This window comes from Niallia circulans NBRC 13626, assembly GCF_001591585.1.
Classification (GTDB): Bacteria; Bacillota; Bacilli; order Bacillales; family Cytobacillaceae; genus Niallia; species Niallia circulans.
Genome location: NZ_BCVE01000017.1, coordinates 1 through 57671, shown reverse-complemented (window position 1 = coordinate 57671; position 57671 = coordinate 1). Strand labels below are relative to the sequence as shown.

Genomic DNA, 57671 nt, shown 5'->3' with positions numbered 1-57671 from the left:
ATAAAAAGAAAGCTAATGCCAACGAGACCTTTTGAAGTATATATGATTTCGGAATCAGGGAAGACAATAAAAACACATATTGGGACAAAAGTGACACCGGATTATAGTATAAATGATAGTCCAACATTTGATATATTGCTTGTTCCTGGTGGCCCATTAAGAGCAATACAATCAATTAGCAAGAATAAAAAGATTATTGAATGGATTAAGAGTCAGAAAAGTATAGAGTATATATGTTCTGTTAGTACCGGTGCCTATTTATTAGGATAAGCTGGCTTATTAGCTGGAAAGAAGGTGACAACTCATCACCTAGCATTAAAATTGCTCCAGGATAAGTATCCAGATACACATGGGATATCTCAGGAAAAAGTTGTCCATGATGTCAACATTATTTCATGTGGTGGAGTGTCTTCTGGAATCAATATGGGATTATATCTTGTCGAGCAATTATTAGGAGACTCGTTGCAAAAAGAATTGCTAGAACGATTGAATTTACAAGATGAACATTTCAATAAATATATAGATTTCAATTCAATATTTATAGTAAATCGTTCCATTTTATATATACAGGAGAGGAAAGAATGAAAGAGTTTACTGCTTATCATCTAGTTACTAATCAAAGAATGTCTCGTGGACAGGTTATTCACTTTGAAGAAAAAAAGATGAACACATTATATCGCTTTTTTTTGGAAAAGGAACACCTTAATGCACAGGGCGAAGATTATATGGGGATTTTAGATAATCATTATACAGATGAAGGTTTGCACTTAAATAAAGAGAACGCCGATGTGGTTGTTCAGTATGCAGGGCACACCATGAGAGCAATTAGAGAAGTAATAGCAGAAATGGTGAGACTCCAGGATTTCCCCAATCATCCGTCTAGATTATCCTGTCTGTATGCTGCGAAAAGCTATGAGGATGTCTTAAAATGGAAAGCACTTTTTGATTCCTATAAGCGCAAAGTATTACAAATTGTGAAACTTCATGTGTCTGGAAATTATTTTGAAGGAGACGGAGAGCTTCTGCCTAATTTAGAGGCTGTTCCTTTCCATAAAAAAATGGAACAAGCGCGGGAGTATTGGAAGGGGAATGTAAAAAATGAACTTCCAGAGCTTTTGATAAATGGAAGAATAGAAGTAATGGAGATTATTCATGAATATTTAGATGAAAGTAAGTCGTAAAAATTTGATAGAAGAATGTTTTAGTAACCTTCGTGGACGGCAAACGTATTAAGGAAAAAATAAAGAGGGTTTCATAAAGGGAAAATGTATTGTTTGCAAAAAATACATTACATCTATTAATGGCATATTCTTATTATTTATTTGTTAATTTTATAGGAGGGCTTGAAATGAAAAAAGAAAAAGATGCTCCTGAAATAAGAAGGGAAAAAATGCGACAAGAAGAATTGAAACATCCATCTAGCAGTGTGCACGGCAGCAATCTTGCTGATTTAGTGGGCGGGTTAGGGTGGAAAGGTACTGGAATACTCATCCTTATCATAATTGTGGGGGTAATCATTTATGCTGCCTTCTTTCAATAAGGCTCTCCCACACATATAATGGGAGACCGCACTTTTCTATATTAGTTAAGAAAAAATAATAATGAAAGCTGGAATCAGTCGTAAGAAAAGAAACTTGTGCGAAAAGGGGGAGTATTAACAGTGATTAATTTAACTTTAATGAATGCAGATGAATATCAAAGATATCTGTCTAGTGCGATAAAAACGTATGCGGAAGAAAAGGTTATCGCAGGAAATTGGAAAGAAGAAGAGGCGCTTAAGAAAGCAGAGGAGGAATATACAAGACTTTTGCCACAAGGGGAGAAGACAGAGCAGAATTTCTTATATACCATTCAAAAGGGTGACGAGGCAGTTGGTGTAATATGGCTTGCGCAAAAGTCTGAAGAACTAGGGTTTATTTATGACATTTATATACTAGAAAAATACCAAGGAAATGGATATGCTAAGGAAGCTTTAAAGAGTATAGAGAATGTTGGTCAGAAACTAGGATTGAAGAAAATAGGTCTCCATGTTTTTGGCCATAATAAAGTAGCTAGAGGATTATATGAAAAATTAGGATATGAGACTACAAATGTATTGATGGAAAAAGACATTTAATATAAATCCATGCATGGTAGGAGTTAATGGATTCATGTCCTGAACAGGCTGTGAATAATAAGGGTTTTGAAAGAAGTAAGATGCTTGGTAAGCTATTTACAAATAATTTGAAATAGCTTACTATTATACATAGTTTTACTATATACATAGATTATCTTTGTACTATTGTAAAGTTTAATTGATTTAATAAATAGAATTCAGAGGAAGGAGAGAAAGGAAAGAATTGAAGTATTCTGTCATAGGATTAATTTTTCAATTAATATTTGTTTTCACAATAACTATCTTTAATCCAATTCGAGTTTATGTAATGAATCAATACTCCGTTTATCCTGTAGCATTATTTGAGTTGCTTTTAGGAGTTATAAGTCTAATTTGTGCATTAGTGGGGCTAATAAAGAAAGAGGTTAATGGTCTTTCACTCTTTGTTTTCCTTTTCAGTTTACTAATCTGTTTTTATTTTGTATTTGTATATCTATTAGGAGAAGCAGGGAATCCACCTGAGATTCCCTGGTTGTATAAAAAGTAAAAAAATGTATAAGTTAGTTTTCTTAAAAAATATTTTTTGCAGGACCAAAATTGTTTCTTAAAAAGTTAATGAGTGTAATAAGAGGAAATTAAAGAGGAGAGATGTTTTTTATGAAATTTTTACGAGATGATAATTGGGATAATGACGGCTATTGTGAATATTTAAAATCTATCCAGCATGTCTTTGATCCATATACGGGCGAATTCCTTGTGACAAATTCATTCCATGATGGAAGGTTTAAAAAAATGGAGTTAATCAATCATTATGAAGGAGATATAGATGAAACAATGGATGATCCAACATCAATTAGAGTGGTCATAGAGCACTGGAATGGTTCTATATATGAATTGGTTTGGGATAAAGTGAGAAGATTTTACTTTGATTATGATATTACACGAAATATTGTCGTTAATACAAAGGAAATAGTGGACAATGGAAGAAGTGGGATTAATGATTGGGGTATGACGAAATTTTAATAACAGAAGATAAGATGTTTTCACATGAAATAGAGCTGCTTTCAAAAACACGGATGTTTATCAACTGTAGACAGTTTCAAATCAAGTCATATTCGGCATAATTAGTTCAAAGTGCTAGACAAAGTTATAAAATTGATACATAGAAAAAACTTTAATTAAAAGAAGTCAGGAACTTTAAGCTATAGTTATTAAATATGTAGTTTTGTAGGGGGGGACTATGTTTAAAGTAAAACCCCAATGTTCTAATTGTGGTAAACTTATTGAAAAAAATAAAGTGGTTATTGTCAAAATGCGCTATCCAGAGCGAAAAGGGATGACGGAAATAAAGGCTTTTATCCAAAATGAAGGAATAATAATTTGTGAAGATTGCTTTCATACTAAGCAAGCTTAACGAAAGACAAATGTAATGGGATTGGGTGTTTTTCGTCATTACCGTTATAGAATCATTAATTTTTTAATAATTAGGAGACTTAAATAATGTATGAAACTAGATGGGCAACTTATAACGAACTGAGTATTGTGGCAGAATGCTGGTATCAAATGGCTTGTGAAATGGGAGAAATAGACAGTATTCCAAAACCAAGTCTTCAGCGGCTGGAAGAAGTGAAAAATCTATTTCGGAAAGAATTTAAATTAGGAAATTTAATGTTTCAAGTTGCTTTAGACAGTGATGAAAAGATTGTTGCTTGTGCTGGAGGGTTAATTAGAACAGAGTATCCTTTTCCACTAGCGGAAGAACAAAGTCTCTTTGGGTGGATCATAGCTGTATATACAGTGAAAAACCACCGTAAGAATGGGTTAGCTTCTCAATTAGTTGAGGAAATATGTTTATGGCTAAAACAAAAAGGGGCTAAACGAGCAAGATTATGGTCCAGTTCATCTGGCCGATCTGTTTATGAACAGCTAGGGTTTCATAATATGATGGATTTAGCAAAACCTCTGTCTTAAATGAAAGAAATGATAGGAAGGAAGATATAGATTTCACATATTGATTAAAGAATTCATCATTATGATGACATAGAGATAATTATTTTGCAAAAGGTGTTGTAATATGATTAAGGTACCAATAGATCAGTATTCTATAATAAAAAAAGAGATTAGGGAAGCTCCAACATTTGCCCATAGTATATTAGATTTCATGATAGAGGGTACTGTATATAGTGACTGTACGAATTATCATTCATTGCTTTTTCAAACAGCTTCAGGCTTGTTTTTTGTGACAGGTTGTCCTTCGAACGAGCTATTTATGGAGCATTTAATTGATCTTTTTGAGAAAACAGTTTTAAAGGGTAATAGATTTACGTTATTTTCCAATGGAATCGTATGGGAGCAGGCAATAGAGAAGTTTCTAAATAAGCGAGTAAGAAGAATCGACCGTATTGCTTATTCCTTTGATTTAAAAACGTATAGTAATAGGACAACAATAGCTAGTCCGTATGATGTTTATCGAATTAATTCTTGCTTAATTGAAAATAGTTTAGAATTCAATGAAAAATATTATGAGGAGTATTGGGATTCTAAAGAGAATTTTCTTCAAAACGGAATTGGTTTTTGTGTGAAAGATAAAAATCGGATAATTGGGGAAGCAGTTTCTATTTTTAAATCTAATAACTATGCAGAAATAGATATAATAACAGACCCAGCGTACAGAGGAAAAGGGGTTGCAAGTCTTGTTTCGCAACGATTTATCGATTATTGTCTTTCTATCAATATTCAGCCGCGATGGGATTGTGATGTTGATAATCGTGCGTCCGTAAATTTAGCTAATAAATTTGGGTTTAACAATCCTAAAAAATACGCTATTTATATAAAAGCATAGTTGTGAAAATAATATCTCTACACCTATTAGAGAGAAAATTAGAAGGACTTTGGCAGCCAGCTATTCAAAGAGAGCGAGGAAAACCTTCTCTCTCCTCGCTAGACTTTATTATTCTTTTACGCCAATTACTCGAATCCTTTTATAGTCAGCCATCCATTTTCCATCAATATATAAAGTATCCTTTACATTTTTTTCAGCCTTCGCAATAATTTCGTTCATAGCTTCTGATGGAATATCATGAAACAGTTGGCTTCCAAACATGTCAATCCAATTTCTTAAGCCATTTTCCCCAACTAATGGAGTTGGTCGATCAAAGTGTTGTGCAAAGGTAACCCGGAATCCGACTTTTTCCATTAAATTTGAATACTCCCCGACACTTGGGTAAAACCAAGGGAAATGCTCTGCGCCGAACGGGAATCCTGCTTGCTTTATTTGCTTTATCACTTCATTTGTTATTGTTTCTACATTGCCTTTTCCGCCAAATTCAGCTACAAATCTTCCACCTTGTTTTAAACATTGGTAGATACCTTTTAATGCTTGGATAGGAGGGTGTACCCAATGGAGAGTGGCATTAGAGAATACAGCATCAAATTCATTTAGATAATCCAAGCTTGTAGCATCACGAACCATAAAAGTTAGACTAGGGTATTTATTAAGGGCTTGGTTTATCATATTTTCCGATTTGTCGATACCTAATATTTCTACCCCATATTTGTGGATGGTATTCGTTAAATCACCTGTCCCACAGCCAAGGTCAAGAATTTTTTCGCCTTGCTTTGGAGCTAATAGCTCGACTAAATTATTACCGAATTTTGAAACAAAAGAATGTTTATTATCATATAAATCCGCATTCCAATTATCGGATTCACTTTGATAGCTTCCCATTTTCCCCACTCTCCTTTGTATATATTTGTAAGTAGAATTATAATGGAAAAAAAGGATAAAGGGAATTATAAAAAAAGTATTTAACAACGAAAGTTATGAATAGAGAAGCTAATATGGATGTGCTTTTGATGATGTTTTTCCAAGTTAAAAGTGACGCTGGATTTATTATAGAATAACGGTGCCTGAAAAGGAGAAGAAATTATAAGAAAAGAAGCAGCCATTAAAAAGAGGAAAACAATAAATTCCTCTTTCTAATGGCTTAATAGCCAGCCCAAAGGCTATAGGCATATTTGTTTATGTCCATGTTGTGTTGCAAATGTTTTTGGAAAAAATCCAATTGGCCTTCGTTAATAGCAAAAGTTCCAATAACGGGATGTTCGCTTGATAAATTAAAAAGGCTTCGATACTCATCAAGTGGGATAGCTGGAAGTTGTTCTTCTCCTGCAATTATCATGGAGGGATCGTCGATTTCATACCATTGTACTTGCCTGATCGTTTCTTCCTCGGAAAAATAGTAAGGGGATTGAAATGTCTCAACAAAAAGTCCGTTACTTGTCGCATAATCGATAGCAGATGGGCAATTAACGTAAGAACCTATGTACATATAGTAATCCCATCCAAAATGCACAAAGAATTTATCTTTAGCATATAACTGACATCCAAGGAAATTTCGCAAAACCATTTTGCAAATAAGGCGAATTTCCTTCCTCTCTACACGCATGTCTTCTTGCAGTACTAACTGATCAAATGCATCTTCATATAAGGAAGCGGTCAAGTCCTCTTCTGAGATTCCCTGTTTTGTTGCGTTTAAAATTCTTAATGAATGAACCCCGCTTTCTTCCAAGAATTTCATAACAGCCTCAACATAAGCATTCTCGACTTGAAGATATTCATCTAAAGTGAATTTTTTACCGTTAATGATCTCTCCAATCTGGGTAGGGGAAGTCCATTCCTCCGTTAAAGTAAAATAGCCATTTTCATCCCGAAACGCTGGATTGTATTTTGTCACACGCCACTGAAATTTTATGTGATTAGTCATACTGCACCTCCTCAACTAATTCTTATAATAACAGTAAAGCCAATAAAAGTTATTTATTAGTTACTAATATATAGCCTTTTCTAAAAAGGAATAAACAGTAGGAAAGGAAATAACTCTTCCTTTAACAGCAAAAAGACAGACCATACTTTGTTAGTTGGTCTGTCATTTAGATATAATTTATTTTTCTGTAAAAAAAGAAACTTCCCTATCCTATTTCTGTTCCTTGCTGGTTTTAGCTGCTTCTCTATTTGGAACAGACTGAGGCGAATGATGTTTTTCACTTCCACCATTTGGCGGCCCATATGTATGAGCATCATCCGTAATTTTGGCACCTTCTAGAAAATTATCCTTAGTTTTCATGTATTTCACCTCCGTTTATAGTATGTGTCTTGTCTAAAATATTATTTATATGTGAGGAATCCACTTAGTACTAACAGGGGTTTATTCTCTTTTTGAGTGAAACTAATTCCATTCTGCATCGTACTAAAAGATAACAAGTGGAAGACAGGAGCGTGATTATGGTGGAGCAAATTTTATCAGTTGTATTTGTAATTATTCTTGTTTTTTCTATAATTAGTGTGATTAAACAAAGAAAAAAAGCAGGTGTAACTGGATTTAAAAGTGTGTTAACACCAATTTGCTTTTTTCTTATAAGTATAAACTGCTTATTAGCTATTTGGTTTAAGTATGGGGGACTGGCTGTTTGGCTCATTAATGGTGTTTTGTTATTACTGGCAGCTTATTTCACAAAATATTTGCCGAAAACTAAAAATTGAACGGGAAGGTTCGGTAATCAAAAGCAAACAATTTCTTACAAAGAGCTTATGTTGATAATCTAATGATCGCATAAGCTCTTTTTTTCCTTTATTCACTTAGATAACAAGAAAATTCATTTTTGGATTAGCCTAAATGTAGGTGTTTAAAAATTCGTTAATTCTTAGTAAGTGGCCATATAACATAAATAATGTAAATGGCGGTTGCACTATAAGGTGATTTTGTATATAATGTATATATAGTATATATACATTATATTAAGTATGAAAGATAAAAAAAGAGGGATAAGCATGCAAATAATTATTTCGAACAGTTCAAAGGAGCCGATTTATGAACAAATTACCAATCAAATTAAATCGTCTATCTTAGCAGGGGAACTAAAGGAAGGAACAGCGCTGCCTTCCATACGCAACTTAGCTAAAGACTTGCAAATAAGTGTGATTACAACAAAACGAGCATATGAAGAATTAGAGAAAGCTGGTTTTATTTACTCGATTGTTGGTAAAGGATCGTTTGTAGCCGAGCAGAATTTAGATGTAATCAGAGAGAAGAAATTAAAGGTTATTGAAGAACAGCTAAGTGCTGTTATCGCCAATAGTAAAGAAATCGGCTTGCCATATGAGGATTTACTGCAGTTATTCAATATTTTGTATGAGGAGTGAGAAGGATGGAAAATGTGGTGGAGTTAAGGAATGCCACGAAGAAATTCAAGGGTTTTTCTGTTAATAATATAAATTTAGAAGTGAAAAAAGGCTTTATAACGGGTTTTATTGGCGAAAATGGAGCTGGGAAATCAACTACAATTAAGATGATGATGAATTTATTAAAACCAGATGCTGGCCAAGTGAAACTCTTTGGGTTGGATTATCAAACACATGAAAAGGCAATAAAGGAACGGATTGGCTTTGTATATGATGGTAATGTATTTTTTGAAGGGCTGAACTTAATCGATATAAAACGCATTGTGGGACCTGCATACAAACAATGGGATGATAAATTATTTTATCATTATGTAGAAAAATTTGAGTTACCACAAAAAAAGGCTATTAAGACTTTTTCAAAAGGAATGCAGATGAAAGCATCTTTAGCAATAGCTTTATCCCATCATGCCGAATTAATCATTATGGACGAACCTACAGCAGGCTTGGATCCTATCTTTAGGAGAGAACTGTTGAATCTGTTACAAGAGTTAATGGTCGATGGTAATCGAACTTTGTTTTTCTCCACTCATATTACAACTGATTTAGATCGTATTGCCGATTATATTGCCTTCATACAAAGAGGAGAATTGATTTTTAATCAATCAATACTAGATATCGCAGAGAACTATGCAGTTGTTAAGGGAGGACTAGATTTACTGGATAGAGACACAGAAAAAAGCTTTGTTCATCTAAATCGTGGTCCGACGGGGTTTGTGGCATTAACAGATAATCGAAAAGAAGTGGATCAGGTATTTGGTGATAGTGTTGTGATCGAACATGCGACATTAGAAGATATTATGTACTACACAAAAGGAGGAATGCAATATGTTTAATTTAATAAGACGTGATGCAATCCTTCAGAAAAGGCAACTCTTAGTATTTATCCCTTTTATCGTATTTTTTATTGTGATGAATATAGACTCTGTTTTCATTTTTCTCGTCGCTAGTATTTTTATCCCGTTTAATGCATATGCATATGATGAAAAAGCAGAGACAAATATATTATTAAATTCCTTACCTTATACACGAAAGGAAATCATTGCATCACGCTATATTGGAGCAGTTGTGTATATGTTAGCGTCTATTCTACTGACAAGTGCAGCCTTGTTTCTTTTTAATAAACCATTTACACTTACAGATATTGCCGTTGGGAGTGGTTTTTTCTTGCTGTTTGCTGCTTTCACCTTTCCATTGTTCTATATGCTTAAGCCTGGCTATATTACAACAGTTGTTATTATCAGTTTTCTTGTTTTATCAGCCATAGGGCCTAGAGTCGTTACCTTTCTAGCGGAACATTTAACCAGTATAACAGATTTTATTATCAATTTATCCCTTCCAACTTTATATACAGGAGCGACCATTTTTATTCTTGTTGTCTATTTAGCCTCATGGGGAGTTGCGACAGTGATTTACCAGCGAAAAGTATTTTAATATAAATATCTTTAATATCCAACAAAAGATGTAGGTACAGAATGAAAAACTGGAGAAGACAGTAAGTAAAAGAGAAGTTATCCATCAGTGGGGGAAACGAAAGTCTCCATTGATGGGAACTTTCTCTCTTTTTTTTAATATAGATTGCTCTATACATACAAGCTGATGTTCTGCAAGGTTCCAAAACTTGTGGATTAGAAGCTTGAAAGGAAATTACGTTTTAATAACAATTGGCCCAGAGATCATTCTTAAAATAAGAATATTTTTTTGTAACAAATCCCTTTTTTAATGTAAATAAGTTACAAAGAGTAAGAACGGAAACCTTTTACTAAAAAAGTACTCCTGTTATAATACAAATAAAGATTCGATGTAATAACGAGAATAAGGGGGATACTAATGACTGGTAAAGTAGATACAAAGGAAGTGTGGACACGATTTATTCAAGAAGGATCTTTAGAACCAGCAAATTTAACTCCAGAGATTGAAGAATCTTGGCATCTTTGCCGGCAAAAAGGCTTAAACCCACATGATGGCATAACTGATTGTATCTTGACCCCAGAGGAATTCGAAGAAAGATTGGCAGAAAATGAATTATTAATTACTTTAGCTAAGCAAAATGTTAAGCGTTTACAAAAATTTTTACGAGGCTGGCGTTTTGTCATTATTTTAACAGATAAAGATGGGTACATATTATATAAAGAAGGGGAAAATTCTATTAGCATTGCAGCAGAAACGATCCGATTTAAAGAAGGAGCAAAATGGGGAGAAATAGAAGTGGGAACTAATGCAATTGGTCTCGCGGCAAGATATAAAAAACCCATGATGGTTAGAGGGTATGAACATTTTTCGAAAGCATCTCAACAATGGAATTGTTCTGCCGCGCCAATTTTTAACCAGCATAAAGAAATGATAGGAGTTTTGAATGTATCTAGTCTCTATCAATCTATTAACCAGCCATATGTGTTAGCATGTGTTAAGCTTATTGCTGATTCCATTTCACTAGATTGGAAAAAAAAGATGCACGAGGATATGGAGTTTTTGCTGCGAACAACTTTCCAAAGCAGTGGACAATACATTGTTTGTACCATTGATAAATACATTTGTGCCCTTCCAAAAAATCTTCAGCAAAAATATCAAAATTGGATTGGCACATCATTAAGTCGATTCGCGCAAGAGACTGGTGCAGTATCTGCCGTACATATTCCGATTATGCACCACCATCGACTCATTGGATATCGAATACCTCTCCGTGCGGAAACAAGCTTTGTTTGGAATGGAAGTAGAGGTTTAAGCAAAAGTTACAAACAAGTGCTGGAATCTATTAAAAATGTCGCCCCCACGGATACTACGGTACATTTAGTAGGAGAAACTGGTGTTGGCAAAAAGTTTCTTGCTAGTTGTATTCATGAAAATAGCCCAAAGTCAACGGCCCCTTTTTATAAATTACACTGTTCGATGCTTACTAAGGATATTCTTCAAAGGTTTCTTTCTACAGATCTGCAGCGTTTGACTAAGAAAAGGCATCAAGTGGTCGAGGAAGCAACGATTTTTTTGGAAGAGATTGGAGAACTTTCGATTTCCTCCCAGCAAATGCTTTTAACCATCTTACAGGAAAAGGAAAGACAACATCACAAATCCTATCGTTTTATCACATCTTCCACGAAAGATATCCGTGATCTAGTAGAGCAAGGGATAATAGATCAAGATTTATTCTACTATATTTATGCCTATCCCATCTATCTTACTCCTTTGCGTGAACGAAACGAAGATATACTTGCTCTGATTGATTACTATTGTGACAAGAACAATTGGCATCCAGAGTGGAGAATAAATTGGAAATTACTATTTTCAAAGGGACAATGGTATGGAAATGTGCGAGAATTATATAATACTCTAGATCGATGCAGAATTTTATATAAAGAGGATGCGCCAACTGAAGAACAGTTGTATGAGCAAGTAATGATCGCAGAAAAACATATGCAAAAATCGTACCATAGAAAGGATCCGAAGACTAAATTTGAAATTCAGGCAATTACAAACGCTCTAAAAAAACACCATGGAAATGTGTCAGAAGCAACAAAAGAACTAAATATGTCTCGTGCGACTCTTTATAGAAAAATAAAAAAATATCAAATAAAAAATTTTTTATAAATGTTCACATTCTCAGTTTGGAAGATAGTGAGACAAAAATGAGACAAATTTATATGATTGGAGAATAAATAAGACAACCGAAATGGTGGTCTTGCACATTCTCCAATCTTTTTTTTGTTTAATAATAATTAGTTTTCTTCAAAGAAATTATTGCTTAAGAAAGTATGCGTCTTTTTTTAATAAAATGATGGTGAGAAAAGTGAGAAATAATGAGAAAGTCTGTCTCGTTTCAATCGATGACAAAGGTTAGAAATGTTGATTTATCAATGTTTTAAGCGCTTTCAAAAATAGAAAATATGTTGTATCATCGAAGTGTGTTAATACTGGAATATAGAATGGAGGAAAGAAAATGAAGAAAGAAACTGCTTATTGGGCCTATACGAAAATGAATGAAATTAGGAAGTTTGAAGATCAAGTTCATAAGATTTTTTCAACAGGGGCAATCCCAGGTTTTGTTCACTTATATGCAGGAGAAGAAGCGATTGCTGTAGGTGTATGTGCACATTTAACGAATAAAGATTATATAACGAGTACACATAGAGGTCATGGTCATTGTCTGGCTAAAGGCTGTGACTTAAATAGTATGATGGCAGAGATTTTTGGAAAAGAAACAGGGATATGCAAAGGAAAAGGAGGTTCTATGCATATTGCTGACCTTGACGTTGGCATGTTAGGGGCTAATGGCATTGTCGGTGGAGGATTTCCGCTTGCAGCTGGTGCGGCTTTAACAGCCTATGTAGAGGGAACAGACAGCGTAACTGTCTGCTTTTCTGGAGATGGTTCCAATAATCATGGAACATTTCATGAAGCAATTAACATCGCTTCAATCTTAAAGCTGCCTGTTGTTTTTGTAGTAGAAAATAACGGTTTCGGAGAAGCCACTCCATATCATTATTCTACTTCCTGTAAACAAATTATTGATCGTGCACCAGGCTATAGTATTCCAGGAGTAAGAGTAGATGGAAAAGACTTAGTAGCTGTTTATAATGCAGCTAAAGATGCAGTGGAACGAGCCAGAAATGGAGAAGGTCCTACTCTTATTGAAGCGGTTACGTATCGAAATTATGGTCACTTTGAAGGAGATGCACAAAAATATAAATCAGAAACAGATCGTGAGAAGTGGCCAGTAGATGAAGATTGTATTGAAATCTTTAAAGCATATGCTTTTGCCAATGATTTGTTAACGGAAACAGAAGTGGAACAAATTGAGAACGAAGTGGAAAAGGCAGTGGACAATGCAGTAGAATTTGCAAAAAATAGTAAACAGCCTGACCCATCCATGTTACTAGAAGATGTGTATGTCAACTACAAATAATAAAAGAATGAGGTGAAGGAAGAATGGGAAGAAAGATTACATTTTCACAAGCTATCAATGAAGCAATGGATATTGCCATGGAGAGAGATAATAAAGTTATCTTAATGGGAGAAGATGTTGCAGGTGGTGCGACCGTTGACCACTTACAAGACGAAGAAGCATGGGGCGGCGTTTTTGGTGTTACCAAGGGATTAGCAAATAAATATGGCCGTAAACGAGTTATCGATATGCCGATTGCAGAAGCGGGATATATGGGAGCAGCTGTAGCAGCAGCAGTTACCGGATTACGTCCGATTTCAGAGTTAATGTTTAACGACTTTATTGGAAGCTGTTTAGATGAAGTGCTTAATCAGGGAGCGAAAATGCGTTATATGTTTGGCGGAAAAGCAAGAGTGCCTTTAACCATTCGTACAAACCATGGCGCAGGAGCGAGTGCGGCCGCACAGCATTCCCAGACTTTATATGGAATGTTTACCGCAATCCCAGGTTTGAAGGTAGTTGTGCCATCTAATCCGTATGATGCAAAAGGTTTATTACTTTCTGCAATTGAAGACGATGATTTAGTTGTATTTTTTGAAGATAAAACCCTGTATAGCATGAAAGAGGAAGTTCCGGAGGGATACTATACCATTCCGCTTGGTAAAGCAGAAGTGAAGAGAGTGGGAACTGATCTTACCATTGTGGCAATCGGAAAAATGGTCCATGTTGCGATGGAAGCAGCTGATAGATTAGCGAGTAAAGGAGTGGAAGTGGAAGTAATCGATCCTCGTTCATTATCTCCACTTGAAGAAGAACCAATTTTGGAGTCTGTCGAAAAAACAGGAAGGCTAATTATTGTAGATGAAGCAAATCCACGCTGTAGTGTAGCAGCCGATATCGCAGCACTTGTCGCTAATAAAGGGTTTGATTATTTAGATGCTCCAATTAAAACAATAACGGCCCCACATACTCCTGTTCCATTTGCAACTAATTTAGAGCAATTATATATACCAAACGCAGAAAAAGTTATCAATACGGCATACGAATTAATTAATGAATTAACTTTAGCTCGATAAGTGGAGGTGAAAATATGTCAACTGCTATTGTGATGCCGAAATTAGGAATGACCATGAAAGAAGGAACCATTGTGGAGTGGTTAAAACAGCCTGGAGAATCCGTCTCGGAAGGAGAAGGTGTGGCTGTTATTAGCTCAGAAAAACTAACAAGTGAAGTAGAGGCGCCAACAGATGGAGTACTTCTTACAATCATTGAAGAAGTCGATAATGAAGTAGAAGTTGGAAAGCCAATTGGAATAATAGGTAATGAAAAGGAAGCGGAAAGTGAAAGTAGTCAAGATGTTAGGGAAGGAAAAGATGCAGCATTAGAGGAGAATGCGCCGGCGCGACAAGAGGCGGAAGTAAAAAGGAAAGATACAAATAAGCGTATTCGGATATCTCCCGCTGCAAGAAAACTTGCACAACAACTGCGAGTGGATACACAAAAAGTTACTGGTACTGGGCCAAATAATCGGATTACGAGAAGAGATATTCAAGCATTTGCTGACATGGGTGGAGAAGTAACAGAACCAAAGGTGGATCAAGAAACTAATACTATTGTACAACCAAATGTACAACCACCAGACGTAAAAGGCGAAAAACTATCTGTTATGCGTCAAACAATTGCAAAACGAATGCAGCAAAGCTTGTCTACAACTGCTCAATTAACATTACATCGAAAAGCAGAAATTAATGCCCTTCTAGATTTTCAAAAGGATATTAAGAAACAAGTAATGGAAAGTGAACTAGATGTCCGATTAACTTTAACGGTGCTTATTGCTAGAGCTGTTACATTAAGCTTGCGTGATAAGTCATTTATGAATGCTCATTTGATTGATGGTAAATTATATTTATTTGATGAGGTGCATTTAGGAATTGCAACATCTTTAGATGCCGGTTTAGTCGTTCCAGTAGTTAAAAATGCAGAACGGCTTCCGCTCGGGGAATTAGCAAAAGCTATATCGTCTGTAACGGAAAAAGCAAGAAATGGACAATTACCAGGATATGAACTAACGGGATCAACTTTTACTATTTCTAATTTAGGCCAACAGGGAATTGAATATTTTACCCCAGTCCTAAATACCCCTGAAACAGGTATTCTTGGTGTAGGAACATTTATTGAGGAAGTAACACTAGAAAATGAAAACGTAAAAACAGTGAAAAAATTGCCTTTAAGCTTAACCTTTGATCACCAAGTGCTTGATGGAGCACCAGCAGGAGATTTCTTGAACCGCGTTGTTTATTATCTAGAGCATCCATATTTACTAGTGTTATAGATAAAAAGAGTGTAAAAAGTAGATAGGCGTGCAAATGAAAAATGAATGCAGCTCTATTCCATGTTAGATAGCACCATTTATTGATGTTTGAGAAATTTTAAGAAGCGGGGCAGTACGACTTTTCTCTGTAATCGTGCTGCTATCTTAAAAGTCCAATTCAATATGGTAGCTTTAGGTACGAAACATGAATACTTATCGTTGGGATTAGCTCATCATTTTTCTGTGAGCTCTCCGTAGAAGGAAGGGAATCAAGAAATGAAGAAATATGATGTCGTTATCCTAGGTGGAGGTACGGGAGGGTATGTAGCAGCAATACGTGCCTCCCAAAAAGGAAAGACAGTTGCAGTAATAGAAAAGGATAAGCTCGGTGGAACTTGTCTTCACCGTGGCTGTATTCCAAGTAAAGCATTATTGCGTACAGCAGAAGTATTTTCTACATTTAAAAATGCTGCAAGCTTCGGGGTAGACGTAAGTGGAAATATAGCGGTGAATTTTCCAAAAGCACAAAAAAGAAAAGAAATGATTGTGCGCCAATTAGAAGCTGGGATAAAAGGATTGATGCAAAAAGGAAAAATTGATGTCTATGAAGGGACCGGTTTTTTCCACTCTAATTCTATTTTGAAGATCACTGATCGAGCAGGAAAAGAAACAAGTATTGAAGCAAAAAATACTATTATAGCAACAGGTTCAAAGCCAAGATCCCTGCCAGGCTTACCCTTTGATGAGAAGCAAATTCTTTCATCAGACGGGGCGCTGTCACTAAAAGAATTACCGAAGAGTATCATCATCGTTGGTGGAGGGGTCATTGGCATGGAATGGGCCTCTTTACTAAATGATTTCGGTGTAAAAGTTACCGTTTTAGAATATAGCCCGCGAATTGTCCCGACAGAAGATGAGGACATTTCACAAGAATTACAAAAAATTTATACGAAGAAAAAAGTACAGATTGTAACCAATGCTTTAGTTGATGCAAAAAGCTGTCGATTAACAGAAAAAGGGGTGCAAATCAGTGCCGAAGTAAATGGAAAAAAAGATATCTTTTCTGCAGAAAAACTGCTTGTCTCCGTTGGAAGAAGTCCTGTAGTGGAGGGAATTGGTTTAGAAAATACTGCAGTTAAACTGGAAAAAGGCGCAATCGTTGTAGATAAAAATTGTCGTACACATGATCATAAAATATTTGCGATTGGAGATTGTATCCCAACACTTCAATTAGCCCATGTTGCCATGCATGAGGGTATTCTTGCAGTAGATACAATTGTTGGGGAAGAAACATATTTGATTTCATATGAACAAATACCTCGATGTATTTATACCGCACCTGAAATTGCAAGTGTAGGGATATCTGAAGCAGCAGCTAAAGCAAGAGGATATGAAGTCAAAGTTGGATATTTTCCGTTCCAAGCAATTGGAAAAGCACTTGTTCATGGAGAAAAAGAAGGGTTCACAAAGATAACTGCCGATAAGAATACAGATGATATTCTTGGGATAACGATTATTGGTCCACATGCTACTGATTTAATTGGCGAGGCTGCATTAGGTCAAATGCTCGAAGCAACGCCTTGGGAAATTGCCCATACCGTTCATGCCCATCCAACTTTATCAGAAGTATTAGGAGAAGCTGCTTTGGCAGTAGATGGCCTATCTCTTCATATGTAATGACAATTGGCTGACCTGTACGATTGGTGTAGATAATGATAATTTGCAAGTATCCATTTAACCTTTGCAGAATAGTGTCTGCCCAGGTATCATTTACGGATTGTAAAAAGGATAAAGTAGTATTTTTAATACGATTGTTCTCCATTCATTTCTAGCTGCGGAAAGCAGAATTTTTGCAAGAAACCTTGTCATCCGTTAAGCTGAAAGTAAGTTTATTTCCATTCTTATATAGGAATAGTATATATAGGAAAGTAACAAAAGGCAGGAGATGGCAAGATGAAGGTCACAATCACCGATGCAGCTGTTGAGAAATTCCGCAGCTATGAAGTTCCTGAGGGTGCAGTTTATCGATTAAGTACCATTTTTAGTGGCGGCTGCAGCTATGTTTACAATTTTGACTTAGCAGTTGATTTTCCACACGAAGAGGATAAGGCATTTGAGGATAATGGTTTAACGATTTATTTAGATCCATTAACGATTAAGCATATTAATGAAGACTTAAAGTTTGACTATGTACAGGGGAAAGGCTTTCGTTTAATTGGACCAAGTGAAATTTATTCTTTCCATTTGGAAGTAAAGCAAAAAGCGAAATAAGGCTGAACAAAAGTATCAGATACTCATAATGAGGTCTGATCTTTTTTGTTTAGTGGCAAAATAAATGGATGTAACTATACCTCTTTATTTTCGTATAAGGATATAAAGTGAGGGATTAGTGAATGTTTATGTATTTCTTGATGCTATCGTTAGGAATCATCTTTCTATTGATTTCAGTTATTTATATGGTACAAATGTACAAGGATAGAAATTATTCTTTAATAATAATGGGGAAGACGTTAGTGGTTTTATCAGTTAGTATCTTTCTTTTATTGATAACTTTTCCAAGTTTAAAATACATATTGTTAAAAGAATATGTTGAAGTAATTGGGGAATGTACTATTGAAATAGATGGCACACGCCGTTATGCCGAAGCTAGATTCGAAATGCAAGATACAGGCGAAGTGTATAGCTTTGACAATATTCCAGACCTTGATGCATATGGCAAGAATGTGCCGTATTACTGTACTTTGACTGTAACGAAAGACAAGAAGTGGGAGATTGGCTATAAAATATATAATGTGAATACAAAGAAGCTGATAATATCTGATGAATAACAACGTGATGTTTACAGTGGATTTTTAAAATGGGTTTAATGAATAGGAGCATAGAATTATGTAGTTAAATAATTTAGTAATTTCTATTCTAACTTTTATTCTTTCCGGTATATACTTATTTAGAGGAATCGTGTCGCAGTCCTTTTTTAGTTGATATATAATTATGAATGAAATCAATTATCGAACAAAGCATTAGATAAGAATGAACCATCATTTCGTTTTATAAATAACAAAAAGGAAGTGAACTGCTTGATTAAATACAAATCCCTTCATCATGTAAGTCTTACTGTAACCGATTTAGAAAAAGCCAAACATTTTTATGGGGAAATATTGTGTCTAGAAGAACTTCCCCGTCCAAATTTTGATTTTCCTGGTGCATGGTACAAAATACAGGATCAGCAACTTCATTTAATTGTTTATCCAACATCGCAGACGATTCGCAAAGATAAATCGCTAAACAGTCGGGAAGGGCATTTTGCTCTCCGAGTTGAAAATTATTATGATACCCGTAGTTGGTTAAAGAAACATAATGTGGAATTCTTAGAAAAACCTTATGGAATAAGCGGATTTGCCCAAATATTCTGTGCTGATCCAGATGGTAATTTAATTGAGCTGAATGTGGATCAGAAAGATTTATAGGACAAAAACTGCCAAGAAAATAAATAATAGGAAACATAGAAATAGGGTGAATTTATCCCTATTTCTTTTATTAAAAAGCAATCATCATTATAATAGATGTTAAAACAAATAAATATGCTAAACCATCAAATAAATAAGTCACTATGCTTACAAACTTTGTAAAATTCTCAATGTATATAGTTTGTAATTCCTCTATATTCGCCTGCTGCTTATGGTAAATGTGCCAATTTTTAAGGATAAAATTTCATCGTCAAATCTCTTTAACGAGTAGAAGTAAAGAAGATTGAGCATTCTTATCGTACAAGTTAAATTAAATAATAGACATTAGATTTTAGATAGTTGATATAATAGCTAATCTCAAATTAGGAGAGTGGAAAATGGAAGCGAATGTTTTTGAACAGCTGGCCAAAAGATATGATACAGAAGATCGAAGAAAACTAGCTAATGTGATTGTGAAGGAAGTAAGAAGAGAATTAGCAAACAGTACACCTCAATCTTTAATGGACTATGGGAGCGGCACTGGTCTCGTTAGTCTAGAGTTAACGGATTTGGTAGCTTCGATTTTGTTAGTGGATTCATCCGAACAGATGCTGGAGGCTGCCCAAGCAAAAATAGCTAATAGAGGAATTACGAATGCAGATATACTATATTCTGATTTTACGCAAGACACCCCGAATTTTAAGGCAGATGTTATTTTAATGTCTTTAGTTCTTCTTCATATCCCAAATACAAAGAAGATATTACAAGCGTTATTCCAAATATTAAATCAGGATGGCAAATTAATTATCATCGACTTTGATAAAAATGATAAAATAAACCATCCTAAAGTACATAACGGTTTTACAGAAGAAGAATTAAATGAAATATTGTCGGAAGTTGGTTTTCATTCAATGAAAAGGAAAACATTTTATCAAGGTAATCATATTTTTATGAATCAAGATGCTTCTTTGTTTATTTCCAGCAGTATAAAGTGAATTTCAAAATATGTAGGCATAGGCTAAATGGTTTCTCTCTTTTCCTGCACTGCTTCATGATACTCATCTGGCAGGTCGCTAAGATAGAGAACGTTGCTTAAAAGTTTAATATCACTATGTATTTGCTTTTTAAGTTGGGTATTTTCACATTTATAATAATCATCCATTAAACGTTTGATTTCGTGACAAATAAGTTCGATTCGGAGCATGATACCGACCCTTTCGGGAAATTATAGACTATACTAATTATGTATCAAATTACTAATGAATGAAAGTGTTAAGTATTATTTAGCTGGTAGAAGATAATAAATGGCCATTTGAATGAGAATTCTTTTTTAACATGATTGGAAAAATTTTTTCCCATCTGCTATAAACTAATTTGATTTTTCTTTGGAGATTAGGCTTTCTTATTGACAAATATAAAAATTTAGCATATCTTATAGTTAGTTTCATACTTAGTTATAAGTTAATTTTCGCTTAAAAATTAAGACTTTAGCATTCTTTTAATAATGAATATTGACTGAATGAAAAAGTAACTTAATAAATTAAGCAAAAGTGATTTGATAAATAAGTAACCTAAATTATTGTACGAGTGTCTTTTATAAATTAAATGAAAATATAAAACCATATAGAGGTAGCTCTTCAAACAATTCGATGTAATTAGTTGAAGGGAAGCCGACAATTTTTTACTTTCTCATGATTGCAGATCATGGTGAATTTAAAAGATTGTCGGCTTTTTTATTGGCAAAATTAAAGGTTTTTTGAAGTAAGTTAGTTAAAGGAGTTTTTAAAATGTTTCTTTTGCACAGTATGCCATCATTACTGTTAGTGTTTTTTATGATGATTATTGTTTCGATGCTGAGTGGACTATTATTTTTGCATCCAAAAGTGCCATTAAGCTATGTAAGGGTTCATATCTGGATAGTGTCTTTTCCGCCTTTGATCGCATTAATCGCACTTATGAATCCGAATGGAATAGAAAATGCAGGTCCTTTTCATATGGATTCCTTGGCTTGGCTGATGACTTTTTTTGTCCTTGCCATCGGTTTAATTGTTCAACGTTTTTCAATCCGCTATTTAATGGGAGATCGATCTTATCGCAAATATTTTACCCTTTTCACTTTTACCACAACTGCCGCTTCCATTGCTTGGCTAAGTGGAGATCTTCGACTGCTGGTTCTATTCTGGGGAGCAACGCTTGCAGGATTAACCTTGCTTATAAGATTAAATAATGGCTGGAAAGTGGCTGCTGAGGCTTCTAAAGTATCTGGTTATCATTTTTTAATCGGTTGGGTGTCCTTGTTATTGGCAGCAATCTGGCTGTCTCACAGTACTGGTTCTTGGCAATTATCAACCGCTCTATCGATTGAAAATTCAGTTGGAATTTCAGCATGGGAAAGAACTGGAATTAATTTATTGATTGTCCTAGCGGTTATCATTCCAGCAGCTCAATGGCCATTCCAAAGATGGTTAGTAGAGTCTGTTGTGGCACCAACACCTGTTTCAGCGATAATGCATGCAGGAATTGTCAATGCAGGCGGAATCATGCTTACTCGTTTTTCCCCATTATTTAATGGTGATTTAGCTCCAACTCTTCTATTACTATTATTTGCCGGGATATCTGTCTTGGTTGGTACTGGAATTAGTTTAGTACAAGTTGACTATAAACGTCAGTTAGTTGGTTCGACGATTGGGCAAATGGGCTTCATGCTCATTCAGTGTGCCTTAGGCGCATATGTTGCTGCCATTATCCATCTTATTTTACATGGTTTATTCAAAGCGACACTATTTTTACAGTCGGGTTCAGCAGTGCGACGTAAGGAAGAGTCTAATTACAGAAAAAAACAGCCTGCTTTTTTATGGACGATAGCAGGGTGGATTTTAAGCATTACTGTGGGGCTAGTTTTTTGGCTCCAAGCACCAAGAGAAGGCTATCAAATAATTAGTTCGTTAATTTTAGTTTGGTCTGTTTCTATTTCTTGGCGACAGCTTGTTGCTTTTGGAGAAGGGAGCATCGGCCGGATTGTTGGTTTAATTTTTGTAGGGGGAACCGCTGCTATTTATTCTTTTATCCATCATTTTTTCTATGACATATTACAGACTGCTGTTTTCAAAGGTTCTCAGCCGCCATTAGCTGTTGTCATTATCGTTGGTTGTCTTTTATTAGTTGGCACTGCGATAGGGGCGATCGCTTCTAGAAATCGTTCGTCCATCTTTTTTACTGTCCTATATCTTTGGTTAGTGCGATTAGGAGAAGCAAAGCCAAAAGCAGTAGAAAGTCATCCGAGCTATCTAAAACAACAATTACCATAAAGGAGGTAATGAGCGATGAGTATTCCATCTGTATTAACAAAAGCTAGTTCAAGCAAAAAAAATATGCCAGATGATTTTGTAGAAGGTGATATTAAGAGTTATGTTGAAGCTGCCAGCAAAGTAATTGCACCGCTGTGGCCAATTTCTACGTTTGCAGCCCGTCATCCGTGGATGGGTCTTGAAAAACAAACTTTTGATCAAGTGGCAGATTGGTTAAAACAGACTCGTGATGTTGATATTTATCCTAGTGCCCCTATGATCCTTTCAGCGAAAAAAAAGGGAGAAATTAAGGAAGTATTTGTTAAGCAGAAGCTAAAGCAATGGCTTGCATCCAATTCCTTTAATATCCCACAAGATGTGGCAGAGCGTTTTTGCCATGCGGCATTAAATTTGGAACCCATTCCATCCAGCCTGCTCTCATCTCATGAATTAAAGAAAAAAGCAGAAGAATATAGGGAGCAACATTCAGATTCATTCCATTATTCTTCTGTGCAGCCAATCAGTTCTCATCTAGAAAGTAAAGATAAGGAAAGTTTAATCAATATACTCGATTACCATGTTATTAAGTGGTGTAAATTATATCTTGATGAGTCGCAGGCTGCCTGGACAATGCCCCATCGAGAGGAAGGTTTTTATCGTTCTTGGCGCCGGCTGATTAGTTATGATCCTGCCCTTACAAAAAAACAACGTGAAAGTTTAAAAAAGTGGCCAAAAGAGGCAGAAATAGCCTTGAATAAAGGATTAAATGCTCTTTCTATTCCTGAACCAGAAAAACAGAAGTATCTTGAAGCACATTTACTATCTTTGCCTGGATGGGCAGGAATGATGCTCTGGCGTTCTAAACAATCGAGTGAGGAAAATAGCCTGCTAACCGAATATTTAGCAGTAAGAATTTCCTTAGAATGGGTGCTTATCAATCCACAGCTTCCTTTTATTCCGAAAAGCTACGAAAATAATCAGTCCATAGATGGTCTTTTAGCAGCGTTGATTCATTGGGGCAGTCTTTCATTAGAGGAATGGTCTCAGTTGTCTAGTGCACAACAACAAGAATACTTGTTATTTGCAGCAAAATTTGATGAGAAGCTTTGCAGAAAACTCTGGCTGGAAGCTTGGGAGCAAACACATGCTGAACAATTAAGTCAAAAAATTAGTGCGAAACAATTTAGTACAAACGATAAGGCAACAACATTAGCACAATTTGTATTCTGTATAGATGTTCGCTCTGAGCCATTTCGTCGTCAGCTTGAAAAAGAGGGACCATTTGAAACAATAGGAATGGCTGGTTTCTTTGGAGTACCGATAGCCACGAATAAATTAGGAAGCGAACACAGTCACCCATCCTTGCCAATTATGCAAAAGCCATTGCATAAAATCATGGAGAGTACAGATGAGAATGAACTTAAAGCCTTTCAACACCGTCAGCAGACCGTTCATTCCTTTAGCGATACTTTCAAATCGATGAAACAGAATTTACTTGCAAACTTACTATTACCAGAATTAAGTGGTCCTTGGCTAAGTCTCCAAATGGCAGCACGCAGTTTTGTCCCAAAAAGTGCCGATCGCTTCATTCATAATCTACGCAAAAATTGGGTGCGTAAACCAAATACAAAACTGGTTCTTAATCATGTTCATCAAACAGAGAACGGGATTCCAATTGGGTTTACCGAGGAAGAGAAAGTTAATTATGCCCGACAAGCATTAAAAATGATGGGGATAACAGAGAATTTCAGCCCATTAGTTGTAATATGTGGACATGGAAGCCACAGTACAAATAACCCTTATGCATCTTCTCTTGATTGTGGTGCCTGTGGCGGGGCTTCAGGTGGATTCAACGCGAGAGTCTTAGCAACTTTGTGTAACCTGCCTGAAGTAAGAAAAGCATTGTCTTTAGAAGGAATAGACATTCCTAAAGAAACGGTTTTCGCAGCTGCTGAGCATAATACAACCGTTGATGAATTAGACTGGATTTACATTCCAGAACTTTCTAAATCAGCACAAGAAGCTTTTCATCGGATTAAAGCCATTTTGCCAAGAGTAAGCAAACAGGCAAATACAGAGCGTTTAGCTAAAATACCGCATTTCTCATCCCAACGCAAAAATCCTCAGTCTGAGGCCCATCAACTAGCAGAGGATTGGAGTGTGATTCGTCCTGAATGGGGCTTAGCTGGTAATGCAGCTTTTATAATTGGTCAACGTGATTTAACAAATGGCTGTGACTTGGAAGGCAGAGTCTTTCTTCATAATTATAAATGGCAGAAGGATGAAAGCGGAGAAATCTTAGATAATATTATTTCAGGTCCAGGAACGGTCACACAATGGATAAATCTAGAATATTACGCATCAACGGTAGCTCCTCATTATTATGGAAGTGGCAATAAGGCAACACAAACCGTAACAGCAGGTCTTGGTGTTATGCAGGGGAATGCGAGTGACTTGTTAACGGGCTTACCGTGGCAGTCTGTTATGCAATCAGATCAAGCTGCATATCATTCACCGCTTCGCTTACTGATTATAATTCAGGCACCCAAAAATTATGTTGAGCGATTATTGCAAAATAATGCTGCATTTCAAGAAAAAGTTCAAAATGGCTGGGTCCGTTTAGCAAGTATTAGCCCAGAAGGCCATTGGGAGAATTGGTAAAGAACGGTTTCCATAACAAAGGAGGGTACGAGATGATTTTAGATAAAACAAAAAAAGTGTTATTTTTGATGGATGTTGGAGATGGATTGGAATCTATTATAAAAGAGGAAACCAATATACAGCCAGAAAACATGCTGACTATAAAATGCTTTGGTCCTGTTATCTCTAATCCTTTTGGAGATATAATGAGGTCAATTATTATTGCTGTCTTTCAGGAAAATGTAGAAGAAATTTTTGTTGTCGGAACAAGCAATGAGGTCAATCGTTTTATTTCTCTAGAAGGACAATTTAAGTCAAGAATCCAGACATTGGATTATCTTCTTCAAAATAGCATGCCTGAATTTACTGGTGAAACGATTAATGAATGGCTAAATGGAAAACAAAATACTGGTGACAATATCAAAAATTGTGTTAAGATGATTTGTCATCATCCATTAGTGCCGCCAACAGTAAAAGTGAGAGGACTACTGATTAATCATCAAGATGGAAAGTCTTCTGTTGTGGAAATAAATACAAATAAAACTGCTTAAAAAGGTTAAAATATGCTAATGCTGATGGTGCTGCAAATCAGATTAGTATATATTCTTTTATATGAAAGAGGTTTAAACCGATTTGTATTTAGCTTAATGATATAGGATGTTTAAGTGTTGAATCATCTTGAAAGACAAATATATAAAAATAAGTTTTTATCTGTTTAATAGGGGATGCATAATAAAATGAAATTAACAAAAGGTGCTTGTGAAGCAGAAATAAGTAAAGCAATAACACAATGGGAAAAGGATTTTCTTGGTCGGGGATCCTTATCTGTTAAAACTGATATATTACGCGATATGATCATAGTGAATTTGCAGGGCATTCTAACACCAGCGGAATATACGGTGTGTGAAACAAAAGAAGGACTATTAACCATTAAGAAAACACGCTCCGAATTAGTGGAATCAGGTGTTGAAGAACTAAAAAAATGTATATTAACCATTACTGGAGAGGAAGTAAAAAGCTTTCATACAGACTTAAGCTCACGTACAGGTGAACGAGTGATGGTATTTAAATTATATAATAATGTAGAAAATCTCTTTGCGTAAAAGGTTATTATCAATTTTTTATAAAAGAAAATAAAGACACTTAATCAGACTGCGCATAACTTCTATTTATCTTCTTTCATTTAAAGAATAAAAACCCGAATTGGACTTACCCCTGTCAAGTAGACAGCTTTAAAAAGACTAAGCAGCCATCTGGTGTCGATATTCTATAGGTGCCAGGTGGTTGAGTCGTTTTTGGAAGCGTTGGAAGTTATAGAAATAGATGTATTGTTCAACAGCTTGTCTCACTGCTACTTCCGAATTATCGTGTAACAGATACAAACACTCACTTTTAAAGTGAGAGAAGAATGACTCTATACAAGCATTATCGTGGCAGTTTCCTTTACGAGAATGACTGCCTATCATGCCAAGTTGTTCTACTGTTTGATGATATTTAATTGATGTGTATTGAAAGCCTTGGTCGGAGTGAATGATGCTTCGATACACATTTCTTTTTGCCGTCAATTCCTGTAGCGTATCCATGACTAGTTCTAAATCGTTACGTTCGCTAATCTTCCAAGCAACAATTTCGTTGTTATATAAATCTTGCACAGCCGATAAGTAGAGAAAACCACCTTTCGTTGGTAGATACGTAATATCTGTCACGAGTACCTCATTTTCTACACGCTCTTTAAATTGGCGCTCTAACACATTATCAAATACACGCGATATACGATTTCCCCATACTCTACGCTTTTTACGGATAATCGATTGAATACCCAGCTCAGTCATTAACCGATAAACTTTCTTATGATTTACATGAAATCCTTTATCTCGTAAAGCGATTTTCATACGGGGGTAACCATACATTTTATGCGTTTGATGAATCGCTAAAATGAGCTCCTTTAAAAGGATATCATCCTGTTTACGTAATGATACCTTGCCATTTTTGAGCCACTTATAATAGCCTGAACGTTCTACTTTTGCCATTTCAGTGAGCCAAGTAATTGGATAACGATCTTTCATTTCTTCGATAATGTGATAACGATCTGGGAAAGTAGGCATTCCTCCGTTTACAGATTTGGATACTGCTTTTTTAGGTATTCAACCTGAGCCTTATAATAATCACGTTCTTCTTCTACATGCTTAAAATGAATTCTTTTACCTTTTAGTGGATTCTTCACACCTTTTGCGCCAGAACCTACCGATGGAAGGCGTTCAAAGGCTTCAATTGAGCCTACTTCTTTGAATTTCTTAACCCAAGCCTTCACTTGAGAAACATTACGAATTTCATAACGATCCGCAATTTTTTGCATACTCTCATTGCCTGTTAAATAGGCTTGTACAATTTCTAATTTCAAATCATTTGAATACGTATTATTTTTTCTAGACATAGAAAAATCCCCTTTAAGTAAATGTTTATCTACAGCGTACTGTAGTTTTTTTAACATTGTCTACCTAAAGGGGAGCATATCATAATATCCAATTTGGGTTTTTATTCTTTATAACTGCCTCATTATTTGCTAACAGTGTCGTATATAAAAAGTTCGTCTACCGTGGTAGCCAATGCAGAGGCTAAGCTAAATGCTAATTGTAAAGTAGGATCATATTTATCATTTTCAATTGCATTTATCGTTTGTCTTGTCACATTACATAGTTTTGCTAATTCTTCTTGAGATAATTTTGACGATTTTCTTAATTCTCTAATACGATTTTTCATTTATCCACCATATTTCCTCTTAGATAATAGTAATGAAATTAAATATATAACTGAAATTGTAACAAGTAAACTAAATGGTTTCATCCCCTTATAATGGCTGTTCGTCCAAGTTGTTACATAGATAGACTCAATAATCTCTAACAATAAAATACCGATTACAACTACAAAAGTGTATGATTGTGCTCTCATTTTAATGTAAATTGCTCTTTCGTCTCCTAATTTTGGTAATGACACCAGATTCGTCACAATTAATAGAGTACAGATTGCAAAAATAATAAGTGATAAAGCAACTATCCAATTCATCATTCAATCTCCTTTTTTTAAAAAAGTAAAAAGTATTTTACATTTTTATTTTATCATTTGTTCTATAAATGTCAAATTGTTTTTACATTTTTATTTGTGACAAATAGGAATAATCATGTAATGAAACAATAGAAATTTAAAGCCAAGTCCATATAAGGTTAAGTGGGGGAATGACCGTACCTTTACTTTTACTGTAACGTACATGCCCCCCCTAGGCTTGCAGCCAAAGTAAATAAATAGATCCTAATACTGTATTTTTAATAATTCTCCATTGATTTTAATAATCTGCATAAAGCAAGTATAATCCCTTTTCCTCATTTCCTTAGTGAATATGATAGATGTTTGATAAAGCTCTAACTAGCGATATTTTTTGTTTATAAATAATTCAATAGTTGGAATATTATGTTATTATTGGTATAGAAAGATAATAATAAAGTATATTACTAGTAGAAATTAAAAAGTATACGCGTCCGATAAGTGGGGCGCAGTGCAAATGACTAATGATAGAGTGGACAGGCTTTATGATATTGTAAAAAACAGTAGTTTCTCCAATAGAGATATCCTTTTAGGGATTTTGGAGAGGCTAATATTAATATCTTATCTGTTGATGAAAAAGGGAAGAGAAGTAACTGAAAATACAAAACTATTTTAACTAGTCAAAAGGGGAAAAATTATGATTCATAAATTAAAAGAATACGTTGAGAATACAAGTGAAGAAGAAGTAAGGTCATTGTTATTTCTTATTCTGCTACAAATAAGTGTGGAAGAACAGCCAGATGAGGAACTTGCGAAAAGTTTAAGAAGAACTTATCAAAATTATTTACAGGCTAAAACAATTCAACCAAAGATTGAAAATAAAAGGGATTATAAGGTTGTACATATTGCTTTTGGTGAGTCTGCTGCTGGCAGTTTAAGAATGGCACTTAAAGAAATGGGAGTGCAGGATGAGGAAAAAGTTATCTGTTTTTCAGATGATTTTTCCTTTGGACCTTTATGGAAGATAGAGGAGGAAATGGGGCTCGCACTTAGGCACAAATGGTTAATAAACCATATTAATTATGATGAGAAGTACTTATTAAGCTATAAGAGAAGATTCTATAAAACAATTTTAGAAGTAAAGAATATTAAAGAACAGGCCCATATCTTCATTTGGGCAGGTGAAAATGCTGATGAACAAACGGCACAACGCTTTGTTCTTTCTTTATTACAAAATAAAACGAATGATATTTTCTTAATTAATCCTCTGGAATCTTATGAAGAGATAGCTTTCAAATCGGATGCAAAGGACTATGCAATACATACTGGCTTGTTTTCAACTGAGGAGTTACAAGCCATTTATCAAAAAAATAACCGGAAACAGCCACTTACAATGAGTACACGATTTAAGTACATAAATGAGTGGAAGCAAATATCCCAACAGAATAAAAATTTAAGAATCTGGGCGGATAAGAAAATTGATAGTGTTGCAGAAGACTATTACGATAATTATATAATAAAAACAGCTAAAATATTACATAAAGAACAGAATAACGCAGATTTTATAAAATCTGCGCGGCTAATAGGAGAGGTTATAGGAAATCTCAATCAAAGAATCGGAGATATTTACTTCGAATATCGATTAATCCGATTAGTATTAAAAGGGATATTTGAACTAGAAGGGGTTCCTAAAGCCATGCGGTATTACAGTGTTAAGCTACAAGAAAGTCATTTGTATTAAAATCTCTCATTGTTTACTATATATAGTAAACGTTAAGGAGAATCTTTAATGATAGAAAATGAAAAACAAACAGACATTTTTAAATTAGCAATAAAGAAGCTCTGCAAACTAAATAATATTTCTCCCCGAAAACCGAGATTTGAAATCATAGACAACTTTGTTGTGATAAATATTAAAAACCATTTAAAAGATGGCGTAGATTCCGACTGTTTTTTCATATTGAACTTGATATACCAAATAATAGGATCATTGGGAATAAAGTTTCATCAACAATTAATGCTCTTTCCGAACTCGAGGAGAGTAGCTAGCATAGCTGTTTCTTTTAAAGAGAAGGATTATGATGCATTAAATAGGAATTTGAAGGAAGGCAGCATTCCTAATTAATAAATATTTATACATATATAACTTAGCGAAACTAAATGGCCCCATAAACGTATGTATAAATATAGTAAAAATCATGTTTGAATGGATTTCAAACAAAGAAACTAAGTTAACTAATAGGGGGGATGAAATGAATAAAGTTACGATCTTGATAATCATTGGCATATTCCTATTTATGACTGGAATTTACGTATCTGCTTTTCTATCCGCAAATTGGGTGATGATTGGTACAGCGTTCACTGTTGGAGGTGGCATTATTACGGGCGGAAGCTCATATTTTCTAATAAATACAAAAAATGATCAACCACCAAAATGAATAAAGATAGTAAAAATAGAGCTCGAAAAAGGTGAACATTCAAGAAGAAAATGCCTTTGACAAAGGGGACAAATATGCCTACTAACAAAGGGAATAAACATCCCAAATTGGAAAACTATTTAATATATGGAATGATTTTTGGATTATTAGCTGGTTCCTTATTAGGTACATTTGCTATGATTGCAGGGCATGTATTTATAGCAATAGGCAGCTACGGAGCAGGAGTATCTTTGGGAATGTTGATAGGAACCTTGTTATATACCATTAAAAAACGAAGTAGCTAAATATAATTATATTTACTGGAAGAGAAAGCAATTATCCACTTAGAGATAAAGAAATCAAGTTTACTATCAACAATTATGATTTTTTTTGTAATTAAACGGAGGTACTTTAGTGGAAGTTGTTTAATAGGTAACCGGATAGAAATGATTAAAAAAGGAACCAATTAGTATTTCGTCAAAGAAATGGAAACAGGTTATATAGTTATTGGTGATTAGGCCGATATATTGTTCCTTTGTAAAGAACATAAGAATGAGTTGGATAGTGATTTTAAAGATAAGTTTCTTGCCGAAATGAGTAGAGTATCAGAAGCAGTATATAATTATGAGCTTTTAGGAAATGGCGATCCTCACATGCACTGGCACATTTTACCAAGCAGTGAACAAGAACCTAATCCAACTCACCCAGTATGGTGTGGACACCTAGAGAGCAAATGTATGCTGAGAATTTGAAAGTAAATGATGAAGAACTATCTGCATTGAAAAAAATTATTAGTAAGTGAATTGGATAAGATAATGCCGAAATACTAAGTGAAAAACCCCGAAAGAGAAATTAGCACACATAATTTCTCTTTTTTGTTTGGATTAACAAATAGATCTTGCCACATGAAACTATAAAAGAAATATAATCTAACACCCATCTTCCTTTTATGTTAATCCAATTTGACAGTTTAGCAAATTACAACTGAATCCTTACTGGAGAAAACTTTTTCAGGTGTTGTCTTGACGTAGAGACTAATGTGTGACAAAATTAACTACCGAACGGTTGGTAGTTATGTATAAGGGAGGTAATTAATTTGAATAAATATTGGATGATGGTTTTTAGTGCTGGAATCGTGGAGGTTGCGTGGGTTTCTGGCTTAAAACATGCATCAAGTTTTTGGGAATGGAGTGGAACCATAATAGCAATTGTCATTAGTTTTTATCTAATGATATATACGACAAGATATTTGCCAATTGGAACAGTTTACGCTGTATTTACAGGATTGGGAACTGCAGGGACAGTGATCGCAGAAATAGTTTTATTTAATGAACCGATTAATATAGCAAAAATAATTTTGATGCTTGTATTATTAATTGGGGTAATTGGCTTGAAAATGGTAACAGATGAAGCAGCAAATCAGGAGGAGGCTTGAATAATAAATGGCATGGTTAGCTTTAATTGCAGCAGGTTGTTGTGAGATAATTGGCGTTATTAATATTAAACGGTTAACGATGAAAAAATGGGATGCACTTCTTTATTTAGTCATTGGATTTATGTGTAGCTTTGCGTTGTTATCCTATGCGATGAAAACTATATCAATGGGAACGGCATATGGCGTATGGACTGGAATTGGTACAGTTGGTTCTGCTCTATTAGGGATGTTTGTATATGGAGAACCAAAGGATGGCAAAAGAATTTTATTTATTTCTATGATACTTGTTGCAGCTGTTGGTTTAAAACTAATCTCGTAAAGGAGAGAGTCCGATGAAAAAAGAAGAAATAAAAAAAGCGGCAATTAAGTTCTTTTTGCAAAATGGGTTTGAAGGAGCTTCTCTTTCAGAAATTGCAGAGGAAGCTGGGATAAAAAAAGCCTCTATTTATTCTCATTTTAAAGGGAAAGATGAATTATTTCTTGAAGTATTAAGGGAAGCAAAAGCAGAAGAAATAACACGCAAAGCGTATTATTTTGAAAGAGAAGACAGTCATAATCCTGAAACTTTTCTTTACGAATATTTACTATATACAAAAGAATTGTTCCAAGAGAATGAAATGTTGAAGTTTTGGCTAAGAATGGGATTTTTCCCACCCTTACATTTATATGATGTCATCCAAAAAGAGGTTTTTGAAGCAGAGCAATTTCAAGAAGAACTAATTGCTCAAAAAAGCAGCAAATGGATCGAACATAGCCAAATTTATGTAAAAGATACTAACACATTTAACCTAGCATTTACAGGAATCATCATGGCAATTATGGTAGAAATAGTTTATTTTAATTCGGAAAAAAGAGTAGATGATAAGCTAGAAGCTTTATGGGAAGTTTTTTGGAAGGGTGTTTCCAGTTAAATAAGAAAGGAGGGGAAATTATTGCAAAAAAACATTATCATGCATTTCCCATTAAATACAGAAAAAAATAGTTCCTTAGAACCAAATAGTTTTTGGCGCCAAATAATGAAGTACTTTTTACAAAAAGCAGATAGTATTGAAATTCATTGTTGGAATGAAGAAACAACCACAATAGAAGAAATTAAATCCCAATTTTATCTTGATACGGACATAATTCAAGAGGATAAATTAACGATCTTCCACGGGAAGAACACAGCTGCTTTCACTCAATATATTTCAAATAAAGCTGGAGCGTTAAAATGGTTTACGGTAAATTTAATGAATGGTAAAACGATGGTATTACATTCCAGTCATTGGGGAACAGAGATTTTTGTTCCCAATGTCACGGAACAGGAAATATCCTTTATCAAAAGTGTAAGTCCAAAAGATGCTTTAATTGAAAGCTATCTATTGGAGTAAAGAATGGAATGGAGGTTTTAAGCCTCACCAAATCCTACTGCAAATGCTACTAATGTAAAAAAACACCTGCTGCCCCATTTAGAAGCACTCCAAGGATAATATTGCTCCATTTTTTTTAGAATAAATAGCCAAGACAATGCCTGTTAGAGATAAAATAAGGAAAAGCAAGAAGAAAATCCCTGCATTTTTGGTGCTGAGAAATAAGGATAATATAATACAAATACCTACCATAAGCAGGGACAACCATCCATTTGTAGTCATTTAAAATCACCAGTCACTTATCGCAGTAATGTATTTTACAATATATTCAAACAAAAACGAGGGTTATTACCAATAAATTTAAATGTTGCATAATTTTTAGAAAGTTATTATAAATTAGCCCTTTTATGCTCAGGTAAGCGTATTTTTCATAACTATTTTGGTAGTTTTAGCATTGATTTTAACTTTTTTTGTACCATCAAAAGCAAAAACAAAAGAACAAGTTAAAAGAGCTTCCTCTACTCTTATTAAGAACAATGATTTTTTAAATCTTTTGTCATTACAGTGAAAATCATTGGGTGCCCGTAGAAATCCCCATTATTTTCCTCGGTAATCTTAAATCCTTCTTTTTCATAAAATGATATATTAGGATTTCCTTTATAAACCGTTAACGAGAGAGTCCAAGGATCAGAGAATTTATTAACTCATGTGTTTAATAATTGTCTGCTGATTCCTTGCCCTTGGAAATTTGGATGGATATAGAGGGACTCTAAGTATATATCCTTCTTGTATAGATCTCCTGAAAAAAATGCATATCCTGTAATTTCATCCTTACTTTCTGCAACAAGCATTAAAAAAGAGTTAAGTCGTTTATCCATTTCACCATCTGAATAAGCATCATTTAAAACTTTCGCTTGTATTTCTTCTGGAATGATTTCACTATATGTTTTTTTCCAAGTGACAGCAGCAATTTCCCGGATAGAATCTATATCTGATCTATTCATATCTCTAACAGTAATCATACTTATCTCATCTCCATTTAATGGTGTTTACCAATAAATAGTAACATAGATCATTCTCTTAAACTATGTAGAAACTAAAGGTGAGGATATTTATATAGTAATAACGAGGTGTGGAAGAAATAAGTTCAGGATATATGTAGTTTGGCTGATTCCCACTTAACTTTAGCTGATAAAATTAAAGTTTGGCTGATAAGCTCCTAGTTTTGGCTGATAAAATTAAAGTTTGGCTGATAAGCTCCTAATTTTGGCTGATAAAATTAAAGTTTGGCTGATTCCCACTTAACTTTGGCTGAAAAAAATGAAGATTGGCTGATAAGCCCCCAGTTTTGGCTGATAAAATTAAAGTTTGGCTGATAAGCTCCTAGTTTTGGCTGAAAAAAATGAAGTTTGGCTGATAAGCCCCTAGCTTTGGCTGAAAAAAATGAAGTTTGGCTGATAAGCCCCTAGCTTTGGCTGATAAAAACAAAGTTTGGCTGATAAGCCCCTAACTTTGGCTGATAAAATTAAAGTTTGGCTGATAAGCTCCTAGTTTTAGCTGATAAATTCACAATTTGGCTAATTCACTCCTTGCAATTGCTTAAATCTGCAAGAAGAATGATATTTTTTCAACAGATGACAGAGCCTTTGATAAATTTAAATCAAAAATGGAACCAATGAATGTTAATTAGAAAAACACATCATAACTTTTGAACAAATTTAAGAAAGACCACTTGACGTGACTTATGTGAGGGATAGAGATAGTTAACTGTTGAGTTTGAATATCTTACTGGCATATATTCTAATTATATTTACAACAAAAGATAAAACTCAGACTTTCATTCATTTTTTCATTAAAAAGCACTGGCAGAAGAACTTACCGCAGAGTTAGATTAAATAGAAGCAAACATAGTGTCTTTGGAAATAATGGCAGTATGTTATACTAAATATAACCTATGTAAAAAATTTACTTTTAGTCATTAAGAGAAAATATTTGGAGGAGGAAAATGAGAAAATTCTTTTCGATTTTGTCTGTATTTTCCACATTATTAGGATTTCTTCTGTTTATTTCGTTGTTACAAAATGATGAAAAGCTTCTTACCGCTTTATCTTTTGGAAATAAGGGATATCCCTTTATTGTTTTACTAAATCTATACAATATTATAGGTTTCTTGTTTGCTATTTTCGCAGAAAGGAATAAGTATAGAATTTTATTATTTCTTTTTAGTATTTCAATGATATTAACTAGTCTATTTGTAACATTTGTTGCTCTGTATGGTTTCCGAGAACCTTAATAATCCCAATTTATCAGGCTAAACAAGTTATATAGTATTAGTGAGAATAGCTGCGTATTAAGAGATAAGTGTTTGTTTATTGAGGGAGGATAGTTGAATAAGAAATGATTTAATCTCTATTGGTTATATAATTGAAGATTACCTTTGAGGAGAAATAAAAATGCTTCAAATACTGAGAAAATCAGATAATTTAATTATTATCATACATGAAATCTATGGCATTAATCAACATATAAAGAATTTTTGTGATATATTATCAAAACAGGATTTTGATGTAATCTGCCCAAACTTATTAGAACGAGAACAATCATTTGATTATTCTGAGGAGATAATTGCCTATCACAATTTTATGGAGACTGTAGGATTCTCCGATGCTGCAGATAAAATAAAGAATTTATTAGCAGGTGTTAAAAATAAATATCAAAAAATATATATTATTGGATTTAGTGTAGGGGCAACGATTGCTTGGTTGTGCAGCGAGGAAGATTGTCTTGATGGGGTTGTGGGATACTATGGTTCGAGAATAAGGAATTTCACGAAAATAGTACCACTATGTCCTATAATTTTATTCTTTCCTCAAGTGGAGCAATCATTTAGTGTGGATGAGTTAATTTTAAATTTAGATAAAAAGAATATAGAAGTACATAAATATTTTGGACATCACGGATTTAGCGACCCATACTCTATAAAATTTAATGAGAAATCATCCCAACAAGCTTTCAATGAAATGCTAAACTTCTTAAAGAAACATTGATTTATTAAACAAGGTTGATATTCATCTAAAGGGGCAAGTTCAAGAAGGATTTTTATCGGTTATTCAATAATCGAGCCTTATTTTTAAATAGCATTCTTTTATGAAATGTTACCAAAAAAAGATTTTGGGACTTTGAAATATTTATTCGAGGTTCTCGCAAATAAATGCGAATAAATATATGGGGTGGTACAATTGCTAAAACAGAAATTAGAAATTTTAGAGCATCAACAGAAATTTATAGGATTTATACAAAAATTAGAAAATTTTAATGAAAATCTGCTTAGAAAACCAATTGGAGAAGGAAAATGGTCTGTTATAGAAATCATAGGCCACTTTTATGCTTGGGATGAATTTGTTTTACAATACAGAATTCCATATTTATTATCAGCTAAAGATTTGCCAAAAGGTCCTAAAGCTGATGATTTAAACTCTCAATCTGCATTAATTGCTAGAACCGAAGATATAGAGAGTACCTTTAAAAAATGCATACATATTCGATACGAGTTAATTAATCAGTTAAGCAACATATCTGATGATAATTGGTTAATTGAATTACAGATTAATCAATCTAAACTAACACTTTATGAGTACTTAAAAGGATTAATGGAACACGATCTACATCATTTTAAACAAATAAAATCTGCTCTTAAACTATATGATTATTAGTGCAAAAGTTTCTATGTAAGCTAAAATTATCTGTTGTATTTAACTTGAAATTTTGTTTAGTTAAATATAAATAACATTCCATCAGGAAAAAGTTTTATTTTCCCAATTTTAGTAGATTTTCTCTATCATAAACGAATGTAATGATATTTTTTCCTTTTCCATGTCTAAACACATCCGTAGTACATTCTCCTAACCCACATAAATTAAATCAATATTTCTTCTCATTAATCCTTCCTATAGGTGGGAAGTGGACCTTTTTGAGACCTAGTTCTCTTAATACTAGAATTACCATCAAGCAATATCCATTTTTCTCTTTCAATAAAGGCCATTTCAAGTACTCCTTAGAATGATTTTTCTTGTTGAATACTCCATTTTAGTTTATTTTTCTTCATAGAACAAATGGTGTAGCGAAGGAAGGAATTTAATGATTCAAATAGAATTACTAATAGAACTGCGTTAGGATAAAAGACGTAGAGGAAAAGAATTGGAGATATATGTGATGAATATCAAACTTAATAAAGCTTTAGATCTACGGAAGAATGGTAATTTTAAAGAATCTAACGAAGTGCTTAGTGAATTGGTAAGGGATTTCCCAGAGGATGCTATATATAATTATCAATATGCCTGGAGCTTCGATATATTGGGAGAAGAAGAAAAGGCGGTGCCATATTACGAAAATGCTATAAAAATAGGATTACCTTCTAAGGATATGGAAGGTGCAATATTGGGATTAGGGAGTACATATAGAGCTTTAGGAGAATATGAAAATTCAAAAGACGTATTCCTAAAAGGAATGGAATTATTCCCAGATAATCATGCAATTCAAGTATTTTATTCCATGACCTTATACAATTTAAAAGAACATAGTAAAGCGATGGAGCTGATACTAAAGTGTTTAATTAATACGACAAATGACACTGAATTACTAAGTTATAAAAGAGCTATAAATTTCTATTCAGATAAATTAGATGAAACTTGGAAGTAATTTATATATTCAACTAAGTTTTGCGTCCCTTCCTCAAATAAGGAGAGGACTGCTCTATGTCACAAAAGGGACAGCTTAGCTAATAAAAAACTTTATTATAAATGAATAATGGATGGATAGGCTACACTTAGTTGGACAGATATTTTAAGGTCAAGTAGAATACCAATAAGACAATAAGGGGAGAATCTACCATGACCAAAAGAGCACGTAGAACATTTACTGCAGAATTCAAATAACAAATGGTGCAACTATATCTGAACGGAAAACCAAGAAAGGATATCATTCGGGAATATGAGTTAACCCCATCTTCCTTAGATAAGTGGATTAATCAGCATCAAACTACCGGTTCCTTTCAAGAAAAGGATAATATAACACCCGAACAAAAGGAACTTCAGGAACTTCGGAAAAGAAACAAGCAACTTGAAATGGAGAATGCCATTTTAAAGCAGGCAGCGCTGATACTAGGACGAAAGTAAATGTAATTAAGAATAACCAACACAAATACTCGATATCAGCAATGTGTAAAGTCCTACAGCTTTCAAGAAACACCTATTATTATGAGGCCAAAGAAAGAGCGTCAGAGGATGATATAACCTCAAAAATCATCGAAATCTTTTGCTTAAGCCGGCAGAACTACGGCACACGTAAGATAAAAGTGGAATGAAAAAAACAAGGATTTATCGTTTCTAGACGCCGAATCGGTCGCATTATGCGGGAACAAGGGCTTGTTTCCTCTTATACTGTGGCTCAATTCAAACCACATTCAAAGAAGTGCAATGAATCCCAGCAACAAAATGAATAAAATCGTGCTTTTCATCAAGAAGAAGAAATGATAGTGGTCGTTAGTGATTGACATACGTAAGGGTCGATAAAAAGTAGCAATACGTATGTGTATTTGTTGATCTCTTTAATCGAGAAATCATTGGACAAAGTACCGGTCCAAACAAAGATGCAGCACTCGTATATCGCGCCTTTTCTTCCATTAAGAAGGATTTAAGAAAGATTCGATATTTCCACACGGATCAAGGAAATGAATTTAAAAATAAGCTAATAGATGAAGCTTTAGAGACTTTCGATATAAAGCAATCATTAAGCATGAAAGGCTGTCCTTATGATAATGCAGTGGCAGAAGCAACATTTAAAATTATCAAAACAGAGTTTATTAAGGAAAGGCATTTACTAGTTTAGAAGAATTATCAAGGGAATTATACGACTATGTGAATTGGTTTAATTACATTGAATTCATGGAACGTTAGGTTATTTAAGCCCTATTGAATATAAACAGAAACACCTTAAAAAAGTTGTCTAGTTTTGTGTTGACATACCACTGTATACACTTTCAATTGAAGAAATTATTTATATGATGAAAGAATCAGAGTAAACGGAAAGTAAAATAATGTTTAGAGAAATATAGTTAGTTAAAAACTTCGAGATTAAAAGATTCGAAGTTTTTTGTGTGGTTCAGCAAATATACGAGTATTATAAAATTTCCTTCAATAAATTTCTGTAGGGTACAAAATACTTGCTATTTCTATAAAAAGGAAAAAATTCTTCTCTCAATTCCATATTATGGTATTATTAGGATATATTTAACAATAAAATTTATGAGGAGAAGATAATATGAATAAAAAATTAATAAAATTAGTTTTAGTAACAATTATAAGTACTGCTTTGATAATACCAATTTCTGTATTTGCTGAAACTGAAACCAAAGCGAATGATGATATTAGTACGGGTGCCGCATTAAATGATCCAAATTATATTCAAAATGAAGAGTATTATAACTCTCTGGAAGAGAAAAGAGATAAACAAACTGAAAGAGAAGAACAGGCCTTTCAAAAGAAACAAGCTATGTCGAAGGTAGCTGCTAAAACCAATGAGCATTACACGATTTCTGTTAAATATAATAAGCAGCAGTATAGTAACTTTTGCGGAGTAGCTGCTGGTAGACAATCTCTAAGTTTTCATAAATTGAAAAGTGGTAGTTCTGAAAAACTTCCGAGTCAAAAGCATTTCGGAAACACAATAGGTACTCTCCCCAACGGTGGTGGTACAAAATCTACTTTTTTAGCTGATGGTCTTAATAAATATAAATATGTGTATAAATTTAGTGGAAACCCCTATATTGTTGGGAATATCGCTAAATATTCAAAGCCAGCAGTAAAATTAGAAACTCGGGTAAAGACAACATTACGGAATAAGAAAACTGCACCAATTCTATTAACGAGAACTGATTTTATAGAACAATATAGAGGGACAAAATATAGGCACTATGTTACAGTAAGCGGGTATGATAAAAATGCAGATGAATTTCGTTTAGTTGATCCAAATCATCACACTGAATTTACAAAAGGGGGAACATATTGGTCAAAATTAAAGACAACAGTTTCAAAAAAAGGGGTAGCTCGAGCAGTATATGAAGCTGACAAAGAGACAAAGGGTTCTAACCCCGTTATGGTTTGGTAATACTACATTAAAGGTTGTGAGAATCTTACAACCTTTCGTATTATATTTTAATCAAAAATTTGTATATTGAAGAAGGAGGGGCGTAATGACGAGAAAAAATACATTTATATTAATAACTATACTAGTACTTATATTTATCGTATTTTATGGTAATCATTTACTTCAAACAAAAAAGTCATCAGCAACAAATTCTAAATCATCGGAAAAGACTCAGATTTATGATAAAGATTTTGATGTGAATGTGAATTTACCCTATAAAGAAATATCATCCTATGCTGCTTACAAAGACAATGTTTATATGAGTGCAGCTGATAACAGCCCTTCAGGAATGGCTAATAAAATCATCCAATACAACAGAAAAACTAATAAAGTTGAAACACTATTCACAACAAAATTCGATAGTTCTTCTATTCAAGGGCTAAAAGCTAATGATAATTGGGTTACATGGGTAGACAGTGATGATTTTGGGGATCAGAAAAACATATATATCATGAATACAAAAACAAGGGAAATTGAGCCGATCACAAAGGAAAACGATAAGTCGATCAAAAATGAATTTCCTGTGTTAGCTGATAATTATCTAGCATGGATATATTTTGATCAAAATAAAAATCAATCTTATGTTATGATAAGAGATTTAAAGACACATCGTAATAAAACTGTTTTTAATCTAAAAACACATACTCTTGATAATGCATTTTTATCCGTTCAAGATGGAAAAATCCTTTTCACAGATATAAGGGAAGGAAAAAGCTACTGTTATTTATATAATATTTCAACGCACAAGTTAGAAGAATTCCAAAGTCCTCATAAGAAGATTGGCTGGGGAGAATTATTAAATGATCACCAAATTGTTTACTTAGCTTTCTTTACTGAGTCTTTTGCAGACAATAAATTGGTTCTTTTCGATACACAAACGAAAAAGGCAAACGAATTCTCAAGTAAGTATATGGAAGTTAATGGACTACGAGTGGATGGTAGCAATCATGTTTTTGTTGGTACTGGTGTTAGTAACCATTTCCAAAAATATCAAATTGATAATGGGAATATAAAAAAAATTGGGGAAATTGAAGATAATGATATTTTTGATATGACGGCTAATAATGGAGTTTATTTAATGAAAATAGAGACGAAAAATAAAGAGGAGAAACTAATTATAACATCTAAGTTACCGGAATAAATTGTATTTCTGCTAGATTTACCTGTTTCTAGCAGTTTTATAATCTGAGCGAGGATAAAAACTGGAGTTGTAATATATTATCCGGCCTGAATATACACTTTAGAAGTTAAAAGTAGCAGCATCTAAGAATTAGTTCGATAAATCAATAAACCACCTAAAATAATCTATTTTATTTTAGTTCATTATTTTCTCGCAAAAAGCGAATGAATTTTTTTAAACCTGGTGAGTGTTGCTTTTTCTTTTTGATTAAAAAGTCTATTTTTATCTTTTTAGGTAATTCTGTGAATATGATTTCCTCGGTACCTTTTCGAGTTTTTGCAATGTCTGCAGGTATTATGCTGATACCCAATCCATCATGAACTGCTTGAATAATAGATTCAAGAGAATCAAACTCAATGATGTTAGAACTATGAAAATTGCTTTCTTTGGACCACTCTAATAAGTGTTTTCTATATATGCAATTTTTATCACTATTAACTATCAACGTCTGATTTGAATTAATAAGAATTGGGTTAGGTATAGGGGAAATTAGTATAATTTTCTCTAAGTAACTATAAACAATCTCGCAATCAGATGTTTTTTTACTGCTATTTACAAATATACCATCCACTTCACCATAGAAAAGCATTTCTTCTAACATCAAATTATTACTTGTTCTTACTTTCACATCTAGATTATTAGATTCTTTTAAAAATGTAGAAAGTAAGGAAGGAATCTTAACGGCAGAAATTGTTTGAGAAGCTCCTATTTTTAATGGTTCTCTCCACTTATTAGGATTAATAGCTGTCTTAGCTTCGTCTATTAATTGTAGTATTTCATTTGTATAATCTAATAATTTTTTCCCTTCTTCAGTCAATGTTACTCCCCGATTATTTCGCATAAATAATCGCACGCCTAGTTCATTTTCTAAATTTTTTATTCGTTGACTAACGTTTGGTTGTACATATCCTAATTTTTCGGCTGCTTTAGATACTGATTGCAATTCAGCAACGTGTTTGAAAATCTTTAATTCATGACTTTCCAATAGTTTCGCCCTTCTCTCTGATATCATTTAAAATGATACCTAATTCATTATTCTGTATTATACTCCTCATTTTAATTAAAGCATAATGTAATAGTACAAATAAAAATAAGTAAGGATGATACGGAAATGGAATTAATGAATAAAGTAGTAATCATTACTGGGGCTGGAACTGGAGTAGGAAGAGCTGCAGCTATAAAACTAGCTGCTGAAGGTGCAAAAGTAGTGATAAATTACAACAAATCTGAAAAGGAAGCTCATAAAGTTGTTAATGAAATAAAACAAAACGGCGGTATAGCTATTGCTTATAAAGCAAATGTAGCAAACGAAAAGGAAGTAAAGGAATTAGTATCCCAAACTGTTCAAACTTTTGGATCTATAGATGGATTAGTAAATAATGCGAGTATCACAGCCCAAATAGCTATGGATGACTTAGATGCAGTAACAGATGATATATGGGATTCTCTTTTCAGTGTTAATGCGAAGGGCATGTTCTATTGCATAAAAGCGGTTGTTCCTTATATGAAAAAACAACATTTTGGAGCAATTGTAAATATGGGGAGTGTAGCAGGAATGACTGGGATAGGTTCGTCTATCCCATATGCAGCAACAAAATCTGCTATACATACGATGACAAAGTCATTGGCTATCGCATTGGCACCTTCAATAAGAGTTAATAGCATTTCTCCTGGAGCTGTTGAAACAAGGTGGTGGGCTGGTAATGAAGAGAAGATGTATCAACTTACAGGTGAATTACCACTTCAAAGGATTTCCACACCAGATGATATAGCTGAAGCGATAGTTTTTCAACTAACTCAAAAATCTATAACCGGGCAAGTATTTACTATAGATAATGGTCAAACTCTCTAAATTAGTGGATTAGTAATAGCTATTTGTCTTCTGCAGTTAAGGAGGAAAAAAATATATAATAATGTAATAATACAGGAGTTTTCAGAAGGTCGTCGAAATAGAATATTTATAATAAGAAGGAGTGTGATTGGTTATGTCTCTTGCTAAAGACGTTTTGGAAGATCAATTGTTAGCAAATGCGAACGATCCTAGCTGGTATGTACCGTTTTCTGAATCAGTTGTAAATTTAACAGAGGAAGAAGCGTTTTGGAAACCTAATGATGAAAGTAATAGTATTGTAGAAATTGTCCAACATCTTCTTTACTGGAATGAAACTTGGCAAAAGAGATACAAAGAATCTCATGTAAATGCTGTTGCTTCCATAAATGATAATAATGAAAGCTTTATTATTTCAGAAAATAAAACGTTTGCTGACTTAAAAAAGTCCCTCTTAGCTGTTCTGCTTCAATGGCAAGACCTACTGACGCAAGAAAAGGTAGATAATGATGTAATTGGTTTCCCGGAGAAGGCAAAGTGGTGGCAAGTTCTAGGAAATTTGTCTACTCATAACGCCTACCACATTGGACAAATTGTTTACATTCGGAAGCTGCAAAAAAGTTGGAGATAATATGCTATTAGCAAGGAAATCGCTTATTTAAACATCCATTGACTTAAATGAATAATTGCTATTTTTTCATTTATAGGCTTTGTTGAAATACAATGGTGCGTTTTGAACTAAAGAGTCTAATTGTTGTTTTCACCTTTTATAAAGTGAAAAATTAAGTATTAATATATAAAAAGGATAAATCATCAATCCTCCTATTGCTAAAAGACCAGTAACTGGGTTAGGCTCATCTTCACGATGAGTCATTGGAAATAAAACAGCAAATAGATAAACCAAAAGTACAAGATATGGCAGCCAAAGAAGGATAGTCCAAAAACTTGCCTTTCGCCCATCCAACCAATTTTCGTTAAAAGAATGATTAGTATTGTACCGACAACAAATTCAACAATAATGGCTGTACCAGTTAACATATTTATCGTTCCAAATTCCCAATTTGTCAGTCTGTTAATCCTATAAACATTTAACATTAGTTCGATCGGAACAAAAAATATAAGAGCATATAGCATACTAATAACATGTAACTTTATAAAAATTTCATTTTATAAAACCTCCATAATTTTCTAGAAATTGTTGGACTTTATTCTTTAAAAAATAAATGACAGTTTATCTAATAATTTTTAAAAAGATTATTTTTTAATTTGTCTTCCTTTCTATTCTATACCGCTTTGCTCCTCAACATTGCGAAAGTATGTTTTCAGTAAGCTAGCGGCTTTTTGGGTATTTAAAGAAGTATCAAAAGCATGAAAAGCTTTTTCGTACTTGTTAATGGAAAAGGGCAGAAGATTGGTAGTTGCAAATCCAAGTTGCGATAATCTTTTGACATAAAAAGAATAATAGCTTTCCTTCTGTATTGGACCAACGTGTAAAACGCCTGTTAAATTCATATTGATGATTTGGATTATTGCTTTTGATAAATCATCAATATGAACAAACGTTTTGAACGTATTGGCAGGGGTATTCGCATATCCATACTTTTTAATCTCATGAATGAGACGTTTTGTTCTGGCTTCAATATCTTGATTAGCATTTTTTCCATAAATAGGACCTGTACGAATAATTATATGGTTTGTATGATTTGTAAGGAGCAATTCTTCCCCTACGTGTTTGGCATTTATATATGTAGATAACGGTGCTTCGCTAGGTAAAAAACCTGGTAGATCTGTTTCAGAATAGTTACCTTTGCCGTCGACAAAAACAGCATCTGTTGACAAATATATTAATTTTGTTTTTGGGGGAATAGCAGTTAATATATTGTTGAGCCCAATTTCAATAAGCTGCATTTCATTTTCTCCATCCATCATAGACCAAATAACAACATCAGGATCAATATGGTTCATTAGTTGTGTTACTTGATGTTTGTTATTTATGTCCAGTTGTAAAATATGTGAATGGGCATTTGGAAAACGGGAAGTTCCGTAAACAGAAAAATCAGAGATGGATGAGGCAAGTGCAAATAAGGAAGATCCTAAAAATCCAGTTGACCCTAATATGATAATTTTCATAAGCAATACTCCTAGTTCGAGTTTAGAAAAATCTGTTAATATAATAGTATCATAATTTAATTGGAAGAATCATGAAATTCTTTTGAAGGAGAGATTATTGATAGAAATTAAAAATATTGGGCATTTTTGTCGGACAGATTCAAGAGGCCATATCATAAATGATTCGAGTATAAATGCCATAAAACTTGAATTTAAATATATTATAGATGCGGTAATAGAAACATATCAATCTTATTTAGGAGAACATTTACATAGTGTGTATATTAGGGGTTCTATTCCTCGCGGATTAGGAATAGATAATGTATCAGATTTGGATACGATAGCTATTACCAATAAAAATATTGATGCCATTGACTTAAATTGGGTGGATAAGGCAGAACAAGCTTTAAATGAAAACTTTAAAGCAGTTGATGGCGTTGAACTTAGTTTCTATTTTATTGAAAATATTTTAGAGACTACTAAGTTTTCAATAATCCCGTTTATGATAAAAACTCATAGCATTTGTGTTTACGGAAAAGATATAAGTGTTTTTTTACCTAACTATAAAGCAGACAAAACACTTGCCAATGAACATCTTGTGAATTTAAGAAGTCAAATTCAACAAGCAAAAGAAGAACTTACTGGGAACGAAGATGTTGAAGATGTATTGGATTGCTGCAGATGGATAATGAAAATCATTGTTAGGGCAGGACTAGCACTGGTTCTAGTGGAAGAAAACAAATACACAAGGGATCTGTACCCGGCATATAAACTATTTTCTGAACATTTTCCAAGCAAAGAATCCGAAATGAAACAAGCACTGGAGTATGCTGTTAATCCAATAAGTAATTCAAAAGTTATTATAAATTTTTTAAATGAATTGGGAGAATGGATGATAAGTATCACGAAAAAATGGCTGCAAGTTTATAATCCTAATATGGAAAGAAATATGAAAATATAAAGTAATAGAGGAAAATCATTTAGTTACAGGTTGATACTATAGAACTTTCTGTGTCTGCCATTAAGAAAGCAGACTGTAGAATTGTCCAAGGACCTATTAATCGTGAATGTGAAGTTGTTGAGGCAGATCCAGATGGATAGAAAATACAATTTCCCGACCTTTGTGTTAATGGGTGTTACATAATATAAATAACAGGGGGTGAGATTGTGATTGAAGTTAGAAAAGCGGAACCGAAAGATGTAGAAGGAATTGCGAAGGTTTGCAGGGATGGCTACTGGGCAACATATGAAGATCTCTGTTCAAAAGAATATATTACTAGAATTATTTCAACGTTTTATAATCGGGAAAGAATTCACAGGGAAGTTACGGAAACAAGTAGAGAATGGGGAGGCTATTTTGTTGCCATTGATAATGATGAAGTAGTTGGTGCCATCGGTGGTGGCATGATAAATGATACCGCTGGCGAAGTGTTTGTTTTTTACATCAGTCCGGATAGACGGAATGAAGGCATTGGTACAAAATTATTAGATGTTCTCACAAAACAGCAGAAGGAAGAGTTCGCAGCAAGTGAGCAATGGGTGTCAGTAGCGAAAGGTAATCAAAAAGGAATCCCATTCTATGAAGCGAAAGGATTTATTTTTAAGAAAGAACAAGATACATACGGCAATGTAGAAGGAGAGAGTTACACTTCCTTGCGATATTGTCGAGTAATTTAAAAGCAGAAAGTAATTAACTATAAATGTACACATTTTTCCATATGTATTTAAGTAGACCATCTAATTTGATTTCTTAGGTGGTCTTTTGAATTCTTTTAAATGGAAACAATGATCGAATAATGCTAATAAATGAACCATAGGGATTTTTAAATAAATGATAATCACGGCAATAATATAGAATTAACAAAAAGGAATAGTCAGATTAGACTACAAAAAGTTGGAACAATAAGGTAAAATAGACTTTTACATAGTAGTGAGTATAAAAAGCTTACCCTTCGTATGACAAGAAATTGAACGTCTTAGTGAATAAAGATTACAAATTGTGTACTATAAAAACATCAGTTATGATTATGATGTACCATTTTTCAGAAGCATTTAAATAACCTGCAATTTAATATAATGTGAGGACTGTTTTAATGATAGACAATGAATTTTTACCTAGTTTAAAGCTTTATCGTATGATTATTGGCTTATTCATCATATTAATGAGCGCAGGGATAGTGATAGTTTACATAGAGGATGATCGAATTATTTCGTTGTCTTTAATCTTGCAATGTTTATTCGTTGTAAGTATTTCTATTCTACTAGTCATTTTTCCCAAAAAAGATACATTAAATTTTAGAGCAACGATTATTTTTTTGATGTCTGCTTACTTTTTCTTTATGTATTTACGGTTTCCTGACAGATTTGCTTTGATATTGCTGATTTGTTTTATCCCAGTTATTCCTGTCTTATTTTTACATATTAGATTATTTTATATTACATTGTTAGGGAACATTACTATTATGTTATGCGTAATTATTTATTTGATGATGAATAATACCCCTGGCATACATAGTTATAGCTATTTGGATTTTATAGGAGTTATCACTAATTTCTTGGGGACACAGCTTTTGCTGCTATTTCTTTTCCTGCTTTTTCAAAAAAGAATGAAGGATCAAGAGCTATATTATGTTCAAGTTAAGCAAGCTGAAAAGCTGCGGACAACTGGACAGCTTGCGGCAGCTGTTGCACATGAAATTCGCAATCCTATTACGGTAGTAAAAGGATTTATCCAGCTTCATGAAAAGGATAAGGAAATACCTGAACATATAAAAAAACAATATAAGCTGATGTTAGATGAGCTAGAAGCAGCTGAGACAGTTATTTCAGATTTTTTATCATTAGCTAAACCAAGCGAAACGAAGACAGAGATTATTTCCGTTAAACTAGCTCTTCATACAGTTATGGACTTACTGAATTCATATGCAATGAATGATACGATACATATTGAATTAGAAAGTGAAACAGACTATAAGATTCAATGTAATATCATGGAATTTAAACAACTATTCGTAAATTTATTGAAAAATGCGATTGAAGCCTCCCAGCCTGGTGATACCATCCATGTAAAATTAATAGGAGAATTAGACGAATTAAAAATTGTAATTATCGATAACGGTACAGGGATGAACGAAGAACAATTAGAGCAGATAGGAACGCCTTTCTATTCCTTAAAAGCGAAAGGAACTGGGCTTGGTTTAATGATTTGCTATAATATTATCGAAAAGTATGATGGAACCATTCGTTTTAAGAGTGAGGAAGGAAAAGGAACAGAAGTTACCGTTACTTTTCCTATTGCACAGAAATAATACTCGCTTATATTATACATTTTTAGTACATCACTAAGTATTCTACTAGGAAGCCATTAATCATTGTTGAAACACAATGATTAATGGCTTTTGTTTTTATGAAATCTGCTTTTTATACTGTAGAACTAAGTATACTCCGCCTGCTAAAAATGCCAGTGCATATTTGAACAAGAAAAAGATAGTCCACATATTATCTTTTGGAAAGATCATGTCACACAAATAATTGCCCACAACATTCAGGAAGAGCTTTGTAAAAAGATTTTACTAGTCCATTCGTCTTCTAGACCAATTTCTTATAAAATAAAAAGGCAAAATCGCACTTCCAATAAGTAGAATCCCTCCAACACCAATTAAAATATTCCAATTTTCCGGAGACTTTTCAGCCCAAGACTATAAAGGACAAATAATGGAGTTAAACAAATCTGATAAAGAGTTAATATTCATTTTCCTCTTTTCCTTTCTCATAGTTAAGCTGATGAACGCCATTTTCTCCGGTATTCTTTTCAAAAGTGGTTTTCATTTAGCTGATGAACACATTTTATATTTATAAAAGTAAAGTAAGCTTATATAAAAACCGTTAGAATGAATAACAGGGATTTCAACTATTTCCTTTATTGTGTTATATTGGAAATAAAAACGTGAGTATAGGAGAGTACAAAATGACACTTGAATCCTATGGTAACTATTATGATAAACGTGTGGAGTCAATTGATGAAAAAATATGTGAATTAATAAGTCAAAGAAAAATAATATCAAGTGATCCTGGAGATCCAACTTCGCAGCATATTGCTATTTGGTCTAAAAAATATAATTTGAATGGGGATTTTTTAAATGATGTTTTTAGCCACTTACCAAGAGAGGATATGTATAAACCGATAGAAGTACCTAAAGGATTTCTGAAAAATAAACCAGTTTTAAAATCGTATGAAGATAATAATGTTTTCTATTCAGTACCATTCATTCGTCAATATAAAAATGCCAGTTTAGTTCACTTGAATATTGATAAGGATGTCTCCGAAGAGAAGCCTGGAGATATGCACCATTTTATATTTATAGAACTTTCCATCGATGGCACTCATATTGATTACGACTGTCGAAACGATCATGGTGGAGCTTCCGGTGGGCATATATCATTTGAATTCATTGTAACACCGCCCTTACCTGATAATATGTCAAACATTAAATTAATATTCAAGGAATACAATGAGCCTCTCAAAAGAAAGCCAACTGGTCTTGAATTCGTTTTTTCTTTGGACAAATAGTTTTACTCCTATATAAGTATCTAACTGCTTAGTAGTATATTCTATCAAAATAAGTAGAGGAGGGTTTAAAAAATTATCTTCTATTTCTCTTCTCGGTAGTCCTTTCTATTTTCTTCTCCTTTTCTATGAAGAATTATTAGAATGTTCGGGAACTTTTACGTGCTTAGAACGTATAAATTATGAAAAATCTATGGGAGGCAAGGTGTAACTTTGCGGGGAATTAAATATTATTTGATGTTTACTATTTTCTTATTATCGTCATGTCAACAAAATGAGATAGTAGAACAAGAAAAAAAGGTAAAAGAAGGACTTACATACTCATTTCAACATCCTGAAACTGGTCAATCGTACCATATAATTCACGTATATAAACTATATGAGAACTTCGAAAAAAGAATAAAAGAGGATGTAAATATGTCAGAAAGTCAGGTGTTTGAAGAGGAAGTAATTAATCCTATTTATGAGGCATGTTATCAGGATGCAGAGTATTTCACAGAGACTGTTAAAGCACCAGAAAATAGAGAAGAAGTTAATAATATCATTCAAACAATGGATGTGAAGGCTATAAATTCAGCCATTGAGGAAAGTTTAATAAAATCTTCTAATTATATACCATCAAATCAAAAAACGAATATATGTATTTATCCTACAGAGGCAACTAAGAGTACAACTTTAATGTTTACAGAGGGAGCAGGAAAAATCAGTGTATTATACAATGAACTTTTTAATGAGGAAACTCTTAAAGCAGGAATTGCTCACGAATATCATCATAGTGTGTGGACGGAAATGTACTTTAATAATTCTCACTCTCATACCGTATTGGATAACTTAATTCTTGAAGGGAAAGCAGTAATATTTGAAAAGCTTGTATATCCAGATATTTCTCTAACTACTATTAATTACAATTTTAATAAGGATGATGGGAATCAAATTGAACCAGATTTATTCCAAGAAGATCCCTACAGGGCAGCAGAAATAATATCGGGCGGGAATGGATTGCCTTATAATTATGGTTACAATGTGGGTTATCAAATGATGAGATCCTATTTAGATTTACATCCAGATTTAACACCCCAAGAATGGACAGCTCTTGGCGCAAGAGAAATTTATGAAGAAGGAAAATACAACGAACATTATCAATAATGGAAGTTACATATCGAACTAATCCCTTTTACTCTAATACAAAACATTCTCCAGCAAAACAGTGTAAGAGATGGGGAAATTTGTATTTTAACTAATTATATTTGTTAAAATCAAGGTGTTTATATAAATGTTCCTCCTCTTCATTAGGATTGGGGGAAGCTTGTCTAATTTCCTTATCAATACGTATATATTCATATTTTTGGTTCGGTTCATCTCTAAAAGTCACAAAAGTGGTAAAGTGATAGCTTGCTTTTGTCAAGGTAGTATCAATTTCTAGTATGTCCTCTTCTTGATATTTTTCCAAAAGATATGCATATACGTCATTTTTTAATGAGTGTTTTTGATAGTTGATATATCCTAATATAGCAAAAGGACATAGTATCATTAGCCAAGTCACGGTAGCTGATACTACTTTTCTTTTAAGCACATTGTCTTCCTCCAATTCTCTGAACTTTTCTTTATTTTAACAAATAATGTAATGAAAAAGGAGAATCGTTCAAAATTGTATAATTAATACAGAGAAAAAATTTTAACATTAGAGAGGGAGATTAGAAACAAGCCATGATTAAAGCGATTATATTTGATTTAGATGGTACTTTATTAAATAGAGATGTATCAATAGAAATGTTTGTGGATTGTCAATATGATAGATTAAATATAGAACTTAGCCATATTCCCAAAGATACATATACAAAGAGATTTATTGAATTGGATCAACGCGGCTATGTTTGGAAGGATAAGGTATATCAACAATTAGCAGCTGAATTTGAGGTTAAGGAGATAACATGGGAAGAGCTCTTACAAGATTATCTTAGCCAATTTAAAAATCACTGCATGCCTTTTCCCAATCTTAAGAAGATGTTGGAGGGATTAAAGAGCCAGAATCTTCTTTTAGGAATGATAACCAATGGCTTTGGACAATTTCAAATGGATAATTTGAAGTCTTTGCAGATAGAAAAATATTTTGATGTCATTTTGGTTTCCGAATGGGAAGGGATAAAAAAGCCGGATCCTAGGATATTTAATAAAGCTTTAAACATACTGAATGTGCAGCCAAACGAAGCTATATTTGTAGGAGACCATCCAGAAAATGATGTGCTTGCTGCGAAAAAAGTAGGGATGAAAGGGATTTGGAAGAAGGATTTGCTTTGGAGAAATGCCGAAGCAGATTTTATTGTAGATGATTTATGAGAATTGCCTTTCATTATAGAAAAGTTAATGAAAGAATAGAACCACGCTAAATGGAGCGATATTTTAAGTCGAGAAGCGTATAAGTTATAAAAGGGATGAAGCGAGATAAGGAATAGAAATTACAAAAGCAGAAAATGGCCCAAGAACTATATAGAGAAAGAGTAAAAGTGCCGCGTTTTTTGGGGGGTTAGTGCTAAAAATAAAGCAATATATACTAGGTGTTCTAAAAAATATTTTAAGAGAAAGACATAAAAAGCGAGGGGCTATATGAACCATATTGGAATAGATTTTGATGATACACTTGTTGATATGAGAAAATCGATTGTAAAACTTTTAAATAAAATACATAACAAAAATTTGGATTACGAAGAAATGGTAGAGTACGGAGTTTCGGATTTATATGGATATTCCTTTGAAGCATTTGTAGATTTTTTTACAAACAATCAAAAGGAACTGCATTCAGCTAAACCATATCCATTTTTAATTGATGTACTTAGTGAACTAAGCAAAACTTCAAAACTATCAATCATGACGGGCAGGTCAAAAGCTTGGATGAATTCAGCGGAACTTTGGGTTGTTAAAAATAAGTTGCCCATAGATGATATAGTATGCGCTTCAGAATATATAAATGGTAAGCCTGAATGTGCTTTAATTCATAATGTCACTCTATTTATTGAAGACAACCCTGCCCATGCATTTTCTATTGCAAATAGTGGAATAGATGTATTGCTACTTGATAAGCCATACAATCAAATGTGTAAGCACGAACGAATAACGAGAGTGAAGGACTGGGAAGAAGTAGGTAGTTTGTTATTAAGTTAAGGCTTCTATAAATGAAAAATAACTTTGAATCCATTATAGAAGCTAATTAATCTACACAAATCTTAATTCGAGCAACGGCCTCTTTATAATGAAGTATACAATCATTTATTGATAATACAGCGAAATAGGAAAAAGCGGTTAAATCTTCTATTATAGAATTATCATAAATAAAGTTAATATGTAATGGTTTTTTGGGGATGATTTTTTCTTCTAATAGTTTAGTTGAAACATCATGATAGATATGCTCTATTGTTTCGCCCATAGCCCTTTCAATGGAAAATCCACCTGCTAGACTTGTCCACCAAGTGAAAAAGGAATCATATATTTGATTAAAAGCAGTTAGATTATCGACAGTAACATCACACAATTCATGATAAAATAAGTGTTTTTCATTATAGAAAATATCCTGGTCAATATCTCTATTCTCAGAAATACTTTTCGTAATCTTAGTCCATAAGCCGCGATACTGTAATAAAAAATCCTTTCGAAACTCACAAGTTGTTAGGAGATAGGGGAATTTCCAATTATCCTTATTTTTATTTTGGTTGAGAAAGATATTTTGAACATAAACCAAAAAATTTAATGAATAAGAAGCTTCTGCTATTATTTGTAATGAGTTTTTCATCGGTTTCCTCCTTATTTCTTACACCAGATTTCAATATTTATTCCGCTTTTTTCTGAAGTAACAGAGAATCAACTATCCAAAAAAGAGATGCACACAAAATAAATAGAAAATAAAAGATGGAAGAATGGAAAGGATCTTTCATATCAAAAAACATGGCAACAATCCATGTGACAACCCCAGAAAAAATATTATAGATCGCGAGGTAGATAATACTAAATTTCTTTGGTCTTTGATTTAGGAAAATTTGCAGCGGCGACGCGATAACCAAATAAAAGCAAAAGAAAATAAAACTAAATATTAGTATTCCCAACAAACTAAAATAAGAAGAACTAATAAGGTAAATCGTACTAACGCAAATAGCGGAGATCAGAGAAGTAAGCAACGAGCGAGCGATCATATCAATATCTATCTTCTTTAATTGCATGAAATTCCCCCCATAAATGCATCTATTTCATCCTTAAATCGTGAAGCTTCTTCTAGAAACGGATAATGATTGCTTTGATTAAATATCAATAATTTCGAATGAGGAATGCACTTATTCATTTCAAGCGAATAGGAAAGAGGGCACTGAACATCGAATTTTCCACAAATGATTAATGTTGGAGTTGAAATCAGCTTAAGCTTCCTAGTAACATCAAAAAGTTGCACTTCCCGGCTAAAATAGTTCAGTCTAATCGAGGATATTTTCTTTTGAATAGGAAGGGAAAAATACTCTCCATAGTTTTCAGGAGTATATAAGGATAACTTTGTTCGTTCTTTCGTAATTCTCATCTTTTCTGTAATTGATAAATCAGATTGTTTTATCTTTTCCATCAAATCTTGCATTTTCTTAAAGGATGGATGTTTATCATTGTATATACAATCAGGATTCTCTTGCAGCAGCTCCTACTAAAACAAGTTTTCTCAAACTGTTAGAGCAATATATCCCATAAATAACTCCTAGAATACCCCAGTGGAATGTCCTGCCAAGTTCCATTTTTTAAATCCTAATGCTTCCCGTATTGCTTCTAAGTCGAAGATAGACTCTAGTAACCCTAGTTCATACGGTTGAGTAGCCTTATCGGAGCTACCTGCTTCTCTGAGATTAACAAGAAATACTTCATGCGTATCGACAAAGGATTCTGCAAAATAATCTCCTGTCTCATTAAATTCTGTATAGTGATGGGTTATACAAAGAGGTTCACCTTGCCCTTTAATAAAAATTTCGAATTTTCCCCTAGAGGTATTTAATAGTTTTCTAGCCCATTTATTCATATATACTCCCTTCAAATGCAATAAGTTAATCTCTTGTTATGTATGAGGATATAGAAGATGTACTTATTAATCTGCTAATTTTATAAACTCAGCATCATGCCGGATATTTGTTGAAAGCACTACATAGTTGTTACCATATTTTAGCATCTGGGAGAGAAGTAATAAACAGTTTTCGTAAGACAATCGAAAAATTATATCCTGCAGGTAATATGATAGGATAAAAAAAACGAAGCATTTATTAAGCTCAATCTTCTAGACATTTTTTACTTCATAGTTATTGCAGCACCAAGAGGAATTCTTCTAATGGCGATTAATTCCATCACTTTTTAAACGCTCTATATCTTATTTAATTTGCATCATATTTTATTACCATATATTGGTCTTTTTTCAATGAGTACTTTATAATCTATTAATAAAGGAGGGGAAAACTTGTCACAAAAAAATAAGAAAGAATTTATATCCCTTATTTTAACATTATTCTTATTCTTAGCCTCAATTGCAGTTTTTCTTTTTGTAAGGGGGTCTAATTTAACTCTGTGGATACCAATATCCTTATATTTATTAATTGACTTAGGTCTACTTGTTTCACTTATTATAGGTATACAATCTAATAATAAAAGCATAAAAATTTTTAGTATTTTATCTAATATTATTTTGATGATTCCAATAACCATTTGGACATATTTTTTGTTGTTGGCAAATGGAATTTCAGAAAAATAAGAATTATAGTGGGGTTAATGCCACTTAAATTTAATTTTAATGGTTTATTTATTTGAAAAGATAATTAAAGGATGGATTTAATGGAAACATCAAAACTTCTAAGAGGAACATTTCTTTTAACGCTAGGAACAATTATCTCAAAAGTTCTTGGCATGCTCTATGTTATTCCTTTTTATCATATAGTAGGGGAAAAAGGAAATGCTTTATACTCAATGGCTTATATCCCTTATTCTATTTTTATAAGTATAGCCACTGCTGGCTTGCCATTAGCAGTGGCAAAGTTTGTTTCTAAATATAATTCTCTAGAGGAGTATGCAGTAGGGAGAAAATTATTTAAATCTGGGCTTATTATGATGAGTTGTACTGGAATTGTCGCATTTGTTATTTTATATTTCTTTGCGCCCATTTTAGCAGCAGCTAGCATTCCAGATAACGCCGATGTAAGTGTTCAAGATGGGACAACTGTTATTCGTGCGGTTAGCTTTGGATTACTGATTGTTCCATTTATGAGTTTGATTAGAGGTTTTTTTCAAGGGCATCAATCAATGGGACCTTCGGCAGTTTCTCAAGTAGTTGAGCAGATTGTGCGAGTTATTTTTATGCTTTCTGGTGCCTATATTATATTAAATCTCTTAAAAGGAAGTTTAGTTACTGCTGTCAGTGTAGCAACCTTTGCGGCATTTATAGGGGCAGTTGGAAGTTTAGTAGTCTTATTATGGTATTGGTATAAAAGAAAACCCCATCTTGATAAGCTTCTTTTAGAAGATAAAGGAGTCATTGAAGTTTCGCTTAAGGAAACATATAAAGAGATTATCGTATATGCAATCCCTTTTATTTTTGTAGGTCTTGCAAATCCATTATTCCAGTTTATTGATGAACTTACTTTCAAAGGTGCAATGGAATCTATTGGCTTAAAAGATCAAGTAGTAACTGCATTTGGTGTTTTGACTTTAAATACTCATAAACTTGTCATTATTCCAGTCTCTTTAGCAACTGCTTTTTCATTAACGTTAGTGCCTGCCATTACGAAAGCATATACCGAAAAAGATCATGTAAGTTTAGTTCAACAAGTGAATCAAACAATTCAAATTGTTCTATTCTTTACATTACCTGCTGTTGTAGGTCTTTCGCTGCTTGCCGAACCGGTCTATACCTTATTTTATCATCATAAAGAACTTGGTACGGACATATTAAGAATATATGCTCCGGTAGCTATTCTCTTTTCCCTTTTCTCTATTACAGCAGCGGTCCTTCAAGGAATAAATAAGCAAAAATATACTATTATAAGTTTGTTGGTAGGTTTGATTGTGAAATTATGTCTGAACATACCACTTATCAAAATTTTTGCAACAAGTGGGGCAGTAATAGCAACAAGTATAGGATATTTAGTGGCAATTATTATTAATTTTTATGCGGTAAAAAAGTTTGCTGGCTATTCTTTAAGGTTAGTAATCAGAAGAGTGCTGCAAATCGGATTCTTTACACTCGTTATGTTTATTGGAACACTAATTACCTATATGCTATTAACTTTATTTTTATCAACTCAAGCTAAGTTAGACGCATGTATTATAGTGATTGTTTGTATGGTTGTGGGAATAAGTATTTATTTTTGTCTAAGTGTTAAGTCTAATTTAATTATTCATCTCTTTGGGGAACGAGCAATACGAGTAATAAAGAAGTTGAATATCAATAAATCTTTTTAATTGGTGGCGATAAGCAGTCTACTATGCTTTATTTCTATTTAATATGAGAATTCTAGATATTTGGAGTTGAAATTATAATGGGGAGTTATGTTGAATAAATTAATAGGCTCTCAATTAAATAGAGAAGTATATAATATCAGTCAAAATATGAAGGGAATCAGCTGAATAACGAATTTATCAGCCAAAA

At 33.5% G+C, this 57671-nt stretch carries 66 protein-coding genes and 3 pseudogenes; 53 read left to right on the top strand and 16 right to left on the bottom strand.

Annotated elements, in window-relative coordinates; genetic code table 11:
* The first annotated feature begins 15 nt into the window (after positions 1–15).
* From BCI01S_RS18060 to BCI01S_RS18015, 9 genes are all read left to right on the top strand, one after another.
* Complete coding sequence (locus BCI01S_RS18060) at positions 16–270, top strand: DJ-1/PfpI family protein (protein WP_061800514.1); 255 nt, start codon at positions 16–18, stop codon at positions 268–270.
* Positions 271–294: 24 nt separating this feature from the next.
* Entirely contained in the window at positions 295–585 is a 291-nt protein-coding gene (locus tag BCI01S_RS18055; RefSeq protein WP_061800508.1) for a type 1 glutamine amidotransferase family protein, read from the top strand.
* Positions 582–1181, top strand: coding sequence for a DUF2441 domain-containing protein (locus BCI01S_RS18050; protein ID WP_061800501.1), 600 nt, complete (start codon positions 582–584; stop codon positions 1179–1181). The genes BCI01S_RS18055 and BCI01S_RS18050 overlap by 4 nt, the downstream gene beginning before the upstream one ends.
* 167 nt (positions 1182–1348) lie before the next feature.
* Positions 1349–1540, top strand: a complete 192-nt coding sequence (locus BCI01S_RS18045) for a DUF6366 family protein (RefSeq protein ID WP_061800495.1) — start codon at positions 1349–1351, stop codon at positions 1538–1540.
* A 120-nt stretch (positions 1541–1660) separates the two neighbouring features.
* Entirely contained in the window at positions 1661–2116 is a 456-nt protein-coding gene (locus BCI01S_RS18040) for a GNAT family N-acetyltransferase (RefSeq protein WP_061800489.1), read from the top strand.
* Between the two features lie 636 nt (positions 2117–2752).
* On the top strand, positions 2753–3118 hold the full coding sequence (locus BCI01S_RS18030; protein ID WP_061800482.1) for a hypothetical protein: 366 nt from the start codon (positions 2753–2755) through the stop codon (positions 3116–3118).
* 217 nt (positions 3119–3335) lie between these two features.
* Entirely contained in the window at positions 3336–3509 is a 174-nt protein-coding gene (locus tag BCI01S_RS18025; RefSeq protein ID WP_061800481.1) for a hypothetical protein, read from the top strand.
* 86 nt (positions 3510–3595) lie between these two features.
* Complete coding sequence (locus BCI01S_RS18020; protein WP_061800479.1) at positions 3596–4066, top strand: GNAT family N-acetyltransferase; 471 nt, start codon at positions 3596–3598, stop codon at positions 4064–4066.
* A gap of 103 nt (positions 4067–4169) precedes the next feature.
* The gene (locus tag BCI01S_RS18015; protein ID WP_061800477.1) at positions 4170–4937 is read left to right on the top strand and encodes a GNAT family N-acetyltransferase; all 768 of its coding nucleotides are present in this window, start codon (positions 4170–4172) and stop codon (positions 4935–4937) included.
* Positions 4938–5045: 108 nt separating this feature from the next.
* On the opposite strand, the gene BCI01S_RS18010 is transcribed toward BCI01S_RS18015, so the two are convergent.
* From BCI01S_RS18010 to BCI01S_RS25365, 3 genes are all read right to left on the bottom strand, one after another.
* A complete protein-coding gene (locus BCI01S_RS18010) occupies positions 5046–5822 on the bottom strand; it encodes a class I SAM-dependent methyltransferase (protein WP_061800474.1) in 777 nt (258 codons plus the stop codon).
* A gap of 259 nt (positions 5823–6081) precedes the next feature.
* Positions 6082–6861: a DUF7683 domain-containing protein gene (locus tag BCI01S_RS18005; protein ID WP_053215553.1), complete on the bottom strand. Its 780-nt coding sequence runs from the start codon at positions 6859–6861 to the stop codon at positions 6082–6084.
* 210 nt (positions 6862–7071) lie between these two features.
* Positions 7072–7221, bottom strand: coding sequence for a hypothetical protein (locus tag BCI01S_RS25365; protein WP_156485457.1), 150 nt, complete (start codon positions 7219–7221; stop codon positions 7072–7074).
* A 158-nt stretch (positions 7222–7379) separates the two neighbouring features.
* On the opposite strand from BCI01S_RS25365, the gene BCI01S_RS18000 reads away from it, so the two are divergent.
* From BCI01S_RS18000 to BCI01S_RS17940, 13 genes are all read left to right on the top strand, one after another.
* Positions 7380–7637: a hypothetical protein gene (locus tag BCI01S_RS18000; protein ID WP_047940228.1), complete on the top strand. Its 258-nt coding sequence runs from the start codon at positions 7380–7382 to the stop codon at positions 7635–7637.
* 288 nt (positions 7638–7925) lie between these two features.
* Entirely contained in the window at positions 7926–8297 is a 372-nt protein-coding gene (locus tag BCI01S_RS17995) for a GntR family transcriptional regulator (RefSeq protein ID WP_047940229.1), read from the top strand.
* Positions 8298–8302: 5 nt separating this feature from the next.
* The gene (locus BCI01S_RS17990; RefSeq protein ID WP_047940230.1) at positions 8303–9169 is read left to right on the top strand and encodes an ABC transporter ATP-binding protein; all 867 of its coding nucleotides are present in this window, start codon (positions 8303–8305) and stop codon (positions 9167–9169) included.
* The gene (locus BCI01S_RS17985) at positions 9162–9767 is read left to right on the top strand and encodes an ABC-2 transporter permease (protein WP_025908694.1); all 606 of its coding nucleotides are present in this window, start codon (positions 9162–9164) and stop codon (positions 9765–9767) included. Before BCI01S_RS17990 ends, BCI01S_RS17985 begins: the two co-directional genes overlap by 8 nt.
* 396 nt (positions 9768–10163) lie before the next feature.
* Positions 10164–11918 (top strand): sigma-54-dependent Fis family transcriptional regulator, encoded by a 1755-nt coding sequence (locus BCI01S_RS17980; RefSeq protein ID WP_047940231.1) that lies wholly within the window; start codon positions 10164–10166, stop codon positions 11916–11918.
* A 349-nt stretch (positions 11919–12267) separates the two neighbouring features.
* On the top strand, positions 12268–13233 hold the full coding sequence (locus tag BCI01S_RS17975) for a thiamine pyrophosphate-dependent dehydrogenase E1 component subunit alpha (protein WP_047940232.1): 966 nt from the start codon (positions 12268–12270) through the stop codon (positions 13231–13233).
* A 23-nt stretch (positions 13234–13256) separates the two neighbouring features.
* Positions 13257–14288: an alpha-ketoacid dehydrogenase subunit beta gene (locus BCI01S_RS17970; protein WP_047940233.1), complete on the top strand. Its 1032-nt coding sequence runs from the start codon at positions 13257–13259 to the stop codon at positions 14286–14288.
* Between the two features lie 14 nt (positions 14289–14302).
* Positions 14303–15544 carry a dihydrolipoamide acetyltransferase family protein gene (locus BCI01S_RS17965; RefSeq protein WP_047940234.1) on the top strand — a complete coding sequence of 414 codons (1242 nt, stop codon included), beginning with the start codon at positions 14303–14305 and terminating at the stop codon, positions 15542–15544.
* A gap of 255 nt (positions 15545–15799) precedes the next feature.
* Positions 15800–17200, top strand: a complete 1401-nt coding sequence (gene lpdA, locus BCI01S_RS17960; protein ID WP_047940235.1) for a dihydrolipoyl dehydrogenase — start codon at positions 15800–15802, stop codon at positions 17198–17200.
* A gap of 276 nt (positions 17201–17476) precedes the next feature.
* Positions 17477–17794 (top strand): HesB/IscA family protein, encoded by a 318-nt coding sequence (locus BCI01S_RS17955; RefSeq protein ID WP_047940236.1) that lies wholly within the window; start codon positions 17477–17479, stop codon positions 17792–17794.
* A 242-nt stretch (positions 17795–18036) separates the two neighbouring features.
* The gene (locus tag BCI01S_RS17950) at positions 18037–18351 is read left to right on the top strand and encodes a hypothetical protein (protein ID WP_156485456.1); all 315 of its coding nucleotides are present in this window, start codon (positions 18037–18039) and stop codon (positions 18349–18351) included.
* 249 nt (positions 18352–18600) lie between these two features.
* Complete coding sequence (locus BCI01S_RS17945; RefSeq protein ID WP_047940238.1) at positions 18601–18990, top strand: VOC family protein; 390 nt, start codon at positions 18601–18603, stop codon at positions 18988–18990.
* 377 nt (positions 18991–19367) lie between these two features.
* Positions 19368–19964 carry a class I SAM-dependent methyltransferase gene (locus BCI01S_RS17940; protein WP_047940239.1) on the top strand — a complete coding sequence of 199 codons (597 nt, stop codon included), beginning with the start codon at positions 19368–19370 and terminating at the stop codon, positions 19962–19964.
* 23 nt (positions 19965–19987) lie between these two features.
* Here the strand turns inward: BCI01S_RS17940 and BCI01S_RS17935 are convergent, their stop codons facing one another.
* Positions 19988–20173 carry a hypothetical protein gene (locus BCI01S_RS17935; protein WP_047940240.1) on the bottom strand — a complete coding sequence of 62 codons (186 nt, stop codon included), beginning with the start codon at positions 20171–20173 and terminating at the stop codon, positions 19988–19990.
* 583 nt (positions 20174–20756) lie between these two features.
* On the opposite strand from BCI01S_RS17935, the gene BCI01S_RS17930 reads away from it, so the two are divergent.
* The 4 genes from BCI01S_RS17930 (at position 20757) to BCI01S_RS17915 (ending at position 25999) form a co-directional block, all read left to right on the top strand.
* Positions 20757–22277 (top strand): NADH dehydrogenase subunit 5, encoded by a 1521-nt coding sequence (locus BCI01S_RS17930; RefSeq protein WP_047940241.1) that lies wholly within the window; start codon positions 20757–20759, stop codon positions 22275–22277.
* Between the two features lie 15 nt (positions 22278–22292).
* The gene (locus tag BCI01S_RS17925) at positions 22293–24917 is read left to right on the top strand and encodes a DUF2309 domain-containing protein (protein WP_047940242.1); all 2625 of its coding nucleotides are present in this window, start codon (positions 22293–22295) and stop codon (positions 24915–24917) included.
* 32 nt (positions 24918–24949) lie between these two features.
* Positions 24950–25447, top strand: coding sequence for a carbonic anhydrase (locus BCI01S_RS17920; RefSeq protein WP_047940243.1), 498 nt, complete (start codon positions 24950–24952; stop codon positions 25445–25447).
* 186 nt (positions 25448–25633) lie between these two features.
* Positions 25634–25999 carry a Na-translocating system protein MpsC family protein gene (locus tag BCI01S_RS17915; protein WP_047940244.1) on the top strand — a complete coding sequence of 122 codons (366 nt, stop codon included), beginning with the start codon at positions 25634–25636 and terminating at the stop codon, positions 25997–25999.
* Positions 26000–26137: 138 nt separating this feature from the next.
* Here BCI01S_RS17915 and BCI01S_RS17910 read toward each other — a convergent pair whose 3' ends face one another.
* The 4 genes from BCI01S_RS17910 to BCI01S_RS17895 form a co-directional block, all read right to left on the bottom strand.
* Positions 26138–27001, bottom strand: coding sequence for an IS3 family transposase (locus BCI01S_RS17910; RefSeq protein WP_047940245.1), 864 nt, complete (start codon positions 26999–27001; stop codon positions 26138–26140).
* 8 nt (positions 27002–27009) lie between these two features.
* On the bottom strand, positions 27010–27330 hold the full coding sequence (locus tag BCI01S_RS17905) for a helix-turn-helix domain-containing protein (protein WP_061800473.1): 321 nt from the start codon (positions 27328–27330) through the stop codon (positions 27010–27012).
* A 122-nt stretch (positions 27331–27452) separates the two neighbouring features.
* Positions 27453–27656 carry a helix-turn-helix transcriptional regulator gene (locus tag BCI01S_RS17900; protein ID WP_047940247.1) on the bottom strand — a complete coding sequence of 68 codons (204 nt, stop codon included), beginning with the start codon at positions 27654–27656 and terminating at the stop codon, positions 27453–27455.
* On the bottom strand, positions 27657–27962 hold the full coding sequence (locus tag BCI01S_RS17895) for a hypothetical protein (RefSeq protein WP_144545885.1): 306 nt from the start codon (positions 27960–27962) through the stop codon (positions 27657–27659).
* Positions 27963–28428: 466 nt separating this feature from the next.
* On the opposite strand from BCI01S_RS17895, the pseudogene BCI01S_RS25360 reads away from it, so the two are divergent.
* The 9 genes and pseudogenes from BCI01S_RS25360 to BCI01S_RS17850 all read left to right on the top strand — a co-directional run.
* A pseudogene (locus tag BCI01S_RS25360) lies at positions 28429–28611 on the top strand (DUF6241 domain-containing protein); the annotation flags it as partial.
* A gap of 21 nt (positions 28612–28632) precedes the next feature.
* Entirely contained in the window at positions 28633–29676 is a 1044-nt protein-coding gene (locus tag BCI01S_RS17890; RefSeq protein ID WP_047940249.1) for a DUF1835 domain-containing protein, read from the top strand.
* 48 nt (positions 29677–29724) lie between these two features.
* Positions 29725–30060: a hypothetical protein gene (locus tag BCI01S_RS17885; protein WP_061800471.1), complete on the top strand. Its 336-nt coding sequence runs from the start codon at positions 29725–29727 to the stop codon at positions 30058–30060.
* A gap of 127 nt (positions 30061–30187) precedes the next feature.
* Positions 30188–30373, top strand: coding sequence for a hypothetical protein (locus BCI01S_RS17880; RefSeq protein ID WP_047940251.1), 186 nt, complete (start codon positions 30188–30190; stop codon positions 30371–30373).
* A gap of 74 nt (positions 30374–30447) precedes the next feature.
* Positions 30448–30657, top strand: coding sequence for a hypothetical protein (locus tag BCI01S_RS17875; RefSeq protein ID WP_061800469.1), 210 nt, complete (start codon positions 30448–30450; stop codon positions 30655–30657).
* A gap of 791 nt (positions 30658–31448) precedes the next feature.
* A complete protein-coding gene (locus BCI01S_RS17865; protein ID WP_061800467.1) occupies positions 31449–31787 on the top strand; it encodes a DMT family transporter in 339 nt (112 codons plus the stop codon).
* Positions 31788–31794: 7 nt separating this feature from the next.
* Positions 31795–32106 carry a DMT family transporter gene (locus tag BCI01S_RS17860; RefSeq protein WP_047940253.1) on the top strand — a complete coding sequence of 104 codons (312 nt, stop codon included), beginning with the start codon at positions 31795–31797 and terminating at the stop codon, positions 32104–32106.
* Between the two features lie 13 nt (positions 32107–32119).
* Positions 32120–32698, top strand: coding sequence for a TetR/AcrR family transcriptional regulator (locus BCI01S_RS17855; protein ID WP_061800464.1), 579 nt, complete (start codon positions 32120–32122; stop codon positions 32696–32698).
* Positions 32699–32719: 21 nt separating this feature from the next.
* Positions 32720–33157 carry a hypothetical protein gene (locus BCI01S_RS17850; RefSeq protein ID WP_061800462.1) on the top strand — a complete coding sequence of 146 codons (438 nt, stop codon included), beginning with the start codon at positions 32720–32722 and terminating at the stop codon, positions 33155–33157.
* Between the two features lie 683 nt (positions 33158–33840).
* Here BCI01S_RS17850 and BCI01S_RS17840 read toward each other — a convergent pair.
* On the bottom strand, positions 33841–34158 hold the full coding sequence (locus BCI01S_RS17840) for a GNAT family N-acetyltransferase (protein ID WP_061800459.1): 318 nt from the start codon (positions 34156–34158) through the stop codon (positions 33841–33843).
* Positions 34159–35141: 983 nt separating this feature from the next.
* On the opposite strand from BCI01S_RS17840, the gene BCI01S_RS17835 reads away from it, so the two are divergent.
* From BCI01S_RS17835 to BCI01S_RS17805, 7 genes and pseudogenes are all read left to right on the top strand, one after another.
* Entirely contained in the window at positions 35142–35429 is a 288-nt protein-coding gene (locus BCI01S_RS17835) for a hypothetical protein (protein WP_061800457.1), read from the top strand.
* Positions 35430–35589: 160 nt separating this feature from the next.
* Positions 35590–36183 (top strand): dienelactone hydrolase family protein, encoded by a 594-nt coding sequence (locus tag BCI01S_RS17830; RefSeq protein WP_061800455.1) that lies wholly within the window; start codon positions 35590–35592, stop codon positions 36181–36183.
* Between the two features lie 192 nt (positions 36184–36375).
* Positions 36376–36849: a DinB family protein gene (locus BCI01S_RS17825; protein ID WP_061800453.1), complete on the top strand. Its 474-nt coding sequence runs from the start codon at positions 36376–36378 to the stop codon at positions 36847–36849.
* Positions 36850–37348: 499 nt separating this feature from the next.
* Positions 37349–37834: a tetratricopeptide repeat protein gene (locus BCI01S_RS17820; protein WP_061800451.1), complete on the top strand. Its 486-nt coding sequence runs from the start codon at positions 37349–37351 to the stop codon at positions 37832–37834.
* A gap of 239 nt (positions 37835–38073) precedes the next feature.
* A pseudogene (locus tag BCI01S_RS24895) lies at positions 38074–39143 on the top strand (IS3 family transposase).
* A gap of 311 nt (positions 39144–39454) precedes the next feature.
* Positions 39455–40300 (top strand): C39 family peptidase, encoded by an 846-nt coding sequence (locus BCI01S_RS17810; RefSeq protein ID WP_061800449.1) that lies wholly within the window; start codon positions 39455–39457, stop codon positions 40298–40300.
* Positions 40301–40385: 85 nt separating this feature from the next.
* Positions 40386–41480 carry a TolB-like translocation protein gene (locus BCI01S_RS17805; protein WP_061800447.1) on the top strand — a complete coding sequence of 365 codons (1095 nt, stop codon included), beginning with the start codon at positions 40386–40388 and terminating at the stop codon, positions 41478–41480.
* Positions 41481–41649: 169 nt separating this feature from the next.
* Here the strand turns inward: BCI01S_RS17805 and BCI01S_RS17800 are convergent, their stop codons facing one another.
* Positions 41650–42504: a LysR family transcriptional regulator gene (locus tag BCI01S_RS17800; protein WP_061800445.1), complete on the bottom strand. Its 855-nt coding sequence runs from the start codon at positions 42502–42504 to the stop codon at positions 41650–41652.
* 126 nt (positions 42505–42630) lie between these two features.
* Between BCI01S_RS17800 and BCI01S_RS17795 the strand changes: the two genes are divergently transcribed.
* Both BCI01S_RS17795 and BCI01S_RS17790 read left to right on the top strand, forming a co-directional pair.
* Entirely contained in the window at positions 42631–43371 is a 741-nt protein-coding gene (locus tag BCI01S_RS17795; RefSeq protein ID WP_061800444.1) for an SDR family NAD(P)-dependent oxidoreductase, read from the top strand.
* Positions 43372–43504: 133 nt separating this feature from the next.
* Positions 43505–43978 carry a DinB family protein gene (locus BCI01S_RS17790; protein WP_047944954.1) on the top strand — a complete coding sequence of 158 codons (474 nt, stop codon included), beginning with the start codon at positions 43505–43507 and terminating at the stop codon, positions 43976–43978.
* Between the two features lie 239 nt (positions 43979–44217).
* Here BCI01S_RS17790 and BCI01S_RS26040 read toward each other — a convergent pair whose 3' ends face one another.
* Entirely contained in the window at positions 44218–44385 is a 168-nt protein-coding gene (locus tag BCI01S_RS26040) for a hypothetical protein (RefSeq protein WP_235844537.1), read from the bottom strand.
* 240 nt (positions 44386–44625) lie between these two features.
* Complete coding sequence (locus BCI01S_RS17785) at positions 44626–45477, bottom strand: sugar nucleotide-binding protein (RefSeq protein ID WP_061800442.1); 852 nt, start codon at positions 45475–45477, stop codon at positions 44626–44628.
* Positions 45478–45574: 97 nt separating this feature from the next.
* Between BCI01S_RS17785 and BCI01S_RS17780 the strand changes: the two genes are divergently transcribed.
* From BCI01S_RS17780 to BCI01S_RS17760, 5 genes are all read left to right on the top strand, one after another.
* Entirely contained in the window at positions 45575–46417 is an 843-nt protein-coding gene (locus tag BCI01S_RS17780; protein ID WP_061800440.1) for a hypothetical protein, read from the top strand.
* A gap of 206 nt (positions 46418–46623) precedes the next feature.
* Positions 46624–47133: a GNAT family N-acetyltransferase gene (locus BCI01S_RS17775; protein ID WP_047944948.1), complete on the top strand. Its 510-nt coding sequence runs from the start codon at positions 46624–46626 to the stop codon at positions 47131–47133.
* Positions 47134–47549: 416 nt separating this feature from the next.
* The gene (locus tag BCI01S_RS17770; protein WP_061800438.1) at positions 47550–48764 is read left to right on the top strand and encodes an ATP-binding protein; all 1215 of its coding nucleotides are present in this window, start codon (positions 47550–47552) and stop codon (positions 48762–48764) included.
* A 659-nt stretch (positions 48765–49423) separates the two neighbouring features.
* Positions 49424–50026 carry a hypothetical protein gene (locus tag BCI01S_RS17765; protein ID WP_047944946.1) on the top strand — a complete coding sequence of 201 codons (603 nt, stop codon included), beginning with the start codon at positions 49424–49426 and terminating at the stop codon, positions 50024–50026.
* A gap of 414 nt (positions 50027–50440) precedes the next feature.
* On the top strand, positions 50441–51169 hold the full coding sequence (locus BCI01S_RS17760; protein ID WP_167555736.1) for a DUF2268 domain-containing putative Zn-dependent protease: 729 nt from the start codon (positions 50441–50443) through the stop codon (positions 51167–51169).
* 91 nt (positions 51170–51260) lie between these two features.
* Here BCI01S_RS17760 and BCI01S_RS17755 read toward each other — a convergent pair whose 3' ends face one another.
* Complete coding sequence (locus BCI01S_RS17755; protein ID WP_061800435.1) at positions 51261–51596, bottom strand: DUF3139 domain-containing protein; 336 nt, start codon at positions 51594–51596, stop codon at positions 51261–51263.
* Positions 51597–51730: 134 nt separating this feature from the next.
* Here BCI01S_RS17755 and BCI01S_RS17750 point away from each other — a divergent pair, with 134 nt between their 5' ends.
* Positions 51731–52360 carry an HAD family hydrolase gene (locus BCI01S_RS17750; RefSeq protein ID WP_061800433.1) on the top strand — a complete coding sequence of 210 codons (630 nt, stop codon included), beginning with the start codon at positions 51731–51733 and terminating at the stop codon, positions 52358–52360.
* A gap of 267 nt (positions 52361–52627) precedes the next feature.
* Positions 52628–53182, top strand: a complete 555-nt coding sequence (locus tag BCI01S_RS17745; RefSeq protein ID WP_047944939.1) for a 5' nucleotidase, NT5C type — start codon at positions 52628–52630, stop codon at positions 53180–53182.
* A 46-nt stretch (positions 53183–53228) separates the two neighbouring features.
* Here the strand turns inward: BCI01S_RS17745 and BCI01S_RS17740 are convergent, their stop codons facing one another.
* From BCI01S_RS17740 to BCI01S_RS17730, 3 genes and pseudogenes are all read right to left on the bottom strand, one after another.
* Complete coding sequence (locus BCI01S_RS17740) at positions 53229–53807, bottom strand: hypothetical protein (RefSeq protein WP_061800431.1); 579 nt, start codon at positions 53805–53807, stop codon at positions 53229–53231.
* Positions 53808–53844: 37 nt separating this feature from the next.
* The gene (locus BCI01S_RS26375) at positions 53845–54204 is read right to left on the bottom strand and encodes a UPF0715 family protein (RefSeq protein ID WP_369691035.1); all 360 of its coding nucleotides are present in this window, start codon (positions 54202–54204) and stop codon (positions 53845–53847) included.
* A gap of 17 nt (positions 54205–54221) precedes the next feature.
* Positions 54222–55061, bottom strand: a pseudogene (locus tag BCI01S_RS17730) (alpha/beta fold hydrolase).
* A gap of 429 nt (positions 55062–55490) precedes the next feature.
* Here BCI01S_RS17730 and BCI01S_RS17725 point away from each other — a divergent pair.
* Together BCI01S_RS17725 and BCI01S_RS17720 are read left to right on the top strand one after the other, a co-directional pair.
* Positions 55491–55781 carry a hypothetical protein gene (locus BCI01S_RS17725; RefSeq protein ID WP_047944934.1) on the top strand — a complete coding sequence of 97 codons (291 nt, stop codon included), beginning with the start codon at positions 55491–55493 and terminating at the stop codon, positions 55779–55781.
* Between the two features lie 80 nt (positions 55782–55861).
* Entirely contained in the window at positions 55862–57484 is a 1623-nt protein-coding gene (locus BCI01S_RS17720; protein ID WP_061800428.1) for a putative polysaccharide biosynthesis protein, read from the top strand.
* Positions 57485–57671: the final 187 nt, after the last annotated feature.

Excerpts from the sequence above, each read along its gene's own strand:
- BCI01S_RS17820 (WP_061800451.1), top strand. The coding sequence starts at position 37,349 with ATGAATATCAAACTTAATAAAGCTTTAGATCTACGGAAGAATGGTAAT.
- lpdA (WP_047940235.1), top strand. The coding sequence starts at position 15,800 with ATGAAGAAATATGATGTCGTTATCCTAGGTGGAGGTACGGGAGGGTAT.
- BCI01S_RS18030 (WP_061800482.1), top strand. The coding sequence starts at position 2,753 with ATGAAATTTTTACGAGATGATAATTGGGATAATGACGGCTATTGTGAA.
- BCI01S_RS17835 (WP_061800457.1), top strand. The coding sequence starts at position 35,142 with ATGAGAAAATTCTTTTCGATTTTGTCTGTATTTTCCACATTATTAGGA.
- BCI01S_RS18060 (WP_061800514.1), top strand. The coding sequence starts at position 16 with ATGCCAACGAGACCTTTTGAAGTATATATGATTTCGGAATCAGGGAAG.
- BCI01S_RS25365 (WP_156485457.1), bottom strand. The coding sequence starts at position 7,221 with ATGAAAACTAAGGATAATTTTCTAGAAGGTGCCAAAATTACGGATGAT.
- BCI01S_RS17830 (WP_061800455.1), top strand. The coding sequence starts at position 35,590 with ATGCTTCAAATACTGAGAAAATCAGATAATTTAATTATTATCATACAT.
- BCI01S_RS17795 (WP_061800444.1), top strand. The coding sequence starts at position 42,631 with ATGGAATTAATGAATAAAGTAGTAATCATTACTGGGGCTGGAACTGGA.
- BCI01S_RS17770 (WP_061800438.1), top strand. The coding sequence starts at position 47,550 with ATGATAGACAATGAATTTTTACCTAGTTTAAAGCTTTATCGTATGATT.
- BCI01S_RS17885 (WP_061800471.1), top strand. The coding sequence starts at position 29,725 with ATGATAGAAAATGAAAAACAAACAGACATTTTTAAATTAGCAATAAAG.
- BCI01S_RS17955 (WP_047940236.1), top strand. The coding sequence starts at position 17,477 with ATGAAGGTCACAATCACCGATGCAGCTGTTGAGAAATTCCGCAGCTAT.
- BCI01S_RS17745 (WP_047944939.1), top strand. The coding sequence starts at position 52,628 with ATGAACCATATTGGAATAGATTTTGATGATACACTTGTTGATATGAGA.
- BCI01S_RS17925 (WP_047940242.1), top strand. The coding sequence starts at position 22,293 with ATGAGTATTCCATCTGTATTAACAAAAGCTAGTTCAAGCAAAAAAAAT.
- BCI01S_RS17980 (WP_047940231.1), top strand. The coding sequence starts at position 10,164 with ATGACTGGTAAAGTAGATACAAAGGAAGTGTGGACACGATTTATTCAA.
- BCI01S_RS17790 (WP_047944954.1), top strand. The coding sequence starts at position 43,505 with ATGTCTCTTGCTAAAGACGTTTTGGAAGATCAATTGTTAGCAAATGCG.
- BCI01S_RS17765 (WP_047944946.1), top strand. The coding sequence starts at position 49,424 with ATGACACTTGAATCCTATGGTAACTATTATGATAAACGTGTGGAGTCA.
- BCI01S_RS17720 (WP_061800428.1), top strand. The coding sequence starts at position 55,862 with ATGGAAACATCAAAACTTCTAAGAGGAACATTTCTTTTAACGCTAGGA.
- BCI01S_RS17895 (WP_144545885.1), bottom strand. The coding sequence starts at position 27,962 with ATGATGAATTGGATAGTTGCTTTATCACTTATTATTTTTGCAATCTGT.
- BCI01S_RS17805 (WP_061800447.1), top strand. The coding sequence starts at position 40,386 with ATGACGAGAAAAAATACATTTATATTAATAACTATACTAGTACTTATA.
- BCI01S_RS17910 (WP_047940245.1), bottom strand. The coding sequence starts at position 27,001 with ATGCCTACTTTCCCAGATCGTTATCACATTATCGAAGAAATGAAAGAT.
- BCI01S_RS17990 (WP_047940230.1), top strand. The coding sequence starts at position 8,303 with ATGGAAAATGTGGTGGAGTTAAGGAATGCCACGAAGAAATTCAAGGGT.
- BCI01S_RS18020 (WP_061800479.1), top strand. The coding sequence starts at position 3,596 with ATGTATGAAACTAGATGGGCAACTTATAACGAACTGAGTATTGTGGCA.
- BCI01S_RS17900 (WP_047940247.1), bottom strand. The coding sequence starts at position 27,656 with ATGAAAAATCGTATTAGAGAATTAAGAAAATCGTCAAAATTATCTCAA.
- BCI01S_RS17975 (WP_047940232.1), top strand. The coding sequence starts at position 12,268 with ATGAAGAAAGAAACTGCTTATTGGGCCTATACGAAAATGAATGAAATT.
- BCI01S_RS17920 (WP_047940243.1), top strand. The coding sequence starts at position 24,950 with ATGATTTTAGATAAAACAAAAAAAGTGTTATTTTTGATGGATGTTGGA.
- BCI01S_RS17940 (WP_047940239.1), top strand. The coding sequence starts at position 19,368 with ATGGAAGCGAATGTTTTTGAACAGCTGGCCAAAAGATATGATACAGAA.
- BCI01S_RS17750 (WP_061800433.1), top strand. The coding sequence starts at position 51,731 with ATGATTAAAGCGATTATATTTGATTTAGATGGTACTTTATTAAATAGA.
- BCI01S_RS17905 (WP_061800473.1), bottom strand. The coding sequence starts at position 27,330 with ATGTCTAGAAAAAATAATACGTATTCAAATGATTTGAAATTAGAAATT.
- BCI01S_RS17855 (WP_061800464.1), top strand. The coding sequence starts at position 32,120 with ATGAAAAAAGAAGAAATAAAAAAAGCGGCAATTAAGTTCTTTTTGCAA.
- BCI01S_RS18015 (WP_061800477.1), top strand. The coding sequence starts at position 4,170 with ATGATTAAGGTACCAATAGATCAGTATTCTATAATAAAAAAAGAGATT.
- BCI01S_RS18000 (WP_047940228.1), top strand. The coding sequence starts at position 7,380 with ATGGTGGAGCAAATTTTATCAGTTGTATTTGTAATTATTCTTGTTTTT.
- BCI01S_RS17995 (WP_047940229.1), top strand. The coding sequence starts at position 7,926 with ATGCAAATAATTATTTCGAACAGTTCAAAGGAGCCGATTTATGAACAA.
- BCI01S_RS18045 (WP_061800495.1), top strand. The coding sequence starts at position 1,349 with ATGAAAAAAGAAAAAGATGCTCCTGAAATAAGAAGGGAAAAAATGCGA.
- BCI01S_RS17935 (WP_047940240.1), bottom strand. The coding sequence starts at position 20,173 with ATGCTCCGAATCGAACTTATTTGTCACGAAATCAAACGTTTAATGGAT.
- BCI01S_RS18010 (WP_061800474.1), bottom strand. The coding sequence starts at position 5,822 with ATGGGAAGCTATCAAAGTGAATCCGATAATTGGAATGCGGATTTATAT.
- BCI01S_RS26040 (WP_235844537.1), bottom strand. The coding sequence starts at position 44,385 with ATGTTAACTGGTACAGCCATTATTGTTGAATTTGTTGTCGGTACAATA.
- BCI01S_RS17965 (WP_047940234.1), top strand. The coding sequence starts at position 14,303 with ATGTCAACTGCTATTGTGATGCCGAAATTAGGAATGACCATGAAAGAA.
- BCI01S_RS18005 (WP_053215553.1), bottom strand. The coding sequence starts at position 6,861 with ATGACTAATCACATAAAATTTCAGTGGCGTGTGACAAAATACAATCCA.
- BCI01S_RS17985 (WP_025908694.1), top strand. The coding sequence starts at position 9,162 with ATGTTTAATTTAATAAGACGTGATGCAATCCTTCAGAAAAGGCAACTC.
- BCI01S_RS17760 (WP_167555736.1), top strand. The coding sequence starts at position 50,441 with ATGTCAGAAAGTCAGGTGTTTGAAGAGGAAGTAATTAATCCTATTTAT.
- BCI01S_RS17915 (WP_047940244.1), top strand. The coding sequence starts at position 25,634 with ATGAAATTAACAAAAGGTGCTTGTGAAGCAGAAATAAGTAAAGCAATA.
- BCI01S_RS17930 (WP_047940241.1), top strand. The coding sequence starts at position 20,757 with ATGTTTCTTTTGCACAGTATGCCATCATTACTGTTAGTGTTTTTTATG.
- BCI01S_RS17880 (WP_047940251.1), top strand. The coding sequence starts at position 30,188 with ATGAATAAAGTTACGATCTTGATAATCATTGGCATATTCCTATTTATG.
- BCI01S_RS17785 (WP_061800442.1), bottom strand. The coding sequence starts at position 45,477 with ATGAAAATTATCATATTAGGGTCAACTGGATTTTTAGGATCTTCCTTA.
- BCI01S_RS17860 (WP_047940253.1), top strand. The coding sequence starts at position 31,795 with ATGGCATGGTTAGCTTTAATTGCAGCAGGTTGTTGTGAGATAATTGGC.
- BCI01S_RS17875 (WP_061800469.1), top strand. The coding sequence starts at position 30,448 with ATGCCTACTAACAAAGGGAATAAACATCCCAAATTGGAAAACTATTTA.
- BCI01S_RS17890 (WP_047940249.1), top strand. The coding sequence starts at position 28,633 with ATGATTCATAAATTAAAAGAATACGTTGAGAATACAAGTGAAGAAGAA.
- BCI01S_RS17970 (WP_047940233.1), top strand. The coding sequence starts at position 13,257 with ATGGGAAGAAAGATTACATTTTCACAAGCTATCAATGAAGCAATGGAT.
- BCI01S_RS18025 (WP_061800481.1), top strand. The coding sequence starts at position 3,336 with ATGTTTAAAGTAAAACCCCAATGTTCTAATTGTGGTAAACTTATTGAA.
- BCI01S_RS17840 (WP_061800459.1), bottom strand. The coding sequence starts at position 34,158 with ATGATTACTGTTAGAGATATGAATAGATCAGATATAGATTCTATCCGG.
- BCI01S_RS26375 (WP_369691035.1), bottom strand. The coding sequence starts at position 54,204 with ATGATCGCTCGCTCGTTGCTTACTTCTCTGATCTCCGCTATTTGCGTT.
- BCI01S_RS17810 (WP_061800449.1), top strand. The coding sequence starts at position 39,455 with ATGAATAAAAAATTAATAAAATTAGTTTTAGTAACAATTATAAGTACT.
- BCI01S_RS17740 (WP_061800431.1), bottom strand. The coding sequence starts at position 53,807 with ATGAAAAACTCATTACAAATAATAGCAGAAGCTTCTTATTCATTAAAT.
- BCI01S_RS18050 (WP_061800501.1), top strand. The coding sequence starts at position 582 with ATGAAAGAGTTTACTGCTTATCATCTAGTTACTAATCAAAGAATGTCT.